This window comes from Streptomyces sp. NPDC012794 (genome assembly GCF_042901085.1).
Lineage (GTDB): Bacteria > Actinomycetota > Actinomycetes > Streptomycetales > Streptomycetaceae > Streptomyces.
The window spans coordinates 1-56,169 of sequence record NZ_JBIBCI010000010.1 but is presented as its reverse complement, the minus strand read 5'-3'; the positions used below and the strand labels follow the sequence as shown (position 1 = coordinate 56,169).

The 56,169-nt window shown below is 73.4% G+C and carries 48 protein-coding genes (1 of these 48 only partly in view); 16 read left to right on the top strand and 32 right to left on the bottom strand.

Annotated elements, in window-relative coordinates; all coding sequences use genetic code 11:
- Together ACFY7H_RS19875 and ACFY7H_RS19870 are read right to left on the bottom strand one after the other, a co-directional pair.
- On the bottom strand, window positions 1–438 hold the 5' portion of the coding sequence (locus ACFY7H_RS19875; protein WP_388939667.1) for a roadblock/LC7 domain-containing protein. It extends 39 nt beyond the left edge of the window; 438 of the gene's 477 nt are visible here — the first part of the coding sequence; it begins with the start codon at window positions 436–438; its stop codon lies beyond the left edge, outside the window.
- Window positions 435–3,572 (bottom strand): nitrate- and nitrite sensing domain-containing protein, encoded by a 3,138-nt coding sequence (locus ACFY7H_RS19870; protein WP_388939665.1) that lies wholly within the window; start codon window positions 3,570–3,572, stop codon window positions 435–437. Before ACFY7H_RS19870 ends, ACFY7H_RS19875 begins: the two co-directional genes overlap by 4 nt.
- 379 nt (window positions 3,573–3,951) lie before the next feature.
- On the opposite strand from ACFY7H_RS19870, the gene ACFY7H_RS19865 reads away from it, so the two are divergent.
- Window positions 3,952–4,725: a protein phosphatase 2C domain-containing protein gene (locus ACFY7H_RS19865; protein ID WP_388939663.1), complete on the top strand. Its 774-nt coding sequence runs from the start codon at window positions 3,952–3,954 to the stop codon at window positions 4,723–4,725.
- A gap of 14 nt (window positions 4,726–4,739) precedes the next feature.
- On the opposite strand, the gene ACFY7H_RS19860 is transcribed toward ACFY7H_RS19865, so the two are convergent.
- The 5 genes from ACFY7H_RS19860 to ACFY7H_RS19840 all read right to left on the bottom strand — a co-directional run bounded on the left by ACFY7H_RS19860 (window position 4,740) and on the right by ACFY7H_RS19840 (window position 11,483).
- Window positions 4,740–5,180, bottom strand: coding sequence for a MarR family winged helix-turn-helix transcriptional regulator (locus ACFY7H_RS19860; RefSeq protein WP_388939661.1), 441 nt, complete (start codon window positions 5,178–5,180; stop codon window positions 4,740–4,742).
- A gap of 133 nt (window positions 5,181–5,313) precedes the next feature.
- A complete protein-coding gene (lon, locus tag ACFY7H_RS19855; RefSeq protein WP_388939659.1) occupies window positions 5,314–7,710 on the bottom strand; it encodes an endopeptidase La in 2,397 nt (798 codons plus the stop codon).
- A gap of 113 nt (window positions 7,711–7,823) precedes the next feature.
- A complete protein-coding gene (locus ACFY7H_RS19850) occupies window positions 7,824–8,573 on the bottom strand; it encodes a DUF4097 domain-containing protein (protein WP_388939657.1) in 750 nt (249 codons plus the stop codon).
- Window positions 8,574–8,654: 81 nt separating this feature from the next.
- Window positions 8,655–9,491 (bottom strand): sulfurtransferase, encoded by an 837-nt coding sequence (locus ACFY7H_RS19845; protein WP_388939655.1) that lies wholly within the window; start codon window positions 9,489–9,491, stop codon window positions 8,655–8,657.
- A gap of 597 nt (window positions 9,492–10,088) precedes the next feature.
- Complete coding sequence (locus ACFY7H_RS19840; protein WP_388939654.1) at window positions 10,089–11,483, bottom strand: hypothetical protein; 1,395 nt, start codon at window positions 11,481–11,483, stop codon at window positions 10,089–10,091.
- Between the two features lie 35 nt (window positions 11,484–11,518).
- Between ACFY7H_RS19840 and ACFY7H_RS19835 the strand changes: the two genes are divergently transcribed.
- The 4 genes from ACFY7H_RS19835 to ACFY7H_RS19820 all read left to right on the top strand — a co-directional run bounded on the left by ACFY7H_RS19835 (window position 11,519) and on the right by ACFY7H_RS19820 (window position 18,154).
- A complete protein-coding gene (locus tag ACFY7H_RS19835) occupies window positions 11,519–12,097 on the top strand; it encodes a hypothetical protein (protein ID WP_388939652.1) in 579 nt (192 codons plus the stop codon).
- Between the two features lie 106 nt (window positions 12,098–12,203).
- Window positions 12,204–12,944, top strand: a complete 741-nt coding sequence (locus tag ACFY7H_RS19830) for a response regulator transcription factor (protein ID WP_388939650.1) — start codon at window positions 12,204–12,206, stop codon at window positions 12,942–12,944.
- The gene (locus ACFY7H_RS19825; protein ID WP_388939649.1) at window positions 12,941–14,032 is read left to right on the top strand and encodes an ATP-binding protein; all 1,092 of its coding nucleotides are present in this window, start codon (window positions 12,941–12,943) and stop codon (window positions 14,030–14,032) included. The genes ACFY7H_RS19830 and ACFY7H_RS19825 overlap by 4 nt, the downstream gene beginning before the upstream one ends.
- Window positions 14,033–14,290: 258 nt before the next feature.
- Window positions 14,291–18,154, top strand: a complete 3,864-nt coding sequence (locus tag ACFY7H_RS19820; RefSeq protein WP_388939648.1) for a multifunctional oxoglutarate decarboxylase/oxoglutarate dehydrogenase thiamine pyrophosphate-binding subunit/dihydrolipoyllysine-residue succinyltransferase subunit — start codon at window positions 14,291–14,293, stop codon at window positions 18,152–18,154.
- Window positions 18,155–18,238: 84 nt separating this feature from the next.
- Here the strand turns inward: ACFY7H_RS19820 and fxsT are convergent, their stop codons facing one another.
- The 7 genes from fxsT to ACFY7H_RS19785 all read right to left on the bottom strand — a co-directional run bounded on the left by fxsT (window position 18,239) and on the right by ACFY7H_RS19785 (window position 31,150).
- A complete protein-coding gene (gene fxsT / locus ACFY7H_RS19815; protein WP_388939646.1) occupies window positions 18,239–21,238 on the bottom strand; it encodes an FxSxx-COOH system tetratricopeptide repeat protein in 3,000 nt (999 codons plus the stop codon).
- An 87-nt stretch (window positions 21,239–21,325) separates the two neighbouring features.
- Complete coding sequence (locus tag ACFY7H_RS19810; RefSeq protein ID WP_388939645.1) at window positions 21,326–22,672, bottom strand: HEXXH motif domain-containing protein; 1,347 nt, start codon at window positions 22,670–22,672, stop codon at window positions 21,326–21,328.
- Window positions 22,669–23,937, bottom strand: a complete 1,269-nt coding sequence (locus tag ACFY7H_RS19805) for an FxsB family cyclophane-forming radical SAM/SPASM peptide maturase (protein WP_388939644.1) — start codon at window positions 23,935–23,937, stop codon at window positions 22,669–22,671. The genes ACFY7H_RS19810 and ACFY7H_RS19805 overlap by 4 nt, the downstream gene beginning before the upstream one ends.
- Window positions 23,938–24,035: 98 nt before the next feature.
- A complete protein-coding gene (fxsA, locus tag ACFY7H_RS19800; RefSeq protein WP_388939643.1) occupies window positions 24,036–24,245 on the bottom strand; it encodes an FxSxx-COOH cyclophane-containing RiPP peptide in 210 nt (69 codons plus the stop codon).
- Window positions 24,246–24,336: 91 nt separating this feature from the next.
- Window positions 24,337–27,780, bottom strand: a complete 3,444-nt coding sequence (locus ACFY7H_RS19795; protein WP_388939642.1) for an SAV_2336 N-terminal domain-related protein — start codon at window positions 27,778–27,780, stop codon at window positions 24,337–24,339.
- A 6-nt stretch (window positions 27,781–27,786) separates the two neighbouring features.
- A complete protein-coding gene (locus tag ACFY7H_RS19790; RefSeq protein WP_388939640.1) occupies window positions 27,787–28,866 on the bottom strand; it encodes an AAA family ATPase in 1,080 nt (359 codons plus the stop codon).
- A 220-nt stretch (window positions 28,867–29,086) separates the two neighbouring features.
- Entirely contained in the window at window positions 29,087–31,150 is a 2,064-nt protein-coding gene (locus ACFY7H_RS19785; protein WP_388939638.1) for a trypsin-like peptidase domain-containing protein, read from the bottom strand.
- 141 nt (window positions 31,151–31,291) lie between these two features.
- Here ACFY7H_RS19785 and ACFY7H_RS19780 point away from each other — a divergent pair, with 141 nt between their 5' ends.
- On the top strand, window positions 31,292–31,477 hold the full coding sequence (locus ACFY7H_RS19780; protein ID WP_007266501.1) for a DUF6104 family protein: 186 nt from the start codon (window positions 31,292–31,294) through the stop codon (window positions 31,475–31,477).
- 78 nt (window positions 31,478–31,555) lie between these two features.
- Here the strand turns inward: ACFY7H_RS19780 and ACFY7H_RS19775 are convergent, their stop codons facing one another.
- From ACFY7H_RS19775 to ACFY7H_RS19765, 3 genes are all read right to left on the bottom strand, one after another.
- On the bottom strand, window positions 31,556–32,776 hold the full coding sequence (locus tag ACFY7H_RS19775; RefSeq protein ID WP_388939637.1) for a protein-L-isoaspartate O-methyltransferase: 1,221 nt from the start codon (window positions 32,774–32,776) through the stop codon (window positions 31,556–31,558).
- A 294-nt stretch (window positions 32,777–33,070) separates the two neighbouring features.
- A complete protein-coding gene (locus ACFY7H_RS19770; RefSeq protein WP_388939635.1) occupies window positions 33,071–33,280 on the bottom strand; it encodes a hypothetical protein in 210 nt (69 codons plus the stop codon).
- Window positions 33,277–33,501 (bottom strand): hypothetical protein, encoded by a 225-nt coding sequence (locus ACFY7H_RS19765; RefSeq protein WP_388939634.1) that lies wholly within the window; start codon window positions 33,499–33,501, stop codon window positions 33,277–33,279. Before ACFY7H_RS19765 ends, ACFY7H_RS19770 begins: the two co-directional genes overlap by 4 nt.
- A gap of 41 nt (window positions 33,502–33,542) precedes the next feature.
- Between ACFY7H_RS19765 and ACFY7H_RS19760 the strand changes: the two genes are divergently transcribed.
- A complete protein-coding gene (locus tag ACFY7H_RS19760; RefSeq protein ID WP_388939632.1) occupies window positions 33,543–33,821 on the top strand; it encodes a hypothetical protein in 279 nt (92 codons plus the stop codon).
- On the opposite strand, the gene ACFY7H_RS19755 is transcribed toward ACFY7H_RS19760, so the two are convergent.
- The 4 genes from ACFY7H_RS19755 to sodN all read right to left on the bottom strand — a co-directional run bounded on the left by ACFY7H_RS19755 (window position 33,793) and on the right by sodN (window position 36,677).
- Window positions 33,793–34,380 carry a hypothetical protein gene (locus tag ACFY7H_RS19755; protein ID WP_388939630.1) on the bottom strand — a complete coding sequence of 196 codons (588 nt, stop codon included), beginning with the start codon at window positions 34,378–34,380 and terminating at the stop codon, window positions 33,793–33,795. The genes ACFY7H_RS19760 and ACFY7H_RS19755 overlap by 29 nt on opposite strands.
- Before the next feature lie 220 nt (window positions 34,381–34,600).
- Window positions 34,601–35,821: a helix-turn-helix domain-containing protein gene (locus ACFY7H_RS19750; RefSeq protein WP_388939628.1), complete on the bottom strand. Its 1,221-nt coding sequence runs from the start codon at window positions 35,819–35,821 to the stop codon at window positions 34,601–34,603.
- Window positions 35,822–35,984: 163 nt separating this feature from the next.
- A complete protein-coding gene (locus ACFY7H_RS19745) occupies window positions 35,985–36,155 on the bottom strand; it encodes a hypothetical protein (protein ID WP_388939626.1) in 171 nt (56 codons plus the stop codon).
- Between the two features lie 126 nt (window positions 36,156–36,281).
- Window positions 36,282–36,677: a superoxide dismutase, Ni gene (sodN, locus tag ACFY7H_RS19740; RefSeq protein ID WP_267012273.1), complete on the bottom strand. Its 396-nt coding sequence runs from the start codon at window positions 36,675–36,677 to the stop codon at window positions 36,282–36,284.
- A gap of 172 nt (window positions 36,678–36,849) precedes the next feature.
- On the opposite strand from sodN, the gene sodX reads away from it, so the two are divergent.
- Window positions 36,850–37,269, top strand: coding sequence for a nickel-type superoxide dismutase maturation protease (sodX, locus tag ACFY7H_RS19735; RefSeq protein ID WP_388939624.1), 420 nt, complete (start codon window positions 36,850–36,852; stop codon window positions 37,267–37,269).
- On the opposite strand, the gene ACFY7H_RS19730 is transcribed toward sodX, so the two are convergent.
- Window positions 37,173–37,802 (bottom strand): CGNR zinc finger domain-containing protein, encoded by a 630-nt coding sequence (locus ACFY7H_RS19730; RefSeq protein ID WP_388939622.1) that lies wholly within the window; start codon window positions 37,800–37,802, stop codon window positions 37,173–37,175. The genes sodX and ACFY7H_RS19730 overlap by 97 nt on opposite strands.
- 90 nt (window positions 37,803–37,892) lie before the next feature.
- Between ACFY7H_RS19730 and ACFY7H_RS19725 the strand changes: the two genes are divergently transcribed.
- Window positions 37,893–38,663, top strand: a complete 771-nt coding sequence (locus ACFY7H_RS19725; protein WP_388939620.1) for a class I SAM-dependent methyltransferase — start codon at window positions 37,893–37,895, stop codon at window positions 38,661–38,663.
- A 68-nt stretch (window positions 38,664–38,731) separates the two neighbouring features.
- Here ACFY7H_RS19725 and ACFY7H_RS19720 read toward each other — a convergent pair whose 3' ends face one another.
- The 3 genes from ACFY7H_RS19720 to ACFY7H_RS19710 are packed head-to-tail and all read right to left on the bottom strand — an operon-like array spanning window position 38,732 to window position 41,424.
- Entirely contained in the window at window positions 38,732–39,484 is a 753-nt protein-coding gene (locus tag ACFY7H_RS19720) for an amino acid ABC transporter ATP-binding protein (RefSeq protein WP_388939998.1), read from the bottom strand.
- 11 nt (window positions 39,485–39,495) lie between these two features.
- On the bottom strand, window positions 39,496–40,443 hold the full coding sequence (locus ACFY7H_RS19715; RefSeq protein ID WP_388939619.1) for an amino acid ABC transporter permease: 948 nt from the start codon (window positions 40,441–40,443) through the stop codon (window positions 39,496–39,498).
- A 30-nt stretch (window positions 40,444–40,473) separates the two neighbouring features.
- Entirely contained in the window at window positions 40,474–41,424 is a 951-nt protein-coding gene (locus tag ACFY7H_RS19710) for an ABC transporter substrate-binding protein (RefSeq protein WP_388939617.1), read from the bottom strand.
- A 527-nt stretch (window positions 41,425–41,951) separates the two neighbouring features.
- Between ACFY7H_RS19710 and ACFY7H_RS19705 the strand changes: the two genes are divergently transcribed.
- The 4 genes from ACFY7H_RS19705 to ACFY7H_RS19690 all read left to right on the top strand — a co-directional run bounded on the left by ACFY7H_RS19705 (window position 41,952) and on the right by ACFY7H_RS19690 (window position 45,528).
- Entirely contained in the window at window positions 41,952–43,154 is a 1,203-nt protein-coding gene (locus tag ACFY7H_RS19705; protein WP_388939616.1) for an NADP-dependent malic enzyme, read from the top strand.
- Between the two features lie 583 nt (window positions 43,155–43,737).
- Window positions 43,738–44,700: a zinc-binding dehydrogenase gene (locus ACFY7H_RS19700; RefSeq protein ID WP_388939615.1), complete on the top strand. Its 963-nt coding sequence runs from the start codon at window positions 43,738–43,740 to the stop codon at window positions 44,698–44,700.
- Window positions 44,701–44,758: 58 nt separating this feature from the next.
- On the top strand, window positions 44,759–44,968 hold the full coding sequence (locus ACFY7H_RS19695) for a helix-turn-helix domain-containing protein (protein ID WP_388939613.1): 210 nt from the start codon (window positions 44,759–44,761) through the stop codon (window positions 44,966–44,968).
- Window positions 44,968–45,528: a Clp protease N-terminal domain-containing protein gene (locus ACFY7H_RS19690; RefSeq protein WP_388939611.1), complete on the top strand. Its 561-nt coding sequence runs from the start codon at window positions 44,968–44,970 to the stop codon at window positions 45,526–45,528. The genes ACFY7H_RS19695 and ACFY7H_RS19690 overlap by 1 nt, the downstream gene beginning before the upstream one ends.
- On the opposite strand, the gene ACFY7H_RS19685 is transcribed toward ACFY7H_RS19690, so the two are convergent.
- From ACFY7H_RS19685 to ACFY7H_RS19675, 3 genes are all read right to left on the bottom strand, one after another.
- Entirely contained in the window at window positions 45,525–46,421 is an 897-nt protein-coding gene (locus tag ACFY7H_RS19685; RefSeq protein WP_388939609.1) for a helix-turn-helix transcriptional regulator, read from the bottom strand. The genes ACFY7H_RS19690 and ACFY7H_RS19685 overlap by 4 nt on opposite strands.
- Window position 46,422: 1 nt before the next feature.
- On the bottom strand, window positions 46,423–47,334 hold the full coding sequence (locus ACFY7H_RS19680; RefSeq protein WP_388939607.1) for a DUF4097 domain-containing protein: 912 nt from the start codon (window positions 47,332–47,334) through the stop codon (window positions 46,423–46,425).
- 503 nt (window positions 47,335–47,837) lie between these two features.
- Window positions 47,838–48,770, bottom strand: coding sequence for a LysR substrate-binding domain-containing protein (locus tag ACFY7H_RS19675; RefSeq protein ID WP_388939605.1), 933 nt, complete (start codon window positions 48,768–48,770; stop codon window positions 47,838–47,840).
- A gap of 224 nt (window positions 48,771–48,994) precedes the next feature.
- On the opposite strand from ACFY7H_RS19675, the gene snpA reads away from it, so the two are divergent.
- Window positions 48,995–49,660, top strand: a complete 666-nt coding sequence (gene snpA / locus ACFY7H_RS19670; RefSeq protein WP_388939604.1) for a snapalysin — start codon at window positions 48,995–48,997, stop codon at window positions 49,658–49,660.
- A gap of 323 nt (window positions 49,661–49,983) precedes the next feature.
- Here snpA and ACFY7H_RS19665 read toward each other — a convergent pair whose 3' ends face one another.
- From ACFY7H_RS19665 to ACFY7H_RS19650, 4 genes are all read right to left on the bottom strand, one after another.
- A complete protein-coding gene (locus ACFY7H_RS19665) occupies window positions 49,984–50,568 on the bottom strand; it encodes a dihydrofolate reductase family protein (protein WP_388939603.1) in 585 nt (194 codons plus the stop codon).
- A gap of 111 nt (window positions 50,569–50,679) precedes the next feature.
- Complete coding sequence (locus ACFY7H_RS19660) at window positions 50,680–51,306, bottom strand: GNAT family N-acetyltransferase (protein WP_388939601.1); 627 nt, start codon at window positions 51,304–51,306, stop codon at window positions 50,680–50,682.
- 147 nt (window positions 51,307–51,453) lie between these two features.
- Window positions 51,454–52,500 (bottom strand): family 2 encapsulin nanocompartment cargo protein polyprenyl transferase, encoded by a 1,047-nt coding sequence (locus ACFY7H_RS19655; protein ID WP_388939599.1) that lies wholly within the window; start codon window positions 52,498–52,500, stop codon window positions 51,454–51,456.
- Window positions 52,500–53,906, bottom strand: a complete 1,407-nt coding sequence (locus ACFY7H_RS19650) for a family 2B encapsulin nanocompartment shell protein (protein ID WP_388939597.1) — start codon at window positions 53,904–53,906, stop codon at window positions 52,500–52,502. The genes ACFY7H_RS19655 and ACFY7H_RS19650 overlap by 1 nt, the downstream gene beginning before the upstream one ends.
- A 343-nt stretch (window positions 53,907–54,249) precedes the next feature.
- On the opposite strand from ACFY7H_RS19650, the gene ACFY7H_RS19645 reads away from it, so the two are divergent.
- Both ACFY7H_RS19645 and ACFY7H_RS19640 read left to right on the top strand, forming a co-directional pair.
- Window positions 54,250–54,840, top strand: coding sequence for an N-acetylmuramoyl-L-alanine amidase (locus ACFY7H_RS19645; RefSeq protein WP_388939595.1), 591 nt, complete (start codon window positions 54,250–54,252; stop codon window positions 54,838–54,840).
- Window positions 54,841–54,859: 19 nt separating this feature from the next.
- Complete coding sequence (locus tag ACFY7H_RS19640) at window positions 54,860–55,753, top strand: 1-aminocyclopropane-1-carboxylate deaminase/D-cysteine desulfhydrase (RefSeq protein ID WP_388939594.1); 894 nt, start codon at window positions 54,860–54,862, stop codon at window positions 55,751–55,753.
- Window positions 55,754–56,169: the final 416 nt, after the last annotated feature.

Sequence of the window (56,169 nt, the reverse complement as noted above, 5' to 3'; positions counted from 1 at the left end):
GACTTCGGGGGTCAGGACGTGGCCGGCGCGGCCGACGAAGAGGGCCATGTGGTAGGCGACGACGCTCATGTCGCAGTCGGGAGTGGCGTGCACGCCGAGCAGGGAGCCGTCGCTGATGGACATGACGAAGACGGAGCCGTTCTCCATGGCGACCATCGTCTGCTTGACCGTGCCGAACTCCATGAGGGCGGCGGCGCCGGTGGTGAGGCTGCCGAGCCCGGACACGATGGTGGCCAGGTCGGCGGAGGCGCCGCGGGGGCCCTTGGGCCGGTCGCCGGGAGCGGGTTCCGCCGTCGGCTCGGAGGAGAGCAGCAGCAGCCCGTCCGAGGACACGACGGCCACGGAGTTGACGCCGGGCACCTCCTCGACCAGGTCGGTCAGCAGCCACTGCAGGTTGCGGGCCTGGGTGCTCAGTCCGTAGGTACTGGGCGCGGTCATGTGCGTGCCTCCTGTGCGCTGTCCCCCTGGTCGGTGTGCCCCTGCCCCCGGTCCTGCGGGGCCTGGCGGTCCTGGGCGAGTTCCGCCGCGACGACCCGGCGCCCGTCCTGGGCGCCCTGGTAGAACCCGCCGAGCCGGCGGCGCAGTTCCTCGGCGTCGACCCGGCGCGGCGCGGGGCGGGCCGCGGCGGGCCGTGCGGTGCCGGGGGCCGCCACGGAGCGGGGGGTCCGCTTGGGGAGGCCCTTGGCGGTGACGGTTTCGGTGGCGGGCTCGGCCATGGGCTCGGGGTGGCTGCCCTGGCGGGGGACGAAGCCGTCCTCCGCGTCGGCGGCCCGCCGGTGGCTGGACCGTTCGGCGTCGGACGCCGACTCGGTGTGTCCTTCGTCCTGTACGGGTGCACCGGGCGCGGTGTCCGCTCCCCCGGCGGCGTCCCCGTGCCCGGGGTCGGCCACCGCGAAGGCCTCGGCATCGGCTTCGGCCACGACCCGCGCGAGCAGTTCCTGCTCGGGACCCGCTCCGCCCGGCGCCTCGGCCGCGGGGGCCTCCTCGTCGAAGGCCTCGGCCAGGGTGACCACCTTGGCGGGCTCCGCGCCGGCGGCCTGTCCGGCGTCGGGGGCGGCGGCGGTGAAGACCTGGTCGGCCGGGGGAAGCCCGGCGTCCGGGGACGGCTGCGCCGCCGCGAGCCGGGCTTCGGCGAAGGCCCCGGCCCCGAAGGCCTCGGCCACCAGCGAACCGGCGTCGAAGGTGTCGGACTCGTAGGACTCGTGAGAGTCGTGCGTCTCGTGAGAGTCGTGCGTCTCGTGGGAGTCGTGGGTCTCGGAGGCTCCGGCCCCGGAGGCCTCGGTCCCTGACGGCTCCTGCCCGGCCGGGTCCTGGCCGGCTCCGGCCGCTTCGCCCGCTTCCGCCTCGAAGGCCTCGGCGAGCGTGACCACCTTGGCGGGCTCCGCGTCCACGGACACCGGCCCGGCCTGGGCCGTGGGCTCGCCGGCCGCGCCCTGCTCGGCCGCGGCCGTGCGCAGCCGCGGCGGCAGGGTGTTCTCGTTGGCCTCGGCGATCACGCCGGGCAGCTGGAACGCGGGGGCGCCCGGCGTGCCCAGGGTGTGTACCGGGGAGGCGGGCGGGGCGTCCGGCAGGAGGGCCGCCGGGACCACGACCAGGGCCTCCAGGCCGCCGTGCCGGCCGGCGCGCAGCTCGGCGGTGACGCCGTGGCGTGCCGCGAGCCGTCCTGCGACGTACAGGCCGAGTCCGAGGCCGTGTTCGGCCTCGGGTTCCTCGTCGTAGGCGTGGGGGGTGGCCAGGCGGGTGTTCAGGGAGGCGAGGCGGTCCTCGGTGACGCCGATGCCCTCGTCCACGACGGACAGGACCACGTCGCCGGCGTCGTTCAGCCGGCCGGACACCTTCACCTTGGCGTCGGGCGGGGAGAAGGTCGTGGCGTTTTCGAGGAGTTCCGCGAGGACGTGCGAGATGTCGTCGGCGGCGTGTCCGGCGATCTGGGTGTAGGAGGGCATGGCGGCGAGGTCGACGCGCTCGTAGCGCTCGATCTCGCTGACGGCGGCCCGCATGACGTCGACCAGGGGCACGGGCAGGCTCTGGCCGTGGCCGTGTTCCTGTCCGGCGAGGACCAGCAGGTTCTCGTTGTGGCGGCGCATGACCGTCGCCAGGTGGTCCAGCTTGAAGAGGGTGGCGAGCCGGTCCGGGTCGCCTTCCTTGGACTCCAGTTCCTCGATGACGGCGAGCTGGCGCTCGACGAGGCCGAGGGTGCGCAGGGAGAGCGAGACGGAGGTCGTCGACATGATGCGGCGGTGCTCTTCCAGCCCCGCGCGCAGCTGCTTGAGTTCCTGTTCCAGGGCGTCGCGGCCGCCGGCGAGGGCCTCGTTGCGGCCGATGAGGCGGCGGCGGTCGGCGTCGAGCCCGGCGACCCTGGTGTGCAGGGCGACCGTTTGTTCGCGGACCGCGTTGAGGTGGCGCACGACCTCGGCGAACTCGTCGTTGCGGCCGGTGAAGCGGACCGGCTCCTGCGAGCCCTCGGGGGTCGCGAGCCGTTCGGCGCCGCGGCGCAGCACGGAGAGCGGGCGGGTGAGGGAGCGGGCGACGGCGGTGGAGAAGCCGACGACGAAGAGGAAGAGGACGCCGAGTCCGGCGACCATCAGCTCCAGCCGGGTCACGTCGTCGTCGCGCAGGGTGGTGAAGGCCGTGGCCCGGTCGCCGGCGAGGGTGGACTCCACCGAGCGCATCCGGTCGATGCGGGCGGTGAGGGCGGCGGAGACGGCGCCCGTGTCGGTGGCCCTGCGGTCGGCCGGGGTCAGGGTGGGCCGGTCGGTGAGCCGCTTGAGGTGGTCCTCGGCGGCCTTGACCTCGGGGCCGGTGACGGTGGCGGCGAGGGTCTGGCGTACGCCGGGCCGGGCGGCGCGCGCGAAGTCGTCGAGGGCGGCCTGTTCGCGGACCCGGGAGCGCTGGGCGGCGCCGGCGAGTTCGTCGGCGACGGCGGAGTTCGGGACCTGCTCGGCGCGGGGGACGGACAGGGCGGCGAGCAGCAGTCCGCGGGTGGCGGAGGCCTGGTCGACGGCCTGGCCGAGGGGGGCCATGGGCCGGGTAACGGCCAGGGCGGCCTCGGCGCGGGGCGGGGTGAGTTCGGCGAGGCGGTCGCCGGGCGCGAGGAGTTCGGTGAGGAGTCCGGCGTAGGCCTGGTGCGCGGCGAGGGCGGTGCCCTTGCCGTCGACGGCTTCGGCGCGGACGGCCTTGACCTTGCCGAGGGCGCGGGCGAGTTCCGCGTCGGCCTCCGGCTTGAGTTCGGCGATCTGCCGGTCGGTGCGCGCGGTGCGTTCGTCGACGGCACCCTTGGCGTTGCCGGGCCGGCCCTTGGCCGCGTACTCGACGACGGCGTCGCGCTCGTCGCCGAGGAGGTGGGCGAGGGTGAGGGCGTGCCGGGTCTGTTCCGCCAGGGTGACCAGGCGCTGGGAGTCGTTCAGTTCCCTCGTGGCGGAAACGACGGCGGGGGTGCCTGCCGCGAGGACGGTGAGTCCGGCGACCGCTACCCCGACCACCAGCCTGCTGCGGACGCGTACGCGCCGTCCTGCCTTGGCGGGTCCGTCGGCGCTGGCGGTGCCGTTCTTCCGAGACCGCTTCTTCTGCACCGGTGCTCGCAATCCTGTACGTGTGCTCGTGCTCGTCTACTCGTGTGGCCGAGGTAACGGCCGGTCAACAAGTAAACGCCCCCTGCCCCCTCGTACCGCCTCAGACCTTCGCAGTGTGTTGGGAGGAGAGCCGCACATCGCCCACCCGGCCACTCGAAGGAGTGAACATCACGGAGGAGTGGCCGACCAACTCGGGCACCGTGTGTCAGGGGCCCGGCGTGGACGGGTGGTTGAAAGAACGCGGCGGGCTTTGGCAGTATGCGCGCCCACATGTCGCGGGGAGCGGGCGGGCGGGGCCGTCGGGCGGTCCGGCACCCCATCCCCGGCATTGGTACGGACCTGCCCCCCTCCGCCGGGCCCCGCCGGGCAGAATGCCCGCATGCGCATCGACCTGGCCTCCGAACCCGGCAACCCGGAACACCCCAATCAGGACTGGGTGTCGGCGTCGGCGCCCGCTTCGGGAGGGGGCGTCGTGATCGTCCTGGACGGGGTCACCCCGCCCCGCGGGGACGACGGATGCGTGCACGGAGTGCCCTGGTTCTCCACCCGGCTCGGCGGCCGATTGACCGAACTGTCCGGATCGCGGCGGGACATGCCCCTGGAGGCGGTCCTGGCCCGCGCCATCGCCGACACCGCCGACGCACACCGCGACACCTGTGACCTTTCTCACGTCCGGACTCCGCAGGCGACGGTGGTGATGGTCCGCTGGGACGAGGCGCACGTGGAGCACCTCGTGCTCTCGGACTCCGTGCTCCTGCTCCGCGGACCCGGCGGTGCGGTCACGCCGGTGCTCGACGACCGGCTGGACCGGGTACCGGGCGAGGTGCGCGGCTCGGTGGCGGCGACCGACGCGCTGCGCAACGCCGAGGGGGGCTTCTTCACGGCGGCCGCGGACCCGGCGGTGGCGGCCCGGGCCGTCACCGGGCGCACCCCGCGCGCGGAGGTGCGGGCGGTGGCGGCGCTGACGGACGGGGCGAGCCGCTGGACGGACACGTTCGGGGAGGGCGACTGGGCGGCCTGCCTGGACGTGCTGCGCAAGGAGGGCGCGCAGGGGCTGATCGGGCGGGTCCGGGCCGTGGAGTCGGATCCGCTGCGCCCGCCGGCCCGGTACAAGCGGCACGACGACGCCTCGGCGGTGTACGCGGAGCTGTGAGCCGCCCGGCCGGGCTACTCCTCTCCGGAGTTCAGCTGGTTGAGCAGTCGGGCCAGCTCCGCGACCTCGCCCCGGTCCCAGTCCGCCAGCTTGCGCATGTACCGCTCGCGCCGGGCCCCCCGTACCCGCAGGAACCGCTCCCGGCCCTCCGCGGTGAGGCCGACGAGGAAGGCGCGTCCGTCCGCGGGGTCCGGCTCACGGGCCACCAGCCCCAGCACCTCCAGGGCGCGCAGCTGGCGGCTCATGGTGGCCTTGCCGACCCCGAAGTAGGCGGCCAGCTCGGTGGCCCGCTGGCGGCCGGCCGCCTCCAGCCGCACCAGCAGCCCGTACGCGGCCGGTTCCAGCTCGGGGTGCAGGGCGCGGGCCATCTCGCCGGAGGAGGCCCGGGCACGCCTCAGGAAGACGGACAGCTCCCGCTCCAGGGCGAGGAACTCCTGGTCTTCGCTGCCGTGCACGTGCCGCTCCCATCGATGGCGGGGCGCACCGTGGCACCCCTGTTCGGGACCAGTATTTCGCAGCGTGCACGCCGGCGGCCCGGGGCCCCGCCGTGGGGGTCCCCCGGGCTGCCGGAGAAGGGGCCGGGGCCGGTCAGGCGGCCTTGCCGAAGGAGACCACGGCCGGGGCGAGGGCCAGCTCCAGCACCTGGCGTACGTCCGTCACCGGGTGCACCTCCAGCCCCTCCAGCACCTCGCTCGGGACGTCGTCCAGATCGGCCTCGTTCCGCTTGGGGATGATCACGGTGGTCAGCCCGGCCCGGTGCGCGGCGAGCAGCTTCTGCTTGACCCCGCCGATCGGGAGCACCCGTCCGGTCAGCGACACCTCGCCGGTCATGGCCACGTCCGTGCGCACCTGGCGGCCGGACAGCAGCGAGGCCAGCGCGGTGGTCATGGTGATGCCCGCGCTCGGGCCGTCCTTGGGGACGGCGCCCGCCGGGAAGTGGATGTGCACGCCCCGGTCCCTCAGGTCGGCGACCGGCAGCTCCAGCTCCGCGCCGTGCGAGCGCAGGAAGCTGAGGGCGATCTGCGCCGACTCCTTCATGACGTCGCCCAGCTGGCCCGTGAGGGTCAGCCCGGCGGCGCCGGTCTCCGGGTCGGCGAGCGAGGCCTCGACGAACAGGACGTCGCCCCCGGCCCCGGTCACGGCGAGACCGGTGGCCACGCCGGGCACCGCGGTACGCCGCTCCGCCGGGTCCTGGGCGGACTCCGGGACGTGGTGCGGCCGGCCGATCAGGCCGCGCAGCTCGCCCGCCCCGATGGCGAAGGGGAACTCGCGCTCGCCGAGCTCGTGCTGGGCGGCGACCTTGCGCAGGAGGCGGGCGATGGACCGCTCCAGGGTGCGCACGCCGGCCTCGCGGGTGTACTCGCCCGCCAGCTTGCGCAGCGCGTCCTCCTGGAGGTCGACTTCCTCGGCGGTCAGGCCGGCGCGCTCCAGCTGGCGGGGCAGCAGGTGGTCGCGGGCGATGACGATCTTCTCGTCCTCGGTGTACCCGTCGAGGCGGACCAGTTCCATGCGGTCGGCGAGGGCCTCGGGAATGGATTCCAGGACGTTGGCGGTCGCGAGGAAGACCACGTCGCTGAGGTCCAGCTCGACCTCCAGGTAGTGGTCCCGGAAGGTGTGGTTCTGCGCGGGGTCCAGGACCTCCAGCAGGGCGGCCGCCGGGTCGCCCCGGAAGTCGGAGCCGACCTTGTCGATCTCGTCGAGGAGCACGACCGGGTTCATGGACCCGGCCTCCTTGATGGCCCGCACGACACGGCCGGGCAGGGCGCCGACGTAGGTCCGCCGGTGACCGCGGATCTCGGCCTCGTCCCGCACGCCGCCGAGGGCCACGCGCACGAACTTGCGGCCCATGGCGTGGGCCACGCTCTCGCCGAGCGAGGTCTTCCCGACGCCGGGCGGGCCCACGAGCGCGAGCACGGCGCCGCCGCGGCGGCCCCCGATGACACCCATCCCCCGCTCGCCGCGCCGCTTGCGCACGGCGAGGTATTCGGTGATGCGGTCCTTCACGTCGTCCAGCCCCGCGTGCTCGGCGTCGAGGACCGCCCGGGCGCCCTGGATGTCGTACTCGTCCTCGGTGCGCTCGTTCCAGGGCAGTTCCAGCACCGTGTCCAGCCAGGTGCGGATCCAGGAGCCCTCCGGGCTCTGGTCGCTGGCCCGCTCCAGCTTGTCGACCTCCTTGAGCGCGGCCTCCCGCACCTTCTCGGGCAGGTCGGCGGCCTCGACGCGGGCCCGGTAGTCGTCGGACTCCTCACCCTCCTTCTCGCCGCCCAGCTCGCGCAGCTCCTTGCGGACCGCCTCCAGCTGGCGGCGCAGCAGGAACTCCCGTTGCTGCTTGTCGACGCCGTCCTGGACGTCCTTGGCGATGGACTCGGCGACGTCCTGCTCGGCGAGGTGGTCGGTGAGCGCCTTGACGGCGAGCCGGAGCCGGGCGACCGGGTCGATGGTCTCCAGCAGCTCCACCTTCTGCGCCACGGTCAGGAACGGCGAGTACCCGCTGTTGTCGGCGAGGGCGGAAACCCCCTCGATCTGCTGCACCCGGTCCACGACCTGCCAGGCGCCGCGCTTCTTGAGCCAGCTGGTGGCGAGGGCCTTGTACTCCTTGACGAGCTCGGCGACGACCCCGGGCAGCGGGTCGGGCACCTTCTCCTCGACGGTCTCCCCCTCGACCCAGAGCGCCGCTCCCGGCCCGGTGGTCCCGGCGCCGATCCGGACGCGGCCGCGCCCGCGGATCAGCGCCCCGGGATCCCCGTCGGAGAGCCGCCCGACCTGTTCGACGGTCCCCAGCACTCCGATCCCCGCGTACGTGCCGTCGACCCGCGGCACGAGCAGCACCCGGGGCTTCCCGGTCCCGGCCGCCGCCTGCGCCGCCTCGACGGCTGCGCGCACCTCGGCGTCGGACAGGTCCAGGGGAACGACCATCCCGGGCAGTACGACCTCGTCGTCGAGCGGCAGTACGGGCAGGGTGAGCGTTACGGACGTCGAAGCCATGATCTTCCCTCCGGCAGTGAAGTTGAGCTATGCCGACTCAATGCTTCTGCGTCGCCCATTGTTCCCCAACACCCGTTCGCCGGGGGCGAACAACACCGGGGCGCGACGCGCCGTCAGCTCGCTGCGGAAAGCCGGATGTCGCCGGAGCCGGTGCGCACCGTGATGCGGGAGGGGGCGTCGGGGGTGTCGGCGAGGGACACGTCCCGTTCGCCCGAGCCGGTGGTGGCCGACACCCGGTACGGGGCCTGCGGCGTCCTCAGGGTCACGCCTCCCGAGCCGGTGGTGAAGGACACCGAGGCCGGCGCCTTCCCGAAGCCGACGGTGGCGTCCCCGGATCCCGACCGGAACTCGAACTCCGAGCCGGACAGCCCTTCGGCCCTGAGGTCCCCGGAGGAGGTACGGATCCTCAGCGGGCCCGTGATCCGCTCGGCCCGGACGTCGCCGGAGGAGGATTCCAGCTCGGCGGAGGCCACGCCCGTCACCCTCATGTCGCCGCTGCTGCTGCCCGCCGTCAGCTTCACCGAGGCCGGCACCTCCAGCCGGTAGTCGACCCAGCAGGTGTCCCCGTCGCCCGGGCAGCCGTCGGTGAAGCGCAGCACCCCGGCCGAGACCCGCTGACCGGGCACGGGCGCGGTGTCACCCCGGTAGTGCAGGACCCGGCGGACGGCCACCCCGGGGCCGCTGCCCGGCACGACCTCGACGGAACCCCGCCGAAGGCCCGTCAGTTCCACCGCGGTGACCGCCTCGGTGACGGTGGTGTCCGCGTCGGCGGTCTTCAGCCTGGCCTCCTCCACGAACGAGCAGCCCGACAGGAGGAGGGCCGCGGCGGTGGCGGCGAGGACGGTACGGGTCAAGGTGCGCATGCGGCCGAGTCTGCCGAGCCGGAGGCCCGCCCGCGCTGGTGCAGGTATCCGGAGCCGCGGTGGGGTTAACCCCACCCCCGGTCAGGGCCCGGTCACCACCGGCCGCAGCTCCGAGGGCACGCCCCACTCGCTCCACGAGCCGTCGTACACGGCCGGCCCTTCGTACCCGGCGAGGGTCGCGCCCAGCGCGAGCACGCAGGCCGTGACGCCCGAACCGCAGCTGAAGTACAGCCGCTCCCGCTCCCCCGCCAACGCCCCGAAGACCTCGCGCAGTTCCCCGGCGGGGCGCATCAGCCCGCCGGGCCCCTGGAGCTCGCCGAACGGCAGGTTCAGCGCGCCCGGCATGTGCCCGCCGCGCAGCCCCGGCCGGGGCTCCGGCGCGGTGCCGGCGAAGCGCTCCCGGGTACGGGCGTCGAGCACGGCGGCGGCCGGGTCGGCGAGGGCGGCCGAGACGGCGGCGGCGTCCACCAGCAGCCCGGCGCGGGGCCGGGCGGTGAAGGAGCCGCGCGGGCCGTCGTACGCCGCCGCCGCGGCCTCGACGGGCAGCCCGGCCGCGGCCCACGCGGGCAGGCCCCCGTCCAGCACGGCCACCCGGTCGAAGCCCATCGCGCGCAGCATCCACCAGGCCCGGGCACTGGAGTAGATGCCGGCACCGTCGTAGACCACCACCGTGTCGGAGTCGTCCACCCCGAGCCCCCGCAGCGCCTCGGTGAACGCCGCCGGGGAGGGCATCGTGTGCGGGGCCGCCGCGGAGTGGTCGGAGAGGGCGCCGTCGAGGTCGAAGGGCCGCGCGGCGGGGATCCTCGCGGGGGCGGCGCGGTGGGCCCCGACGGAGGCGTCGAACACCACGACCTCTGCGAGGTGCGCGGCGAGCCAGTCCGTCCCGACGAGGGGGCCGGGTATCTCGGTCACGGTCATACGGGGCCTCCTGGGTCGGTACGGGCCGGCCCCCCTTTCTAACGCAGCGACGCCGTGGCTGCCGCCACCGCTGCGCGGGGCCGTTCCCCTACCCGCCCTTCCCCCGTTCCCCGGAGCTCCGCCCCGGCCCCGCGCCTCAAACGCCGGCGAGGCTGAGGTTGCTGCGCAACCCGTCCGCCTGCGGACCGTTTCCTGGGGGCCAGCCTTCAGACCCCCGCGCCTCAAACGCCGGCGAGGCCGAAGTTGCCGACCGAGCTGGATCCGCACACCTGCGCGGCCAAAGACACGGGCGGGCGGGCGGCCGGACAACGGACGCAAGGGGGCGGGGACGGGGTGGGGTGTCGTCCGGGGCTAAAACGAGATGAATTCGGCGCCCGGTACCCCGTACGACTCAGACCCGGAACAGGCGCCGAACATCGAAGCCCGCCCCGGACGACACCCCACCCCGGCACCGACCCCGACCCACCCGAAACCACCCCGCTCCGGCACCGCCCCACAGGCCCACCGCCCGGCAGGACAGCACCGCAACCGCGCCCCCGCCCGGCAAGGCAACGGCCCGGCAAGGCAACACCCCAGCCCCGAACCACCCGGCCAGGGTCACCCGCACGCCCCCCACCGCGCGTACACCGCCACCCGCCCCCCGCGCACCGCCGCCACCGAGCAGCGCTCGAAGCCCGCCGCCAGCGCCTCCCGCTTCGCCGCCTCGGCCGGGTACGGGTCCAGGGGCTGACCCGGTGGGTCCAGCAGGGCGATCACCCTCGGGGAGGCCAGGACCGCCGCACGGATGCGGTCCGGCGGGAGCTCCGTCCCGTGGAGGGTCCCCGAGGCCACCGGCTCCCCGGACAGGGCCACGTCGCGCAGGGTCCCGTACACCCCCGGCGACGACAGCAGCCACTCCCGCCGCCGCGAGGGCATGAACAGCACCGCGTCCCCGGGCCGCGCCCGCTCCCGCACCGCCGCCGCGACGGCGAGCGCGTCGTCCTTGCGCGCCTCCGGGGTCCGCAGCCACACCGACCACGCCCCGAACGGCAGCAGGAGCACCCCCGCCAGCGCCCACGGCAACCACGGCAACCGCCCCCGGACCCCGGCCAGCCGCACCCCCGCGAGCACCGCGAGGCCGGCCAGCGCGTAGAGGACGTACCGGTCGACGTACCAGGGGTGCACCACCGAGACGGCGATGAGCACCCCCGGCGGCAGCAGGGCGAGGGGTGCGGCCGCCCGGACGGCCCCCCGGTCGGAAATCCCGCGGGCCAGCAAGGCCACCACCGCCACGACCACCCCGTACGCCGCCCAGTCCTGCCACGAGGGCCGCCCCAGCCACCCCAGCTGCGCCTGCGCCTGCCGCGCGCTGACCAGCGCCAGCGGGAGCAGCCCGGCGAGGACGGCCCCCGCCGCCCACCGCCAGCCCCGCGCCCGCCACGCGGTGAACGCGTGCGCCGGCAGCGCCAGTACGGCGAACTCGTGCAGCCAGCACCCCACCAGCAGCACCACCCCGTAGGCGGCCCACCGCTCGCGCAGCATCAGGTACGTCGCCCAGGCCACGGCGGCCGCGACCAGTGCGTACGAGCGCCCCTCCTGCGCGTACGCCTGCACCGGCGGCAGCACGGCGTACGCGGTGCCGGCGATCAGCGCGGCCCGCTCCCCCGCCAGCCGGTGCGCCACCGCGGCCACCCCGGCGGCAGCGAGGGCCGTGCCGGCCACGGACGGCGACCGCAGCGCCCACAGGCCCCCGTCCCACAGGGCGAAGACCGCATGCATCAGGAGGTAGTAGAGGCCGTGCACGGCGTCGACCTGGCCCAGCAGTTCCGCCAGCCCGCCGAGGGGCCGGTGCGCGACCTGCCAGGTGGTGGACTCGTCGCGCCACATGCTCCCGCCGCGCGCAAGCCCCCACAGTCCGAGGAGGACGGCGGTCAGCGGGGGCAGCCAGCGCCAGGGGGTGATGCGGCGGATGACGGCCTCCGGGTGCTTTCCGTTGCGGGGCGGGGCCTCCATACTCGGTGTTCGTCGGAGTACCTGCGGAGGTGGGTGTGCGAGCGATCCGAGCGGCCGGGGCCGCGGCGGCGGTGCCGCTGGGCGCGTTGCTGGTGCTGGCGGGATGCGCCGGCGAACCCGGCGGGGCCCCCGAGGCGACGGCTGCGACGGCACCCCGGACGGCACCGGCGACGGCACCGGCACCGGCGTCCACGACCGCCACCGCGGCGCCCTCCTCGACCCCGCCCCCGGCGCCCGCGGCCACACCGCCGCCGGCCACGCCGCCCCCCGCCGCGCGGACCCTGGTCCGCGTCACCCGCAGCGGGGGTTTCGCCGGCCAGACCCGTACCGTCCTCGTCAACGGCGACGGCTCCTGGACCCTGGTGGACGGCAAGGCCCGTGACCTGCGCTCCGGGAAGCTGGACCCGCCCCGGCTGGAGGCCCTGCGGTCCGCGCTGCGGGAGGCGGACTTCGCGCGCCTGCCCCGTGTGGCGACGGCCGATCCGCCGGTCTACGACGGGTTCACGTACGCCTTCGTGCACGGCGGTTTCGAGGTCGCCGCGGACGAGACCGCGCTGGCCCCGGCCCTGCGGAAGGTGCTGGACGCGCTGCCCGGATTCGACGCGGCGGGATGAATCTCTGATTCCGGATGACCCCGGCTCCTGTCCGAACCCCGCATAGCCGCAGGCCGGTGCCTCCTCTACGCTGCACCCCATCACGCGGGATCTTCAGGGGCGGGACATGGAACAGACACACACCACCCACAACGTCGCCGCGGCCACCCCAGGTGCCCAGCGGCGCGTGCTCGTGGTCGAGGACGACCGCACCATCGCCGACGCCATCGCGGCCCGGCTGCGGGCCGAGGGCTTCCAGGTGCAGGCGGCGTACGACGGGCCTGCCGCCGTCGCGGCCGCCGAGAGCTGGCAGCCCGAGCTGCTGGTGCTGGACGTCATGCTGCCCGGCTTCGACGGGCTGGAGGTCTGCCGCCGGGTCCAGGCCCAGCGGCCGGTGCCGGTGCTGATGCTCACGGCCCGGGACGACGAGACCGACATGCTGGTCGGTCTCGGGGTCGGGGCCGACGACTACATGACGAAGCCGTTCTCCATGCGCGAGCTGGCCGCGCGGGTGCACGTACTGCTGCGCCGGGTGGAGCGGGCCACGCTGGCCGCGACGGCCCCCCGCGGGGCGACGCTGCGCCTGGGCGACCTGGAGATCGACCACGCGCAGCGCAGGGTGCGGGTGCAGGCGGAGGACGTGCACCTGACACCGACCGAGTTCGACCTGCTGGTGTGCCTGGCGGGGACGCCCCGGGCGGTGCTCTCGCGGGAGCAGCTGCTGGCGGAGGTGTGGGACTGGGCCGACGCGTCGGGGACCCGTACGGTCGACAGCCACATCAAGGCCCTGCGGCGCAAGATCGGCGCTGACCGGATCCGTACGGTCCACGGCGTCGGGTACGCCCTGGAGACCCCGGCGCAGGCGTGAGCGGCCCGTCCCGCGGGCCGGGGCCGCGGCCCTACTCGCCGTTCTCGATCAAGACGAAGCTGGGCGTGCTCGTCGTGGTCTCGGTGTTCATCACCACCGGGCTGCTGATGGTGGCCCTGCGCACGGCCACGGAGCTGCGGTTCATCACGGTCTTCTCGGTGATCGCCTCGATGCTGATCACCCAGTTCGTGGCGCACGGCCTGACGGCGCCGCTGGACGAGATGTCGACGGTGGCCCGGGCGATCTCCCACGGGGACTACACGCGTCGGGTGCGCGGTGCCGGGCGCCGTGACGAGCTCGGCGATCTGGCCTCGACGATCAACCGGATGGCCGATGATCTCGAGGCGGAGGACAGGCACCGTCGAGAACTGGTCGCGAACGTCTCGCACGAGCTGCGCACGCCGATCGCGGCGCTGCGGGCGGTGCTGGAGAACGTGGTGGACGGGGTCTCGGAGGCCGATCCGGAGACCATGCGGACCATGCTCAAGCAGGCCGAGCGGCTCGGCCGGCTGGTGGAAACCCTGCTGGACCTGTCGCGGGTGGACAACGGGGTGGTGCCGCTGAAGGCGCGCCGGTTCGAGGTGTGGCCGTATCTGTCGGGGGTGCTGAAGGAGTCGGGGCTGGCGGCTGCCGGGCGGCCGGGACTGACGTCCGGTTCGGGCGGACATACCCGTAATGACGTGCATCTTCACCTGGACGTGCATCCTCCGGAACTGACCGCGTACGCGGACGCCGAGCGGCTGCACCAGGTGGTGGCGAACCTGATCGACAACGCGGTCAAGCACAGTCCCGCGCACGGCCGGGTGACGGTCCGGGCCCGGGCCGGGGAGGCGCCGGGCAGCCTGGCGCTGGAGGTCGTGGACGAGGGGCCGGGGATCCCGGAGGCGGAGCGGCACCGGGTCTTCGAGCGGTTCAACCGGGGCTCCGCCGGGGCCGGGGACGGCGCGGGCGACGGGGGCACCGGTCTGGGGCTGGCGATCGCCCGCTGGGCCGTGGGCCTGCACGGGGGTCACATCGGTGTGGCCGAATCGTCACGGGGCTGCCGGATCCTCGTCACCCTTCCGGGCAGCTCACAGGTGCCGTCTTGACGTAGGGTTCGAGAGGGAAGGACATGATCTCGGCCACACGTGCCCGAGGTCGTCAGGGGTGCGAGGCCTAGGGGGTCGCAACCTGGCTGCCCCCTACCCGAACCACGCTTGTTTCCCGCCATTCCGATGGGTGAAACCCGCCGTTCGGTGTGACCTGCGCGACGGAAGTCCCGCCCGGCCTGCATCACACGCCCTGGGAGGCGTAGCCTTTATCCCCGCTGTCCATACCTTGTGAAGCGGAAGAGGGCGGTTGCCGCCGTGTCGCCACAGTCCCCCAGTAACCCGAGCACCACGACCGACGCAGCAGAGGGCGGGAAGAACCCCGCCTCAGGCTTCGGCGCGAATGAGTGGCTCGTCGACGAGATCTATCAGCAGTACCTCCAGGACCCGAATTCGGTCGACCGGGCCTGGTGGGACTTCTTCGCCGACTACAAGCCGGGGGGCGCTGCCGCCCCGGTGAAGGCGGACGAAGCCGTCAAGACCCCGACGACGGACGGCGCCTCCGCACAGGCCGCCACCGCCACCGCCGGGATTCCGCAGGCCGTCGACGCCGCCACGGGGGCGGCGCCCGCCGCGCCCGCCGCCGCGCCCACACCTGTGTCAGCTCCTGCCCCTGCTCCTGCCACCCCCTCTGGTGCCCCTGCTGTGACTGTCACCTCCCAGGCCCCGGCCGCCGCACCGGCCGCGCCCGCCCCGGCTCCCGCCACCACCACGCCGGCCCAGAAGGCCGCGCCCGCCACCGAGGCCCCCGCCGGGCCCGAGCTGGTGACGCTCCGCGGCCCCGCCGCCGCCGTGGCCAAGAACATGAACGCCTCGCTGGAAGTGCCGACGGCCACGTCCGTCCGCGCCGTCCCGGTGAAGCTGCTGTTCGACAACCGCATCGTCATCAACAACCACCTCAAGCGCGCCCGGGGCGGGAAGATCTCCTTCACGCACCTGATCGGCTACGCGATGGTGCAGGCCATCAAGGCCATGCCGTCCATGAACTACTCCTTCGCGGAGAAGGACGGCAAGCCGACCCTGGTCAAGCCGGAGCACGTGAACTTCGGCCTCGCGATCGACCTGGTGAAGCCGAACGGCGACCGCCAGCTCGTCGTCGCCGGCATCAAGAAGGCCGAGACCCTCAACTTCTTCGAGTTCTGGCAGGCCTACGAGGACATCGTGCGCCGCGCCCGCGTCGGCAAGCTGACGATGGACGACTTCACCGGCGTCACCGTCTCGCTGACCAACCCCGGCGGCCTGGGCACCGTCCACTCGGTGCCCCGCCTGATGCCCGGACAGTCGGTCATCATGGGCGTCGGCTCCATGGACTACCCCGCCGAGTTCCAGGGCACCTCGCAGGACACCCTGAACAAGCTGGGCATCTCCAAGGTCATGACCCTGACCTCGACCTACGACCACCGGGTCATCCAGGGTGCGGCCTCCGGCGAGTTCCTGCGCATCGTCGCGAACCTCCTCCTCGGCGAAGAGGGCTTCTACGACTCCGTCTTCGAGTCGCTGCGCATCCCGTACGAGCCGGTCCGCTGGAACCGCGACATCGACGCCTCGCACGACGACGACGTCACGAAGGCCGCCCGCGTCTTCGAGCTGATCCACTCCTACCGGGTCCGCGGCCACGTCATGGCCGACACCGACCCGCTGGAGTACAAGCAGCGCAAGCACCCCGACCTCGACATCACCGAGCACGGCCTCACCCTGTGGGACCTGGAGCGCGAGTTCGCGGTCGGCGGCTTCTCCGGCAAGTCCATGATGAAGCTGCGCGACATCCTCGGCGTGCTGCGCGACTCGTACTGCCGCACCACCGGCGTCGAGTTCATGCACATCCAGGACCCGAAGCAGCGCCGCTGGATCCAGGACCGCATCGAGCGCCCGCACACCAAGCCGGAGCGCGAGGAGCAGCTGCGCATCCTGCGCCGCCTGAACGCGGCGGAGGCCTTCGAGACCTTCCTGCAGACGAAGTACGTCGGCCAGAAGCGCTTCTCCCTGGAGGGCGGCGAGTCCGTCATCCCGCTGCTCGACGCCGTCATCGACTCGGCCGCCGAGGCCCGCCTCGAAGAGGTCGTCATCGGCATGGCCCACCGCGGCCGCCTGAACGTCCTCGCGAACATCGTCGGCAAGTCGTACGCGCAGATCTTCCGCGAGTTCGAGGGCAACCTCGACCCGAAGTCGATGCACGGCTCCGGCGACGTCAAGTACCACCTGGGCGCCGAGGGCACCTTCACCGGCCTGGACGGCGAGCAGATCAAGGTCTCGCTCGTCGCCAACCCCTCCCACCTGGAGGCGGTCGACCCGGTCCTGGAGGGTGTCGCCCGCGCCAAGCAGGACGTCATCAACAAGGGCGGTACGGACTTCACCGTCCTGCCGCTGGCGCTGCACGGTGACGCGGCCTTCGCCGGCCAGGGCGTGGTCGCCGAGACGCTGAACATGTCGCAGCTGCGCGGCTACCGCACCGGCGGTACCGTCCACGTCGTCATCAACAACCAGGTCGGTTTCACCGCCGCCCCGGAGTCCTCGCGTTCCTCCATGTACGCGACCGACGTGGCCCGCATGATCGAGGCGCCGATCTTCCACGTGAACGGTGACGACCCGGAGGCCGTGGTCCGCGTCGCGCGGCTCGCCTTCGAGTTCCGCCAGGCGTTCAACAAGGACGTGGTCATCGACCTCATCTGCTACCGCCGCCGCGGCCACAACGAGTCCGACAACCCGGCGTTCACGCAGCCGCTGATGTACGACCTGATCGACAAGAAGCGCTCGGTGCGCAAGCTGTACACCGAGTCCCTCATCGGTCGCGGCGACATCACGCTGGAAGAGGCCGAGCAGGCGCTGCAGGACTTCCAGGGCCAGCTGGAGAAGGTCTTCGCGGAGGTCCGCGAGGCCGCCACGCAGCCCGCGGTCGCCGCGCCGGCCCCGGCCCCGCAGGCCGACTTCCCGGTCGCCGTGAACACGGCGATCTCCCAGGACGTCGTCAAGCGGATCGCCGAGGCGCAGGTCAACATCCCCGAGGGCGTCACCGTCCACCCGCGCCTGCTGCCGCAGCTGCAGCGCCGCGCGGCGATGATCGACGACGGCACCATCGACTGGGGCATGGGCGAGACCCTGGCCTTCGGTTCGCTGCTGATGGAGGGCACCCCGGTCCGGCTGTCCGGCCAGGACTCCCGCCGCGGCACCTTCGGCCAGCGCCACGCGGTCCTCATCGACCGGGAGACCGGCGAGGACTACACCCCGCTGCTGTACCTGTCGGACGACCAGGCCCGCTACAACGTCTACGACTCGCTGCTCTCCGAGTACGCGGCCATGGGCTTCGAGTACGGCTACTCGCTGGCCCGTCCGGACGCGCTGGTGCTGTGGGAGGCCCAGTTCGGTGACTTCGTCAACGGCGCGCAGACCGTCGTCGACGAGTTCATCTCCTCGGCCGAGCAGAAGTGGGGCCAGACCTCCGGCGTCACGCTGCTGCTGCCGCACGGCTATGAGGGCCAGGGCCCGGACCACTCGTCCGCGCGCCCGGAGCGCTTCCTCCAGCTCTGCGCGCAGAACAACATGACGGTGGCGATGCCGACCCTGCCGTCGAACTACTTCCACCTGCTGCGCTGGCAGGTCCACAACCCGCACCACAAGCCGCTCGTCGTCTTCACCCCGAAGTCGATGCTGCGTCTGAAGGCGGCGGCGTCGAAGGCGGAGGAGTTCACCACCGGTTCCTTCCGTCCGGTCATCGGCGACAGCACCGTGGACCCGAACGCGGTCCGCAAGGTCGTCTTCTGCGCCGGCAAGGTCTACTACGACCTGGAGGCCGAGCGGGAGAAGCGCGGCATCACGGACACCGCGATCATCCGCATCGAGCGTCTGTACCCGCTGCCGGGTGCGGAGCTCCAGGCGGAGATCGCCAAGTTCCCGAACGCGGCGAAGTACATCTGGGCGCAGGAGGAGCCGGCGAACCAGGGTGCGTGGCCGTTCATCGCGCTGAACCTGATCGACCACCTCGACCTTGCGGTCGGCGCCGACATCCCGTCGGGCGAGCGCCTGCGGCGCATCTCGCGCCCGCACGGCTCGTCGCCGGCGGTGGGTTCCGCCAAGCGTCACCAGGCGGAGCAGCAGCTGCTGCTGAACGAGGTCTTCGAGGCGTAGTCGCCGGCGCGACCCGCACGGAGAAGGAAGGCCCGGCCCCTCTGAGGGGGCCGGGCCTTCCGGCTGTTCCGGGGGCCGCGTGCGTTATGGCTGGGGTTCGAAGTCCCAGTAGGGGCGGGTGCGCTGGCGGGCGGAGACGGTGTGGACGTGCTGGGGGCCGAGGGTGCGGGTGAGGGCCTTCAGGGCGGTGTCCTCGTGCGTGGAGGCCTCGGTGTCCTCGCGTACCGAGCGCAGGTCGGCGGCCAGGGCGGTGCGTGCGCTGAGCGCCATCGGGTGGTCGGGGCCGAGGACCCGTTCGGCGCCGCGCAGGGTCTGGCGGCTGAGGTCGAGCGCGGCTTCCAGGCGGCCGGTGATGTTGCGGTGGCCGGTGGCGTTGAGGGCGCAGCCCAGGGTCCAGGGATGGCTGTCGCCGAGGGCGCCGCGCATGCCGACCAGGGCCTGTTCGGACAGGTTCAGGGCCTCGGTCCGCTCGCCCTGGGCGCGGAGCACCAGGGCGAGGTTGCCGACCGTGCCGATGCTGTACGGGTGGGCGAGGCCGAGCTGTGACTGGTAGCCGCGGACGACCTCCTCGGAGATCCGGCGGGCCTCCTCGATGTCGCCGTACTCGCGCAGGTAGGTGGCGTAGTCGGAGGCGACCATGAGGGTCCAGGGGAAATCGGCGCCGAACACCCGGGTGGAGCGCTCCAGGACGCTGCGCAGCCGGGCTCCGGCGCCGGGGATGTCGCCGGTGCGGCGCAGGCACTGGCCGAGGTTGTGTTCGGCGCGCAGGGTCTGCGGGTGGTTGGCCCCGAGGACCTGGACGTGCAGTTTGAGGCCCTGTTCCTGGCGGGCCAGGGCTTCTCGGTAGCGGCCCATCAGGCGCAGGCCCATGGCGCAGCCGATGCCGGAGGAGAGGGTGGCGATGTGCCGGACGCGCAGGACGCGTTCGCGGCGGCGCAGGGTGTCCAGGTCGGTGTCGTAGGCCTCCTGGTAGCGGCCGAGGAGGCGCAGGACGACGGCGACGTTGTTCTGGGCGCCGAGGGTGGTGGAGTCGTCCTCGCCGAGGAGTTCGCGGTAGGTGGTGAAGGCGTGCTCCAGCAGTTCCCGGGCCCGGTCGAACTTGGCGGTGCTGAGGAGGACTCCGGCGTAGGTGCTGGTGGCGCGGAGGGTTTCCAGGTCGCGGTCGCCGCGTTCGGCGAGGAGCCGCTCGGCGACGGAGCGGGCGAGGGCCTCGGCCTGCCGGAAGTGGCCGAGCATGCGCAGGGCGCCGCCGTAGTGGTAGCTGAGTTCGCGGACCTGGTCGTGGTCGTCGCCGAGCATGGCCCGCCAGACGGCGTCGGTCCGTTCCGACAGCCGCAGGCAGGTGCGGTACTCGCCGGCGAGGATCAGGTAGCGCAGGCAGTGCAGCAGGAAGTTCTGGATGCGGGGGTTGCTGCTGGTGAGCACCCCGGCGTGGTCGAGGTGCGGGACGAGTTCGGCGTAGCGGGGCCAGAGCCGGGAGTCGGTGGGGCGGCCCGGGTCGGCGGCGGCGAGGACCCGGCGGACGGCGCGGGAGAGCTGCTCGGCCTCGTCCTCGGCGAGGTTCTCGCGGACGATGTTGTGGACCATGCGGTGCAGTTGGACGGTTTCCAGGCCGCCGCCCTCCTCGACGGAGAGGTCGGAGTACTCCAGGCGGACGACGGAGAACTGGACGAGCTTGTTGAGGGCCGCGTTCCAGCGGATCTGGTCGTTGAGGATCCCGGCGAGGTGCTCGGGGACGCCGTCGGCGGGGAATTCGCGCAGCAGGCGCAGCGGGACCCGGCCGGGGGCGAAGAAGACGAACAGCCGCAGCAGGGCGAGGGCGTCGGGGAAGGTATCCCGGACGTTGTTGAGGAGTATGGCCAGCGCGGTCGGGAAGGGCAGCGGGTAGTCCTCGGAGAGGGTGACGGCCTCGTGGGAGTCCAGGCGGTTCTGGAGGAGGGCGAGGTACTCGCCGACGCCGAGCGGGGAGTCGGCCAGCCATCCCGCGGTCTGGTCGAGGGCGAGCGGGTAGTCCTCCAGGGCGTCGGCGAGCTGGTCGGCCTCGTCACCGGTGAGCCGGCGGGCGCGGCGGCGGATGAAGGTGACCGACTCGGGCCGGGCGTAGAGGGGGACTTCGACGAGGCTGGTGTGCCGGGCGGCCCATTCGCGGTTGCGGGAGGTGATGATGACGTCGCCGGCGCCGGAGGGCAGCAGGTCGGTGAGGTCGTCGGGGTGGTCGCAGCCGTCGAAGACCATCAGCCAGCGGTGGTACGGGGACCCGCGCCGCAGCGCCTCCAGTACGGCCCGGATCTGCTCGCCGTAGCTGCCGGAGCCGGGGGGCAGGCCGAGCGCGGGCGCCAGGTCGGCGAGCCGCTCGCGCAGAGTGGGCCGGTCCTCGGCGGGCACCCACCACACCACGTCGTACTCGGAGGCGAAGCGGTACGCGTACTCGGTGGCGACCTGTGTCTTGCCGACGCCGGAGAGCCCGAGCAGGGTGACGGTGGAGGCTCCGGGCGGGGCCTCGGTGAGGGCGTCGCGCAGCCGGCCGATGACGTCGTTGCGGCCGGTGAAGCGCGGGTTGCGGCGGGGAACGCGGCCCCAGACCTCGGGCGGGTCGTTGGGGAAGCGGGGGCCCCGACGGCCGCTCTCGGTGCCGATCCGGTCGGTGGGCAGCTCCAGCCGGCGCAGGACGCGGTACTCGGCCTCGTAGGCGTCCAGGCCCCACAGGTCGGTCTTCTCCAGCACGGCGACGGCGCTGGGCAGCGGGGCGTCGGTGAGGCAGACGGCGGCGAACCGGCCGGGGTGGGAGGCGGTGACGGTGCGCAGGGCGGTGTTCCACTCCTCGTCGGTGTGGGTGCCGGCCGAGAAGTAGCGCTCGCTGAGCACCACGAGGACCCTGCCGCCCGCCCGGGCCAGGTCGTCGAGGGCCGCGGTGAGGCCGGAGCCGCTCGGGTCCCAGCGCTGGAGGGCGACGCGGTGTCCGTGCTCCTCCAGCCGGTGGGCGATCCACACCGCCCAGGGGCGGTTGAAGCCCGCGAAGCTGATGACGAAGCGCTGCGCGGGGGCGGCTCCGTCGCGTTCGTGACGCATGGCGGTACCGGTCATGCGGCCGTCTCCCTGGGGTCCGTGCGGTGGACGGGTGCGGGGCGGTGCGGAGGGGCTGGCTTGAAAGGTACCGCAGCGGACGGGGTGTCATACCCCCGCGAACGGGGCGAGTTCGGGGTGTGCCGCGCACCAGGCGCGGCGTTCGCGTTCCAGGGCGCGGCGCGCGCCGGCGTGCTGGTCGCCGGGCGGCGGGGTGGCGTCCATGGCCCGCTCGGCGGCGGCCATGCCGTCGACGAACTCGCGGCCGGTGACGGTCAGTGCGGGGTCCGCGCGCAGGACGGGCAGGACGGCGGCGACCTGGGCGCGGATCCTGGCGTGCTGGGCCCAGGCGCCGCGGGCGCCGTAGAGGGCGGCGTGCTGCCAGTACCCGGCGAGGGCCAGGTGGGCGTACGTCCCGTGCAGCAGCCCCTCCAGGGGGCGCGGGTCGGCCCGCCAGGGCGCCCAGTAGCGGGGGGTGCGGTCGGCGGTGTGCAGGGTGAGGACGTCGGCGAGGGCGGCCAGCTTGCCGTGCTGCACCTCGTGGACCAGCGTCGCGGCCAGGGCGGGCGGGGCCTGCGCGCGGGCCAGGACGGAGCCCGCGGCGGCGGGCAGGGTGGCGCCGCTGGAGCGGGTGCCGCCGGCCAGCGGGACGACGGAGCGCAGCAGCCGGCCGGTCTCCTCGGCGCGCGCGGAGTCGTAGCGTTCCAGCAGGGTGTGCGCGCCGGCCCACTGGATGTCCCAGCGCTTGTGCCCCTTGGGGGTGAGCCGGCGGGCCGGACGGACGGGGGCCGTGCCCGCGGCCGGGTCCGGGGGCGGGACCCGGTAGGGGTCGAGGTCGTCGAGGGAGGTCGGGCCGCCGCCGGGCAGGGCGTGCAGCGGCAGGGCGTCGGCGGTGTCCCAGGAGCGTTCGGTCAGGGCGAGCCGGCCGGGGCCGTGGGGGCGGAGCAGGCCCAGCGTGGGCAGCACCAGGCGGCCGTTGACGGGCCGCAGGGTGGTCTTGAAGCCGATTCCGGCGCGCAGCGCGGCGGCCGCGGCGAGCGCCCCGAGGTGCCCGAGGTCGGGCGGGGGGCCCTGCGGGGCGTGCAGGCGGCGCAGGGTCTCCTCGGCCCAGACGCCGGTGGCGGGGTAGTGCAGTACGTCCCGCACGGCGGCCGGGTCCTGGCGTTCGGCCTCCTCCAGCAGCGCCCAGTGCTCGGCGGTCTCCGCGCCGGGGGCGGCGTCCAGTACGGCGCGCAGCAGGAGCAGCCGCTTGGAGCGGCGTACGTCGCGTACGAGGCGGGTGCCCTCCTCGGAGGGTTCGGTGGAGGCGAGGGTGCGCAGGGTGTGGGAGCTGACGGTGAACCGGGCGAGGCCGGGCGTCCCGGGCGGTGCGGGCTGCTCGGGCTGCTCCGGCCGTGCGGGAGTGCGGGGGGCGTTGCGCTGGGCGGGGAGGCCGGTGCCGGTGCCGTGGGTCATGAGGCGGCCCGCCCGGTGGTGGTGGCGGCCTCGTGCAGGGCGCGGGCGATGTGCCGGATGACGGCCTGGAGGTCGGCGCAGTACACGGACGGCTGGCGGAAGCCCTCCCCCGCCCGGTAGCGGTGCGGGTAGTGCCCGCCGCCGCACACCTCGACCAGCTCGCAGGCGCGGCAGTCCGCAGCGAGGGCGTCCCTGCCGAGCTGGCGGGCGGCGAAGCCGGGGTGGTCGAGCAGTTCGTCGAAGCTGTGGTGCTCCAGGGTCATGCCGGTCGAGGCGGCCCCCTCGTAGGCGGACTTCAGCGAATCGGCCTGTTCGATGCTGCCGTCGGTCTCGACGACGGCCGTGGTGACGGGCGCCAGGCCCAGGGTCTCGGTGGCGGTGGGCAGGCCGAGCAGCAGGGCGATGACCTCCTCGAAGATCCGGATCCTGGTGCGCCGCGCCCCCTCGTGCCACCAGCGTTCGAAGACGGCCAGGAGCCAGTCCGCGTACGGGGTCCCGTGCCCGGTGCTGCCGGGCGGCGGGCTGCTCCAGTTGCCCAGGGGCAGCAGCAGGCCGACGCTGGGCGGGGCGAAGGAGAGCAGGGACTCGTACGTCTCCACCGGGTCGTGGGCGAGGTCCACCACGCACAGCAGCCCGGCGTAGCTCTCGGGGTGGCGGGCGAGCAGCCGCAGCCCGCGGGCGGCGGCGGCGAAGCCGGGGCGGCCCGCGTGGTCGACGCGGCGCCGGTTGTGGGCGGGCAGGCCGCCGTCGAGGCTGACGCCGACCCGGATCCCGGCCGCGGCCAGCGCGGCGATCCGGCCGGCGGTGAGCAGGGTGCCGTTGGTCTGCACGCCGGCGGTGACGCGGGTGCGGGGCGCGTGCCGGGCCACGGCGTCCCGTACCGCCTCGACGGGGGCGGCGAGCACGGAGGGCGCTGCGAGGAGGGGTTCGCCGCCGTGCAGGACGAGGTCCACGCGGGGCAGGTCGTGGGCGGCGGCGTGCTCGGCGATCCGTTCGGCGGCGCGCAGGGCGGTGGCGGGGTCCATGGCGGCGGGGCGGGTGCGCCAGCTGTGGTCGGCCATCTCGTAGACGTAGCAGTAGGTGCAGGCGAGGTTGCAGCGGCTGTGCGTCTTGAGGACGAACTGCCGGACGGGCTGCGGGCGGTGGCCCGCGGCGCGCAGGGCGGGGACGTCGAGGCGGGCGTACGGCCAGCGGGCATGGCGGGCGTGACCTGCGAGGGTCCGGTGCACGGGCAGCGCGGGACCGCTCGTGATCGCTTGGCTCATCGCCTGTACCTCTCCCCTGCGGACGGTCCATCCCTGCCCTCCGCACGGGCCCGGCTAACGGCGGAAAGTGGTCAACTCCGGGCACGGGGCGGCGGCCGTCAGGAGACGCCCGAGTCGAACGCGTTGAGGATTTCGGCGGGGTGCGTGACCCGGTCCACCAGGCCCGCGATGACCTCGGCGAGCACGGGGTGGTCGATCCCGCGCAGCGCCGCCAGGTCGAGGCCGGAGAGGTCCGGGAGCCCCGGTCCCGGCCCGGGGCACGGGCGGGCCGGTCGTGGTCCTGCCGCTTCCTGACGTCCGGTCATCATGGGCTGCCCGTCCCCTTGTCCGTGTGGTCCACTGCCCTCTTGCCGTGTGCGGTCCACTGCCCTTTCCCTGCCCCCGGCGCGGGGAAACGGCTCAGCCGCCCGCCTCCAGGGCCCGTACGCGCGCCTGGACGGCCCGGGCCCGTTCGCCGTCGGGGGCGCCCTGGCGCTGCCAGAGCTCCAGGGCGGCCCGGTAGGCGTCGAGGGCGGCCCGGGGGCGGGTGAGGCGTTCCAGGACCTCCCCGCGCAGCTCCTGGGCGCGGGCCGCGAGCCGCAGGGCGGGACCTCCCGGCCCGTCCCGGTCGGCTTCCAGCGCGGCGCGCCAGGCCCGCCGGTAGGAGTCCGCCGCCCGGTCGAGGCGGTCGGCGGTACGGGTGTGGACGTGGATCTCCTGCTGGACGTCCCCGTGCTCCCGCCAGGCGCGGGCCCGTTCCAGCGGGCCGTGGCTCTGCCGCACGGCCAGCTCCAGCAGATACTCCGCCTCCCGCAGGTCGACGAGGTCCCCCTCGTAGGTGTGCCGCAGCCGCAGCCCGGCGGCCAGCCTCAGCAGCCGGTACGCCGCCCCGGGGTCGGACTGCGGCACGGCCGCGCGGCTCTCGCGCAGCACCCGTACGGCGGGGGAGGCGAAGCGTCGTCCGTCCGCGGCGCCGGCCCGGTCCAGGAGTACGTCGCCCCACTCGGGCAGCAGCTCCCCGAAGGCCTCCCCGTCCCGGGGGATCAGCCGCCGGGCCCGGCCGTACGCTTCGGCCGCCGCCTCCAGGGCCGCCGGGTCCGCGTCGCGCGCGTACCGGGCCCGGTGCACCCGGGCCAGGCACAGCAGGGCGGCCAGCCGCAGCCCGGACTCCCCGGCCGCCTCCTCCAGGGCCCGCGCCAGCTGCCCGGCCGCCTCCTCCAGCCGGGCGGGCAGGAACCGCAGCGCCCCGCCCAGCTCGACCCGCACCCGCGCGGCGAGGCGGCGCGCCCCGTCGGGGGGCGGGGCGGGGGCGGCGGGGGTGGCGGCCGGGCAGGGCGGAGAGGGCGGGCGGGGCGCGGGCGGGCCGGGGCGGGGGGCCGGGCCGGCGCCGTCCGGGCCGGGAGCGCCGTCCGGGCCGGCGGCCGGGGCCGGGGTGCGGTGCGGCGGGGGCAGGAGGAGGGTCAGGGCCGCCGTCAGGGTGGCCGCCGCCCGCTCCGCCAGGGCGGTGCGTTCCGCCGGGTCCGGGGTGCGGGGCAGGAGGGCCACCAGGACGCGGCCCAGGTTCAGCAACAGTTCCGGGTCCGCGGCCCCCGGGCCGGTGGCGAGCGGTTCCAGTGCGGCCCGTGCCTCGTGCAGCGGCCCGGGGTCGTCGCGCAGGGTGCTCAGCCGGAGCAGGGTCCGGGCCCGCATCACCGCGCAGGCCCGGCGCAGCTCCGGACCGGCGGCGGCCGCGGCGGCGAACTCCCGGTCGGCGGCGGCCAGCAGCTCCGGCGCCGGTCCCGCGGCCACGGCCCGTTCGTACAGCACCCGGCCCAGCGCGGCCCGGCCGGCCGGGGTGCGCAGCCCGGTGACGGCCCGTTCGGCCTCGGCGAGGAGGCCGGGGTCCCGCTGGACGGCCCACAGCCGCAGCAGTACCCCGGCGAGTTCGGTCTCGGCCTCCTCCGGGGGGTCGTCGGGTCCGGGCGGGACGGCCACGGCCCGGCGCAGCAGCGCGGCGGACTCGTACAGGGGCCGTGCGTCCGCGTCGGGCGCCCCCGCCGCGAGCCGCTCCCGGGCCGCGCGGACCGCCCAGGCGCGGCCGGGCGGCGGTTCCGGTACCGGGACCGGCGGTGCGGGGGGCGCCGGGTCCTCCTCCGGCGGGCCGGGCAGGTAGCGGCGTACGACCTTCGCGGAGACCTGCGCGAAGGCCTGCGGGAGCTGCCCCGGCGGCACCCGGCCGCCGTCCCACCCGGCGTCCGGTCCGGGCGCGGGCGCGGAGTCGGCCTCCGCCGCGGGCACCCCGGTGAGCTGCGCGACGGCCAGGGCGGGGAAGTTGCGCACGCCCCGGCCGAAGTTCGCCAGTACGTACTCCGAGCAGTGCTTGAGCACCAGCGCGGCCTCGTCCCGCCCGAGCGGCCCGAGCAGCACCTCCTGCACGCCGGGCACGAACTCGTACCACTGCCCGGGCGATTCGCCGCTGCGCCGCAGCAGCCCGCTCAGCAGGACCTCCGCGAGGTCGGAGGGCTCCGAGTCGGGCAGCATCGTGCGCTGCACCAGCCGCATCACGGGCAGGGTCAGCGGGGCCGCCGACAGGTACACGGCGAGCTGGACGGCGCCGGGCCCGGCGGAGGAGCGGAAGCGGCGCACCAGTTCGCGCGGCGGCCGGGCGGTGCGGGGCAGGGGCACGGGCGCGGAGGGGTGGCGGGCGAGGACCCGGCCCACTTCGGCGGGCACGGGCCCGGTGCCCAGTCCGGCGACGAGCCGGGCCCACGCGCCGAGGGCGACGGCGTTCGGCGGCAGCACGGGCACGGTGAGGCCGCCGGTGGGCCGCCCGGGCCGGGGCGGCCGATCGGGCCGGAACCGCAGCCTCGGCCCGCCGCCGGTACCGCCTCCCCCGCCGGCCCGTTCCAGTACGCCGCGCTCGGTCGGCAGCCAGCTGCGGCTCCACAGCCGCTGCGGCAGGGGCTGTACGACGGCGCAGGGCGCGCACTCGGCCCACCGGTGCAGCAGCCGCTGCGCCTCGCCCTCCCGCCAGAGCGGCCCGGCGCAGTCGGAGACGACGATGGTCAGGGCCCGTCCGGTGGGGTCGCGCAGCTGGTCGCCGGAGCGCAGGCCGGGGCCGGGTGCGGGACCGCGGCCGACGGCGGCGGTGCCGTCCGGCAGCCGGTGCAGGTGGTGGGCCTGGACGTCGCGGAAGGCGCCCAGCCGCTCGCACACCGCGCGGAGTTCCTCGAACATCTCCCGCCATACCGCCATGGAGGGCGAGGCATCCATGACCAGCCGTATGGTCGCCTCGCGCCGGCTCTCCGGCCGGAAGACGGGGATGACCAGTCCGAGGGCGCGGGCGCTGGCCTCGGCGGTGGCGGCCTCGTCGAGGACGGTACGGGTGGGGCGGCCGGGGGGCCGGTGGCGCTGGAGGGCGCGCAGGGCCCGCTGGATCTCCAGGATGCGGGGCAGCGCGGCCGCGCCGGGCACCCGTACGGGAACCCCGCCGGCGACGGGGACCTCGGCGGCCGCGCCGGTGTCGGGGGCCGGGCGCTCCCGGGCGGGGTAGAGCCTGACCGGGTCCTCGGGCTCCGGTTCCGCCGGTTCGGGCTGCGGGGGCGGCCCGGTGGTGCCCGGGGGGCCCGGCGGGCGCGCCGGTCCGCCGGGCGCGGTGGAGGCGGGCTCCGGAGAGGTGCCGGACCGGCCCGCCGCGCTGCCGGTACGCCGGGCCAGCCACAGCGCGTCGGCCAGTTCCTCGGAGGACGGATCGAGCCCGGCGGCCCGAAGCAGCCCGGCGAGGGCACGGATCTCGGCGTCCGCGACCCGGGGCGCGGCTCGGGCCGGGACTCGGTTCGCGGGTCGGTCCGCGGGTCCGGCGGGGAGGTCGGCTTCGTGGGACACGGCCGCTCACCTCGGGCGGTCGAGGCGCTGGATGAGCAGGTCCGCGAGGTCGTCCCGGCTGGGCGGGGCGGCGTAGTGGGTGAGGTAGATGGCGTTGAGCAGTTGGTCGGCGGCCAGCAGCTCGGAGCGGGAGCGGCTGAGGAACTCCCGGATCAGGTCGGCGCCGAGCTGGGCGGCCTCCTCGCCCAGGTGCGCCCGGACCATGGTGGCGAGCCGCTTTTCGCCGGGCTGCCCGAGCTTGAGCTGGATGCAGCGGCGCAGCAGCGCGGCGGGGAAGTCCCGTTCGCCGTTGCTGGTCAGGATGATGAAGGGGAAGGCGCGGCAGCGCACCCGTCCGTCCCGGACGGTGACCTTGGCGCCGTCGTCGGTGAGCACCTGTACCTCGGGCTCGGAGTCGGCGACGCGTTCCAGTTCGGGAAGGGTGAACTCGCCTTCCTCCAGTACGTTCAGCAGGTCGTTGGGCAGGTCGATGTCGCTCTTGTCGAGCTCGTCGACGAGCAGGACGCGGGGGCGTTCGGTGGGCAGCAGCGCCGTGCCGAGAGGGCCGAGCCGGATGTACCTGCCGATGCCGGGCGCGCCGCCTGCGGCCGGGCCGCCCTCCCCGGCCGCCCCGCGCGCGCCGGCGGCGATCTGTACGTCCTGGAGCCGGGCGAGGGCGTCGTAGCGGTAGAGGCCCTCCTGGAGGACGGTGCGCGACACCACCGGCCAGCGGAGCACCCGGCCGAGTTTCAGCTCGTGGGCGACGGCGTGGGCGAGGGTGGACTTGCCGGTGCCGGGGTAGCCGGTCACCAGCAGGGGGCGGCGCAGGTAGAGCGCGGCGTTGACGGCTTCCAGCTCCTCGGGCTCGGGCCGGTGCAGCTCGGCGGCCTGCCGGTGGGCGCCGAGGCGGCGGGCCACGTTCCCGTCGGCGGCCGCAGCGGGCCCGCCCGGTTCCACGACGGGTCCGCCGTCGAAGTCCCGCCAGGGCGGCGGGTCGGGCAGGGCCGCGATCCCGTCGTGGGGTTCGCCCACGCCCCGGTAGATGAGCCATTCCTCGTTCACGGCCGCTCCCTCCCGCGAAGCCCGCACCGCCGGCCTCGCCCGCATCGCCCGTACCACTCGTCGTGCCCGTACCGCCCGTACCGCCCGCTGCCCCCGGATCGCCCGTACCGCACGCGACGCCCGTACCGCCGGTCACCGCCGTGCGCCCCGGGCCCCGGCCCCGTCCCCCGCACCGCCGGAACCACCCGCACGACGCGCACCACGGGCGCCACCCGGACCGCCCGCACCACCCCCATCGCCCGCCGGGCCGTTCCGGGGCCCCGCCTCACAGGTCCCCCTGCAACGGCTCGTCCTCCGGCAGCGCCCGCGCCGGGTCGTCCCACACGAGGGTCAGCCCGGCCGCCCAGTAGGCGTCGGGATCCGCCCCGTACGCCCGTCGCCGCAGGGCCTGGACGCGCTGCGGCAGCACGGCGCCCCGGCCCGCCCCGGCCAGTTCCTCCCGCAGCCCCCGGTGGAAGGGGGCGCAGGAGACCCCCGGGTCCGCCGGGGGCCTGCGGCACACCACCACCCCGTAGCCGGCCTCCCGTACGGAGTGCAGCGCGCCCAGCGTCGGTTCGGTCGCCGCCGCCCCGCAGAGCACCGGGACCGTGTGGTCCAGGAGCCCCGCCAGCCACCCCGGCGAGGGGCTGCGGGGGCGGCCGCGCAGGCAGTCGGCCCGCTGGCCCAGCAGCGGTCCCGCCTGCACGCGTGCCCAGCGCCCGGCCGAGACGGCGTCCCCGCCGAAGCGGAACACCACCGGCCGCTGCACCCCGACCGGGGTCCCGCCCGACACGGTCCATTCGTCCACCGCGAGCCCGAACAGCTCCGGCGCGGCCGCGACTTCGAGGAGCGCGGCCGCCTCGTGGGTGTCGCACCGCCGGAACCCCTCCGCGAGCGGGGCGCGCAGCACGTCGGGCAGGGCCGCCAGGGTGGCCCGTACGCCGGCGGCCACGGGGGTGACCCGGTCGGGGCGGACGGGGCCGGCCAGCACCGACACCCGCCAGTCGTAGACGTCCTCCCAGCCGTGCGCCCAGGCCTCCAGCAGCACGGAGGGGCCGGGCGGCTGCCCGCCGGAGCTCCGGACGGGGCCGTGCGCCTCCCGGCCGACGGCGGCGCGCCGGCGCCGTTCCCGCTCGGCGAGGCCGCGCTCGTGCCGCTCGCCCAGCTCCCGGCGCAGCGGGCGCCACAGCCGCTCCGCCGTGGCCCGTACCCAGTCCCAGAGCTCCTCGTCCGCTCCCGGGGCCGGCGGCTCGCGGTGGTCGGCCACGCTCACGCCGGTCGCGTACCGGAGCATCGCGGCGGCCTCGCCGCCCGCGCCGGGCGGGTCGTGCAGCAGCCCGAGGCCGTCGCGCCAGGTGAGGGGGGCGGGCAGGGTGGTGTCGGGTTCCTCGCCCCGGGCCTGTTCGGCGAGTTCGCGGACGGCCTCCGAGGAGACGGGCGCGGGGAGTTCGGCGAGCAGCCCGCACAGGGTGGTGCGCTCGCCCGGGGTGAGCCGGCCGCGGCGGCCGTACGGGTCCCCGTCCTCGGTGGGCAGTTCGTCGTGGACGTCGGTCCAGGTGCGGCGGCTGTCGAGGTCGCTGAGGTGACGGTCGAAGTGGTAGAGGTCGTGGGCCTGCATGACCCTGCGGTAGAGGCCGCTCTGGCCGTTCGCAGGCGTGGGCAGGGTCCGCAGCTGGGCCACGGACACGGCGAGTCCGCCACCGCCCGCGTGCCGGCGGGCCTTGACGATCCCCACGACCTCCCCGCGCGTCAGGTCCACCACCGGCCCGCCGGACATGCCGGCCTCGATCTCGTCGTCGTCGCCGAGGCGGATCGCGGCACCGCCCGCGGCGATGCCGCGCAGGCGGGTGGTGCGGCCGGTGATCTCGCGGACGCCCAGCTCCTCGGTGCAGCCGAAGTACGCGGCCTCGTCGAGGCGGGGTCTGGCCCGGTCGGTCAGCCAGACGCAGGCGTGGGTGACGGGGGCGAGGACCCGTACCAGTGCCAGGTCGGGCAGGTCCCACAGGGCGCGCCGCCCGGGCCGCCGCTCGTCGAGCCGTTCGGGGAGCACGCATTCCACCCGGCCGGTGACGGTCCCGGTGGCGCCCTCGCCGCCGGGGGAACTGCCGGAGAAGAAGGTGATGCCGATTTCACGCCCGGTCAGCCGCACGGCAGCACCCCCTTCGCCGACCACGTGCGCGCACGTCAGGACCCAGCCCGGGGCGATGAAGAACCCGCTCCCCCACGTCGGCCCGGTCCCAGGGCTCTCATACCCGTCCGGGGGCGCGTGGACGCGTACGGTGGCGGCCCGGACCAGGGGCTCCAGGAGCTCGAAGGCGCGCGCGGATCCGGCCGTGCGCCCATCAGGCATCCCTGGTCCCCCGTTCCCCGCTCGCCCCGTGAAGGGCGTCCACGGTAGCGCCGCGGACCCCACGGGCGGGAGGGTCTCGCCGGTAAGCGGATTATCCTGGCGGAAAGACCCCCATCACCACCACACGGCACGGAGCCCGACTTGTACTTCACCGATCGCGGCATCGAGGAGCTGGAGAAGCGGCGCGGCGAGGAGGAGGTCACCTTCGAGTGGCTCGCCGAGCAGCTCCGCACGTTCGTCGACCTGAACCCGGACTTCGAGGTCCCGGTGGAACGCCTGGCGACCTGGCTGGCCCGGCTGGACGACGAGGACGAGGACGACGAGTAGCCCGTCTCCTGTCCGGGCCCCGCTTCCTCCGCCGCCCTTGGCCGGAAGGAAGCGGCCGCGCCCGGCCGGGGCTGGTACTCAGGAACCGACGAGCTGACGGGGGTCGTCCAGCCATGCGTACTGACCGGACCCGTCGACCGTGACGCCGAAGCGGGTGATGTGCGGTCGGCCGTGCAACTCGTACCAGGTGTACGCGGCGGTGACCTCCGCCCAGAGATCGCGCGGTCCCCACGAGCGGACCGCGTCCTCTTCCCACCAGTCGCGGTAGCGGACAATCGTGGCCGAGGTGCCGGCCTCGTCCACGAACTGGACCTGGCGGTCGTCGCCCTCCCCGCGGTGCGAGTAGGAGACGTCCGGGACCCGGAGGCCGATGGCGAAGTCCTGGAGGTAACCCGCCCCCAGAACCTGCGCGGGATCGATCGGCGACTTCCGGCTGGTCGACTCCTCCGGGACCTGAAGGTCGACGGTCGGCCGCTCGGAGCGGATCCACATGTACGAGGACTCGCCGATGAAGGCTCCTTGCGCCTTCGTTCCCGAGGTGTCGACGCGGAGCCGCAGGAGACCCGCATTGCTGTAGGCCGTCCCGAACGGGGTGAGGATCACCCCGCTCCGCCTGGACTGCTCGATCCAGGCGTACGGAACACGCCGCAGCGACGCCGTGCTGATGATCCGGCTGAACGGCTCCCCGCCGGGGGCGCCTTCGAGGCCGTCCCCGACGATCAGCTCCGGGTCGTAACCGGCCGCCTTGAGGCTGGCGGCGCCCGCACGGGCGAGCTCCCCGTCCACCTCGATGGCGACCACCCGCTCGGAGCCGACTCGCTCACACAGCAAGGCCGTGTGGTAGCCGGATCCGTAGCCGATCTCCAGCACGCGGGACCGTGGCACGAGGTCCAGGTGCTGGAGCTTCCGCATCACGACGTCCAGGGCCGACACGGACGACGTGAAGTCGCCCGCGCTGGGCCCCGGGGTCATGTCGCCGTCGTCCAGCTGGGTGACGACCGACTGGTGGGGGTTCCAGACAGCGTGGCGCCAGACGTCCGGCTCCTCGTCGCGGTTCACGAAGCGCCAGAGGCCTTCGGCGTCCCGGACCGGGAGCCAGACGGCCCCCGGAACGAACGCTTCGCGGTCGACCTTGTCGAACGCCTCGGCCAGCCATTCCCCGCGCAGTAACCCTGCGGTCACCAGGGCCTCGCGGCAGATGTCCCGGTTCACTTCTTGCCCGGCGGCGGGGGCGGGGTGGAAGGCTGGGGTGTCGGCCGACTCCCGTCCGGGCTCGACGGCTGGGACGGCGGCGTCCACGGCTTGTCCTGCGGTGGTCCGGCGTGCTTGCCCATCAGGGTCTCCAATCGGTTCGGTGTGCAGGATGCCCGCTCCCGGTGGGGGCGGGAGGTCAGAAAGTGTCGAGCAGGGCGCGCGCGGCGATGAGGAGCGAGCCGCAGGGGCAGGGTGCGCCCCGGCCGGACAGGCCGGCCGGGGCAGTCGGTCAGACCGACGGCGCGGAGCATTTCCCGCACTGAGTAGCTGCGGTTGGGTGGTGATTGATGCTCCGGTCGCGGACCTGGCAGATGCGCGGCCCAGGCGGGAGCCTGGGGGTCAGCGGGCATCGGCCTGGCGTAGGGCCGCGTGGTCGGAGATGATCCATTCCGTGCCGCCACCCTCGGGCCTGAGAAACACGGCGTCGGGAATGAGGACTTCGGTCTGCGGGTCTTCCCACTCGCCGATGAACTGCACGACCGCCTCACGATCCCTGGCGGAGTCGAAGACGCGGGCGCCTTCGTAGAGCCAATCGGGTCGTCTGCTCATACCGGGCCCTCCTCCCTGGCGCCGGAGGAGCCGATGCGGCTGTGCAGGGCCTCGAGCTTCTGCCAGCCGCGCATCGCTCGCGCCATGAGGGCCGGGGAAGGCTGGCCATATGTTCCGCTGACGTCGGCCTCGACAGCGAAGGCGTCCCATGGAATGCGTTCCTTGGGCTGGCCGGCCATCTGTCGGGCCGGCGGAGTTCGGCGAGGGGGTGGCTTGGTCATGGCGCTGCTCCTCTTCGAGAGGGGGTGTACGGTGCGGGGGCATGAGCGAGCCGTTCGCCCAGGGCGAGGACCATCCGGCGTGCGGGATATGTCCGGCTCACCGGCTGCCCCGGGAGAAGTTCGTGGTCTACGACCGGCCGAGCCGCGAGTGCCCGTTCGATCCGGCCGACGGCTACCGGTACACCGCCGACCGGATCCCTGCCTGTGTTCATCCGGACAAGGTCGGCCTGAAGCCGGACCGGATCGCGCCGGGCCCGGAACCGCTCGGGGCCCGGGCTCAGCCGGAGCCCATCAAACGCCGGTGGTTCGGGCGGCGCTGAAGGAGATGTCGTGCTCGCGGCCGGCGCGGTCCAGGCCGATGCTCGCGTACCGCGCTGTGAGGATATTGACCCGCCGCTGGACCTCCTCGGCCTGGAGCCAGTAGCGGGCCGGGGGCTCGCCCCACGCGAGGCGGTAGGCCAGCGCGGTGAAGCAGCCCGCCTCGTAGTCGGTGTGCTCCTGGTCGGTGTGGTGGATCAGGGCGAAGCCGGTACGGACAGCGATCCGGGCGAGGAGCTGCGGCTGTGCGATCATCGCGTGGGTCACCTCGTCCACCGGGACGGCGATGGCGACCTCGGCGAGCTTCTCGTCCCCGGTCAGCTCGAAGACGGCTGCCTTGATCGCGAGGGCGCGCAGGCCCTCGGTGAACAGCGGGCGCTTGTCGTCGTCGAGGTTCCACCGCTCGATGACGGGGAAGCCGGTGAAGCACTGCCAGTCGCTGGAGTACTCCAGCGTCGCGGCCTCGAACGCTTCGAATTCCTCGTCGGCCCGGACCTCGAACAGGATCTCCATCGCCCGCCTGGCCGCTGCGGCCGGGGTGGGCAACGTCTTGGCGCTCATCTGACGTCTCCTTCGATGAGTGGTGCCCGGCGCCGCCGCGTAAGATCGTCAACGACAGCGCCGGGGACTGAGTGCCGCGCGACTGGTGTCCGGGGGAGCTGGTCAGAGCCAGTCGCGGCGGCTGATAACCAGTGAACGCGCCACAACGCCCCGTAACTGACACACGTTGTGACAGTCGCGGGACGCTGTGTGACGGATGCGGTGTGTGTGGCGGCTGGGGCTAGAGATCGGCCCCGCACCATGACGCGTACCCGATCAGTGTGTCCGGGGTGCGCCGCGCCGCGTGCACAAGCCCGCTGACGGTCTCCCGAACGCCGGGGTGGTACTTGGCCTGCTGCGGGGCGACGGCGCGTGCCTTGAAGAGTGAGGACAGGGCGGCGTCGGTCTTCCCCGTGGACAGCTGTGCCCGCGCGGTGTCGATCCAGAAATGCCCGAGCCGGTCGGGGAAGTAGCCCGCCGGCGGCCGCACCTCCTTGGCGAGTTGCAGGGCCCGGCCGTGGTTGCCCAGCTCCATCTCCACGGCGGACGCGTGGATGGCAACGTTGGTCGGGCCGAAGCTCTGGATGTGGGGGCCGTCGTCACCGGTCCCGGTGACCTCCCGGCCGAGCCGGCCGGCGAGCCGTCGCGCCTCAGACAGCTCCCCGCGGGCGGTGTCGGCGTCACCTCGGCGACAGGCCAGCATGGCGGCTCGGAGACGCAGGTTCCCAGCAGAGCACAGAGCAGGCACCTCGGCCGCCCGAACCCCATCCTCGACGACCGTCAAGGCCCTGCTGATGATCGCCTGCCCGACCTCCAGACGGCCCGTCGAGAAAGTGGCGTAAGCGCGCATGTAGTGGTGCAAGGCCATCAGGTAGGGGTCATTGCCCCGGCTGACCGAGTAGTCCATCCGGGACAGCAGCAGCGACACCAGGTCGGACAGCCCGAGGTTGTACGCCACGTCGTACGCGGATCGGTAGACGTGCACGAGCATCCGGTGGGCCTGCTCTTCCGCTGCACCGGTCGCGGTCTGCGAGACCTGCACCAGTTCGTCGATCAGCGAGGGCGCCATCGAAACGATCTTTGCGTAGTTGGACGCGCGCCTGGCGTCGAGGACCAGGCGGATGTCGGCGCCGATCTCGGGCAGGGTCCGGACGGCGACCTCGTCCAAGGGCACATCCCAGTTGTCCAAGGAGGCCCGCAGGTCGGCCAGAGGGCCGTCGAGGCGGTCGTGGGTGTGGTCGGTCGCGTAAGGCTGCCCGGTGAAGGTGGTGGGGGCGACGCCCAGGGCGCGGGCGACAGCGGCAATCAGGGAGCCCGAAGCGGGGCGTCTTCCCTGTTCGACCTTCACGAGGAGGCTGTACGAGATGTTCGCCTTGGTGGCGAGCTGCGTCTGGGTGAGCCGGCAGAGTCTCCGGTACGCGGCGATGCGTGTACCCGTGCCGGCGACAGGGTTCTGGGGCATTCCGTCTGTGCTCCGTCCTGCGTAGTAGACCTACCGGGACGGTACCCGCCGCCGGGTGGCGGGTGAACGGAAAGAGCCCTGACCGCCTGCCGGTTGGGGCTTCCGTTCGCGGGCGCACAAAAGCGCCCCCTCACGCCTGGGACCCCGGGGTCGGGGGCGGTCGTCAGGCGGTCCGGGAGAGCGAGGCGGAGTTGCGGTCACCCCGCAGACGCGCCGCCAGGCCCTGCACGAGCGACACGGCCGCGCCCAAGCCGGCCGCGCGGGAGACGCCCCCCAAGGGCGAGACAAGCGAGACGTCGTGGAAGGAGTGGGCCGCCGAGGCGGCATGATCCACTCTCGTCTCCCCAACGTCTCCCAAATGATCTTGGAAAAGCCCAACGGCCCGGCCGCTCGAAGCGGTCGGGCCGTTGTCATGTGCGCTCTGACCAGCAGCGCGGGGAGATCACTCGGGCGCCCAGGATCAGGCGGCCTTGGTCTCCCAGAAGATGCGGTCGATCTCGGCGATGAGCTCGAGGGCCTTGGCGCCGGTCGCCGGGTCGTTCGACGCCTTGGCGGCCGAGAGGGCCTTCAGGGTGTCGTTGACCAGGGTGTGGAGCTGCGGGTACTTCTCGAAGTGCGGGGGCTTGAAGTAGTCGCTCCAGAGCACCGAGACGTGGTGCTTCGCGAGCTCGGCGCGCTGCTCCTTGATGGTGATGGCGCGCGCGCGGAAGTCCGCGTCGTCGTTGGCCTGGTACTTCTCCTGGACGGCCTTGACGGACTCGGCCTCGATACGGGCCTGGGCCGGGTCGTACACGCCGCAGGGCAGGTCGCAGTGGGCGGAGACCTTCACCTTGGGGGCGAAGAAGCGGGAAAGCATGGAGTGGGTCCTCCTCGTGATCGTCTTCTCAAGAGTGGAGATTACTCGCTGAGAATCCGGAATTCGCGGCCGCCCCCATGGGCTTAGGACAAAAGTCCAGCCCCGGCCGAGCGGGGGTGAGCGAACGTACGGCCCGTACGGCAGCATGCGGGGAGGGACGAGGAGGCCGGAGATGGCGGAGAGCGGGCAGGTGCGGATGCGGGTCGGGATCACCGAGGTGGCGGGGCCGTCGATGGTGCCGACGCTGGTGCACGGGGACCGGCTGGTGGTCCGGTACGGGGCGCTGGTCCGGCCGGGTGACGTGGTGGTGTTCCGGCATCCGCTCCAGCAGGACCTGCTGGTGGTCAAGCGGGCGGCGGAGCGCCGGGCGGGCGGCTGGTGGATGCTCGGGGACAACCCGTTCAACGAGACGGGGGACAGCACCGACTACGGCCCGGTCCCCGAGGAGCTGGTGCTGGCGGTGGCGTTCCTGCGGCTGCGGCCGCGCCCGGCGGGTCAGCGTTCGCTGAGGGCGCGGCTGTCCTGGGCGGTGTCGGCGGTGCGGCCGCTGCGCGCCGACGTCTCGGCCTCCAGCCGCTTGCGGGCGCGGTAGGCGGCGACGTTGGCGCGGGTGGCGCAGCGGTCGGAGCAGTAGCGCCGGGACCGGTTGGTGGAGGTGTCGAGGTAGGCGTTGCGGCAGGGCGGTGCCTGGCACAGGCCGAGGCGGTCGGGGCCGTGCTCGGTGAGGGCGAAGGCGAGGCCCATGGAGGCCATGGCGGCGTAGCCCGCGGAGGCGTTGGAGGGGTGCTCGGCGAGGTGGATGTGCCAGTCGGGGCGGCCGTCCTCGCCGAGGGTGTCGTGACCGCTGACCTGGGGGCTGACCGGGAACTCCATGAGGAGGGAGTTGAGCAGGTCTACGGCGAGGGCGTGGTCGCCGCTGTCGGCGGCCTCGAAGACGGCGCGCAGCCGGCCGCGGACGTTGCGGAAGCGGGTGACGTCGGTGTCGGTGACCCGGCGGGCCATCTGCACGCTGGGTCCGAAGAGGGCGCGGACGTCCTCCACGGAGGTCAGGGCGTCATTGTTGCGGGCCGGTTCCTCGGTGTTGACCAGGCGCACGGCGAAGTCCGAGTAATGGACCAGTTCCACTGGTAGTCCTTACGGATGCGGATGAGTGTCTGCATGAGCCGGGTAACGGCTCCTATGCCTTCGAGGGTATTACGTGTGGAGGAGTTCGGGATGGCGGACGCTGTGACTGGCTCGTTCGGTACGGACTGGCGGGCCTGGCAGGAGAGCTGGGACCGCCAGCAGGAGTGGTACATGCCCGACCGCGAGGAGCGGTTCCGGGTGATGCTGGACATGGTGGAGGCCGTGGTGGGCCCCGCACCCCGGGTGCTGGACCTCGCGTGCGGTACGGGAAGTATCACGGACCGGCTGCTGCGGCGGTTCCCGGAGGCGACGAGCACCGGGCTGGATCTCGACCCCGCTCTGCTCACGATCGCCCGCGGCCACTTCGCCGGCGACGACCGGGTCTCCTTCGTCACCGCCGACCTCACGGACCCGCACTGGCGCGCGGCCCTCCCGTACGACTCGTACGACGCGGTGCTGACCGCGACCGCCCTGCACTGGCTCACCGGCAAGGAGCTGGCCGTCCTGTACGGGCAGATCGCGCCGCTGGTGCGCCCCGGCGGGGTCTTCATGAACGCCGACCACATGCCCGACCCCACCACCCCGCGCATCGACGCCGCGGAGCACGCCCACCGTCACGCCGGGATGGACCGGGCGCGGGCGGCGGGCGTACTGGACTGGCGCGACTGGTGGGAGATGGCCGGCTCCGACCCGGTGCTGGCCGAGGCGGTCCGGGCCCGGTTCGAGATCTACGGGGAGCATGCCGACGGCGACACCCCGGACGAGGCCTGGCACGCCCGCACCCTGCGCGAGGCGGGCTTCGCGGAGGCACGCTCGGTCTGGCGCTCCCCCTCGGACGCGCTGGTCCTAGGACTGCGGTAGGGACTTCGCCGCGCACGCCGCAGGGGCGGTACGGGAACCCGTACCGCCCCTGCGTCAGCGCGTGCCGCCTACAGCACCTTGGACAGGAACGCCTTCGTCCGGTCGTGCTGCGGGTTGCCCAGCACATCGCGCGGGTGGCCGGACTCGACCACCACGCCGCCGTCCATGAAGACGAGGTTGTCGCCGACCTCGCGGGCGAAGCCCATCTCGTGGGTCACCACGATCATGGTCATGCCCGACTCGGCCAGGTCCCGCATGACGTCGAGGACGTCGCCGACCAGCTCCGGGTCCAGGGCCGAGGTGGGCTCGTCGAAGAGCATCAGCTTCGGCTCCATGGCCAGCGCGCGGGCGATCGCCACGCGCTGCTGCTGGCCGCCGGAGAGCTGCGTGGGGTAGTTCCCGCCCTTGTCGCCGAGGCCGACGCGGTCGAGGAGGCGTACGGCGCGCTCGCGGGCCACCGCCTTGCTCTCGCCCTTGACCATGACCGGGGCTTCCATGACGTTCTCTATGGCCGTCATGTGCGGGAAGAGGTTGAAGCGCTGGAAGACCATGCCGATGTCCCGGCGCTGGGCCGCGACCTCGCTGTCCCTCAGCTCGTAGAGCTTGTCGCCCTTCTGCTTGTAGCCCACCAGCTGGCCGTCGACCGAGAGCCGGCCGGCGTTGATGCGCTCCAGGTGGTTGATGCAGCGCAGGAAGGTGGACTTGCCGGAGCCGGACGGGCCGACCAGGCAGAAGACCTCGCGGGGGGCGACCTCGAGGTCGATCCCGCGCAGGATGTGGGCGGCGCCGTACGACTTGTGGACGCCTTCGGCCTTGACCATCGGCTGGGCGGTCACTTCGCCACCTCCGTACGGCGGAACATGTTGAGGTTGGCCTTGAGCCGCTCGAACGGGGTGGGCGGCAGGCTGCGCAGCGAGCCGCGGGCGTAGCGGCGCTCCAGGTAGTACTGGCCGACGCTGAAGACGCTGGTCAGCGCCAGGTACCAGATGGAGGCCACGAAGTACATCTCGATGACCGCGCCGGCGGTGCTGCCGATGTTGGAGCTGGCGCGCAGGAGTTCGGTGTACTGCACCGCCGAGACCAGGGAGGAGGTCTTCAGCATGTTGATGAACTCGTTGCCGGTCGGCGGGATGATCACGCGCATGGCCTGCGGCAGCACGACGCGGCGCATGGTCTGCGTCTGGGTCATGCCGAGCGCGTGCGAGGCCTCGCTCTGGCCCTCGTCGACGGACTGGATGCCCGCGCGGACGATCTCCGCCATGTAGGCGCCCTCGTTCAGGCCGAGGCCCAGCAGGGCGACCATGAACGGCGTCATGACGTCGACGGTCTCGTTCTTGTAGATCGGGCCCAGGTCGATGTACTGGAAGATCAGCGGGAGGCTGAACCAGACCAGCAGCTGCACGTAGACCGGGGTGCCGCGGAAGAACCAGATGTAGAGCCAGGCCACGAAGCTGGTGACCGGGTTCTTCGACAGCCGCATCACGGCGAAGAGGATGCCGAGCGCCAGGCCCAGCGCCATGGCCGAGATGCTGATGATGATGGTGTTGCCGAGGCCGCTGATGACCGCGGGGTCGAACAGCTTGTCGCCGACCGTCCCCCAGATGATCTTGCCCTGGGAGAAGGCGTAGACGAGCCAGGTGAGCAGTACGGCGACGACCACGGCGCTGATCCAGCGCCCGTAGTGCCGTACGGGGATGGCCTTGATCGCCTCGTAGGGGTTGCCCGAGGCGCCGGGTCCGGCCGGAGTCGCGGCCGGGCCCTTGTCGATCTTGTCAGTCACAATGACTGCCCTTCAGTGGAGCGCTCGGTCTTACTTGCCCGCGTTGATGGTGGCGGACTGCACGGCGCTGTCCTTGACGTTCCACTTCTCCAGGACCTTGGCGTAGGAGCCGTCCTTGATGATGGCGTCGAGGGCTTCCTTCAGGGCGTCGCGCAGCTGCGTGTTCTCCTTGGAGACCGCGATGCCGAAGAGGCCGACGTCGGCCTGCTGGCCGGCGACCTCGAAGTCGTTGCCGCCGCCCGAGGTCTTCGCCGTGTAGGCGGTGACCGGGTAGTCGTTCAGGTCGGCCACGGCGCCGCCGGCCTTGACGCGGGTCTGGGCCTCGGCGTCGGTGTCGAAGGCCTCGATGGTGAGCTTCTTGTCACCGCACTTCTCGGCCTGCGCCTTGAAGGTGTCCTCGTACGTGGTGCCGCGCTGGACGGCGACGGTCTTGCCGCAGAGGTCGTCGAGGGACTTGATGTTCTCCGGGTTGCCCTTCTTGACGAGGAGCGAGACGCCGGAGGAGAAGTAGTCGACGAAGTCGACGCCCTTGCCGATCTTCTGGCCCTTGTCGTCGAGGCCTTCCTGACGCTTCTTGTTGTCCGTGATCGAGGACATCGCGATGTCCTGGCGGCCGGTCTCCAGGGAGGTGATCAGGCCGTCGAAGGTGCCGGAGGTGAACTGGAACTTCACACCCAGCTGCTTGCCGAGCGCCTCGGCGATGTCGGGGTCGACACCGACGATCTTCCCGCCGTCGACGAACTCCATCGGCGCGTAGGCCGTGTCCGAGCCGACCTTGATGACGCCGGCGTCCTGGATCTTCTTCGGGAGCTTCGAGAACAGCGGAGCACTGTTGTCCGTCTTGCCCGAGTTCGAGGAGCCGTTGCCCTCGGTCTGGTCGCCACAGCCGGTGAGGATCAGGGCGCCGGCGACCGCGATCGCGCCGACCGCGGCGATCCGGGACCGGGCGGCGGTCGTACGACGGGTGGTGCTTGCGGTCATGAGCTGGTTCCTCCGACAGGGGTGGAAAAGCATCCGAGAGAAGGCCGGGCACGCACCATCGGGTGTCGCGACCTTGTGTGATTACGGCATCTTGCCATTCGGACTGACGCATTCAGGCTGCTCGTCAGGTCAAAATCAGATAACGGGCGCCCCCGACTACCCAACAGGACTGCGGGCAAGGCGCCTCGGAGCCGCACAAACCGCCGTGACCTGGCGTTTTCGCCTCACTATTTGCTGCACGTCTCGCCAGGTGGACAACAAGCTTTGGACTTTTAGCCAAAACCGGGACAAGCAACCTACGATCAGTCCGGAATCGACTCGTCTGGCCGAGCGTTCTTCGGGTAGAACAGATCCTTACACCCCTCATCCGGGGCTCAGGGCGCGCGTGCGGCGCGCCCGCGCGTACGAACCTCCCCTTCGCGGAGACGGGCCAACCGTCGACGCGGAGTACGAACGCGGTGCCCGCCCACCCCTTAACCAGGAGTGGCCACCCTCAACGATTCAAAGGACTTAAGGGGTCACACGAAGTGGCAGCGGAGATCGTCAACCCTCGCAGTGACAGTGCGACGGACAACAACCCCGATGCGGTGTTCGCACTGCACCGCGGCGGCAAGATGGCCATCCAGGCCACGGTGCCGGTCAACGACAAGGACGACCTGTCCCTGGCGTACACCCCCGGCGTGGCGAAGGTGTGCACCGCCATCGCCGAGCAGCCGGAGCTCGTAAACGAGTACACCTGGAAGTCGAACGTGGTCGCGGTCGTCACCGACGGCACGGCCGTGCTCGGACTCGGTGACATCGGTCCCGAGGCCTCCCTCCCCGTGATGGAGGGCAAGGCGATTCTTTTCAAGCAGTTCGGCGGCGTGGACGCGGTTCCGATCGCGCTCGCCACCAAGGACACGGACGAGATCGTCGAGACGGTCATCCGTCTGGCGCCGTCCTTCGGCGGGGTGAACCTGGAGGACATCTCCGCCCCCCGCTGCTTCGAGATCGAGCGCCGCCTCCAGGAGGCGCTGGACATCCCGATCTTCCACGACGACCAGCACGGCACGGCCATCGTGACGCTGGCCGCCCTGCGCAACGCCGCGAAGCTCACCGGGCGCACGCTCGGCGACCTGCGGGCCGTCATCGCGGGTGCCGGCGCGGCGGGCATCGCCATCGCCAAGATCCTGGTCGACGCGGGCATCGGCGACGTCTGTGTCACCGACCGCAAGGGCGTGGTCTCCTCGGACCGCACCGACCTGACGGACGTCAAGGCGGAGATCGCGGGGCTGACCAACAAGAGCGGCCTCAACGGCACGCTGGAGGAGGCCCTCGCGGGCGCGGACGTCTTCATCGGCGTCTCCGGCGGCACGGTCGGCGAGGAGGCGGTGGCCACGATGGCGGAGAACTCCTTCGTCTTCGCCATGGCCAACCCGAACCCGGAGGTGCACCCCGACGTCGCGCACAAGTACGCGGCCGTCGTGGCGACCGGCCGTTCGGACTTCCCGAACCAGATCAACAACGTGCTGGCCTTCCCGGGCATCTTCGCGGGTGCCCTGAAGGTGCGCGCGACCCGGATCACCGAGGGCATGAAGATCGCCGCCGCCGACGCCATCGCAGGCGTCGTGGGTGACGAGCTCGCCGCCGACTACGTGATCCCCTCGCCGTTCGACGAGCGCGTCGCCGAGGCCGTCACGGCCGCGGTCGCCGCGGCGGCGAAGGCCGACGGGGTGGCCCGCCTGGCCTAGGTCGTCTCTTTCGGATCTTGCCGGTCAAGCCCGCGGCGTCTGGTGCGGTGCCCCGCAAGGCGGAGGCACAGCGCGCGTACTGGACATACTCGGCTGTGCCGAGAACGCGGCGAGGTGCCGTACCAGGCGTCGCGGGTCTGGGGGGCACCTTCCAGTGGTAGCTGGGGGAGCAAGATCCGGAAGAGACGGCCTGGTGCCAGGCTGAGCACAGCGCTACGGGCGAGGCCCGGCCGGATCGATCCGGCCGGGCCTCTTCGCGTACGCGTCGTTCCCTCGCGGGGAATGCACCCTCCCCGCCCCCGAACGGGGAGGGGTCGCTCCGCCTCGTTGCCGGGCGCGCAAGAGAACGCGGGAACGCAAAGCGAGAACGCGACGAGAATGACAGGCTCATGGCGAGCGCGCCGCATGGCTGGAATCCTACCCCCTCCCAGGGCGGTCTTTGACGTTCCGATTGGCTCCGGGTAATGGACAAACCACCTGGTACGGGCGGTAGTTGAGGATCGAACGAGCGCTTCCACTCCTACCCGGCGGCGATCGGCCTCCTCTGGCCAGAGGGGCCTACCGACCGGTAGCGTCTGGCGCCATGTTCGCTGCCTATGCCGCCCGAATCGACCGAGACCAGCCGCTGACCGGCCTTGAGCTGGGCGAGCGCCCGGCCCCCGTGGCCCGCCCCGGCTGGGTGACCGTCAACGTCAAGGCCGCCTCCCTCAACCACCACGACCTGTGGTCGCTGCGCGGAGTCGGCCTCGGCGAGGACAAACTGCCCATGATCCTCGGCTGCGACGCCGCCGGGACCGACCAGGACGGGAACGAGGTCGTCCTGCACTCCGTGATCGGCCAGAGCGGCCACGGAGTCGGCCCGGACGAGCCCCGCTCGATCCTGACCGAGCGCTACCAGGGCACCTTCGCCGAGCAGGTGACCGTCCCCGCCTGGAACGTGCTGCCCAAGCCCGCCGAGCTGTCCTTCGAGGAGGCCGCCTGCCTGCCGACGGCCTGGCTGACGGCGTACCGGATGCTGTTCACCAACGCCGGGGTCCGGCCGGGCGACTCCGTACTCGTCCAGGGCGCGGGCGGCGGCGTCGCCACCGCCGCGATCGTCCTGGGCAAGGCGGCCGGCCTGCGCGTCTTCGCCACCAGCCGCGACTCGGCCAAGCGCAAGCGCGCCGTGGAGCTCGGCGCGACGGAGGCCTACGAGCCGGGCGCGCGGCTCCCGCACCGCGTGGACGCCGTCATCGAGACGGTGGGCGCGGCCACCTGGTCGCACTCGGTCAAGAGCCTGCGCCCCGGCGGCACCCTGGTGATCTCCGGCGCGACCAGCGGCGGCACCCCGCCGGCCGGCGAGCTGCACCGGATCTTCTTCCTGGAGCTGAAGGTGGTCGGCTCGACCATGGGTACCAAGGACGAGCTGGAGGACCTGCTGTCCTTCTGCGCCGCCACCGGCGTCCGCCCGGTCATCGACCGGGTGCTGCCCCTGGACCGCGCCCGCGAGGGCTTCGAGCAGCTCGCGTCGGGAGACCTCTTCGGAAAGATCGTCCTCACGGTCTGACCACCCCGCCTGTCAATCAGGGTTGACACCCCTCCCGCGTCAACCTAGATTGACATGCATGACCGAAGCGACCGACCTCGCCGCACGGGCCGGGGACCAGGACCCCCGCGTGGGCCTGCGTGCCGTGGCCGCCCTCCGCAGGCTGCTGGAGCAGCTGGAGGCCGTACAGGTACGCAGCGCCCGCGCGCAGGGCTGGTCCTGGCAGGAGATCGCGTCCGAACTGGGCGTCAGCCGGCAGGCCGTACACAAGAAGCACGGGAGGCTCTGATGTTCGAACGCTTCACCCGGGACGCCCGCGACACGGTGACGGGCGCGGCCGCCCAGGCCCGCACGGCCGGGGCCGCCACCGTCACCGAGGAACACCTGCTGCTCTCCCTGCTGGAGCGCGGCGCCCTGGACCGCCTGGGCGTGGACCGCGCCGCCGTCGCGGCGGGCCTGCGGGCCGCCCGCCGCCGGGGCGGGATGTCCAGGGCGGACGAGGAGGCCCTCGCCGGCCTCGGCATCGACCTCTCGGAGATCGTCGCCCGGATCGAGGAGGCCCACGGCGCGGGCGCCCTCGCGGCCCCCGCACCCCGCGGGCGCACCCTCGGCTCCTCCCTCCGCACGGCCCTGGGCCGCCCGGAGTCCGGCAAGAGGCACGTCCCGTTCACCGGGGGCGCCAAGAAGGTTTTGGAACAGTCCCTGCGCATCGCCCTGGGCCGCGGGGACCGCCACATCGGCACCTTCCACCTGCTGCTGGCCCTGCTCTCCCGCCCCGGCCCGGTCTCGGAGGCCCTGGCCGACCACGGGATCACCTACACCACCGCCGAAGCGGCCCTGGCCGACTAGACCCCGGGCCGCAGCCCCGCCGCGATGCGGGCGGCGGCCGCCGCCAGGTGGGCGCGGGCCTCGGCGAGCTGCGCGGGGGTGACGCCGTGGTCGCGGGCCGCGTCGCGGACGTCGTCCCGGAAGCGGTCCAGCAGCCGGTCCAGGTCCCGCGCCGGGTCGGCGGTGGGCGTCAGGTCCTCGGCCCAGCCGGATCCCGAGGGCCCCGGGGCGCTCGCCGTCCCGGCGGGCCCGGCCTCCGCCGCACCTCCGCCGCCCAGCCACGCCCCGGCCAGGCTGCCCAGGACCCCGCCGGACCTGGCGAACTGTTCCTGGAGCTGGGCGGCGATGCGCTGGACCTCCTCGCGGGCCCGCTCCTGCGCCTCCTTGGCCTGGCGCCGTGCCTGCTGGGCCTCCTCACGGGCCCGGCGGCTCTCGTCCTTCGCCCGGCGGGCCTGCTCCTTCCACTCCTGCTTCGCCTTGCGGAACTCCTCCTTGGCCGCCTTCCAGGACTCGTCCTCGAAATGGGCCGTCGTGGCGGAGGCCGCGGCCCGCATCTCGCGGCGCAGGTCACCGGCGGCACCGCGGACGTCGTCCCGGATCTCCGCGGCCAGCTCGGACACGGAGTCGCGGATCTCCAGCTCCAGGTCGGCCAGCTCCCCCACCCGGTCGGCCAGCTCGGCGCGGCCCGCCTCGGTGATGGAGTACACCTTGCGCCCGCCTTCGGTGGCGTACGTGACCAGCCCCTCGGCCTCCAGCTTCGCCAGCCTCGGGTACACGGTGCCCGCGGAGGGCGCGTACAGCCCCTGGAACCGCTCCTCCAGCAGGCGGATCACCTCGTACCCGTGACGGGGCGCCTCGTCCAGCAGCTTGAGGAGGTAGAGGCGGAGGCGGCCGTGGGCGAAGACGGGCGGCATGTCAGAGCACCTTCTTGTCGAGCTGGAGGGGAGCGGCGGCCTGCGGCCGGCTCAGCAGGGCGATGGCCCCGGAGACCGTGGTGGCCCGCAGGGTGCCGGTTCCGGTGCCGAGGGTGCCGGTGATCCGCTTGGCTCCGAACTGGCCGGTGACCCGCAGGTCCGCGAAGCCGTTGGAGACGCTGCCGGTGGCGGTGTTCGCCTCGACCCGGGCGTCGGCGGGATGCGGGAGGCGGATGGCCACCTGGCCGGAGACGGAGTTCAGGAAGATGTCCACCGGCTCGGGCGCGGCCGGGTCGGGGACGAGGTCGATGAGCATGTCGCCGCTGACCGAGTCGGCCCGTACGCTGCCGGCCGCGCCGTCGACCACCGTCAGACCGCCGGAGACGGAGTGGAAGGCGAACTCACCGGTGACGGACTGGGCCTCGACCCCGCCGGAGACGGTCCGCGCCTCGACCCGCCCGGAGAGCCCGACCAGGGTGGCGTCGCCCGAGACCCCGTTGACCTCGGTACCACCGGAGATTCCGGACACGAAGGCGGCGGCGCTGACGGTGGCCAGCTGGACGTGGGTGCCGGCCGGGACGGTGAGCGTGACGGTGACGCTGCGCTCCCAGGCCTTGCGGCCGTCCGCGGAGGAACCGGCCCAGGCCTTCCACGGCTTGCCCTCGATCCACTTCCGGAAGCCCTGGGAGCCGTTCCAGGGCAGGTCCTCGTAGGAGAGCGTGAGGGTGCCGCCGTCCTGGACCACGTGCAGCGGGGGCCCGTCGACCTCGGTGACCTCCAGCCGGGCCGGGCCGCCCTCGGAGGCGACCACGTTCACCGTGCCGCCGACGACGCGCACGCGGAGGTCGGCCACGGGCCGCTCGAAGGTGAGCTTCTGTGGTGCGGCGACCGACCACGTCATCTGCTCTGGCATGTGCTGCTCCTCCTCAGGCTGGCGCACGCAACATATCGCGTCTCCCTAGACACGATATATCGCGGCCGACCGAAGTCAAGCACCCTTCGCCGGCACGCCCCCATGGCCGCCGCTGCGCGGGGCCGCCCCCCGTTCCCCGGGCTCCACCCGGACCCGCGCCTCAACGCCGGCGAGGCGGCCGACAACCGGATGTGCCAGCAGCACACCTGCCCGGGCGAAGGCAAGGGCGGGCGGCCGGACGACGGACGTGAGGGGGCGGGAACGGGGTGGGGTGGCGTCCGGGGCTAAAACGAGATGAATTCGGCGCGCGGTACCCCGTACGACTCAGACCCGGAACAGGCACCGAACATCGAAGCCCCCCCCCGGACGACACCCCGCCCCGGCACCGCCCCCCACCCGAACCCCGCCGACAGGGCAACCACCCACCTCGGCACCGTCCCACAGGGCAACCGCCCGACAGGGCAACCCCGCCCACCCCCGAAGGGCCCGGCCAGGGCAACGGCCTACGCCACCAGCAAGGGACTCCCGCTCCGCCGCAGCCACGCCCGGTACGGCGGGGTGCGGAGCGCCGCTTCGCGGTACGCGTCGCGGAGGTCCTCGAAGACCTCCGCGTGTTCCCCCGGCCGCGTCGCCAGCAGCAGCCGCACCGCCAGCGGGTCCCCCGACAGCGGCCGGATGGCCATGTCGTCGCGCGGCCCGGACGTCGGCTGGCACGGAGCCACCGCTTCCCCGGACACGATCAGCGACGTCGCGGTGTGGTAGTCGGCGTGCAGCACGGGCGGGTCGACCCCCGCGCCCGCGAAGACCCGTCGGAGGCCGTCCCATTCGCCGTCCACCGAGGGGTCCACCGTCCAGCGGTCGCCCGCCAGGTCCTCTAACGCCACCACCGGCGACCGCGCGGCCGGATGGTCCCGGGACATGGACACGAACTGCGGCTCGCGCTCCATGAGGACCCGCAGCTCCAGCCCGGCCGGCACCCTCAGCGGGCTGCCCTCCACCTCGTGGACGAACGCCACGTCCAGCTGCCCGCCGGCCGTCATCCGCAGCAGCGCGTTCGCGGAGACGTCGACCACCAGCGACGTCTCCCGCTCCGGTGCGCGCCGGTGCAGCCGCCGCAGCCACCCCGGCAGGGCCCGGCTCGCGGTCGAACCGATCCGCAGCCGCGGCCCGTTCGCCGCCGCCCGCGCCTCCGCCACCAGCGCGGCCATCTCCGCGAGCAGCGGCCGCGCCCGCCCGAGCACCGTGCGCCCGAAGGGCGTCGGCCGGCAGCCGGTGCGCTCGCGCAGGAACAGTTCGCCGTCCAGGGCCCGTTCGATCCGGCGCAGTTGCGTCGTCAGGGAGGGCTGACTCACGCCGAGTTGCCGGGCGGCCTTGTGCAGACTCCCGGCGTCCTCGATGGCACACAGCGCGCGCAGGTGCCTCACCTCGAGCTCCATGACCCGAGGGTAGGCGGGCCCCGGGGACCGCACCAGCCGCCGATAGCCCCTCAAATCACGCCATTGTGCGGCTGGTTGACCAAGGTGTGGCCTGCCCGAAACCCTCCCGATAGTTCCGCGCTATCGGGCTCTGACATCATCCCCCGGCCCGCTCGGCTCCCGCAGACTCCGGTACCGGACGACCCATCCACCCCCCACCGCACCATCCGAGTAGGAGCCCCCACATGCGCCACTCCCACAGGACCATGCTGTCCGCCGCCACCGTCGGCCTCGCCGTCGCCGCCGCCCTCGGCGGTGTCGTGCCCTCCGCCGGCGCCGCCACCACCGCCCCCGCCGGCGGCCCGGCGAGCTACGCCGCGTACGAGCGTTCACAGGAGAACGAGGCCGCCAACCGGGCCTTCTTCGAGGCCGTGAAGCGGTCGGTCGCCGAGCAGCGGGCCGCGAACCCGGGCGCGCTGGCCGTCACCGTCACCTACAACACGCGCAACGCCCCGAGCTTCCGCTCCCAGATAGCCACCTCGACCCGCATCTGGAACAGCTCGGTCACCAACGTGAAGCTCCAGGAGGTGTCCACGGGCGGGAACTTCGCGTACTACGAGGGCAACGACTCCCGCGGCTCGTACGCGAGCACGGACGGCCACGGCCGCGGTTACATCTTCCTGGACTACCGGCAGAACCAGCAGTACAACTCCACCCGCGTGACGGCCCACGAGACCGGTCACGTGCTGGGCCTGCCGGACCACTACACGGGTCCGTGCAGCGAGCTGATGTCGGGCGGCGGCCCGGGCACCTCGTGCACGAACGCCACCCCGAACAGCGCCGAGCGGACGCGCGTCAACCAGCTGTGGGCCAACGGCCTGGTCGCCTCGGGGCTGGACTCCAAGGGCTGACGACCGCCACCGGCCACCGGCCGCTAGCCGCTAGGGCCTGTCCTCGGGAACGTACGGAGCGCGGTCCGGGTTCCGGCAGGGACCCGGACTCCACTCGGGTACGGGTACGAAGACCCCCATGGACTTGCGCCGCCGGAGCACCGTCTCCACGGCATGCCCGCAGGCCGGACACGTCCGCTGCTCGTGTCCGGCCTGCGGGGCGACCGTCCCGCGCTCGTTCTGCTGCTGTTCACCGGCCAAACCTCCACGGTAGGCCGTTTCCGTGCGTCATGACGGGCTCGGCACGGTGGGGTCGGCGGCGGTGCGGTCAGCGGGCGGTGCGGTCAGCGCTTGACGTCGTACGAGGTGATGACCTGGCCGCCGCCGAGGGCGGTGCAGCCGGTGAGCTCCAGGGGGCGCACCCCGAACCCGGCGCGGGACATCGGCATGCCGGTCCCGACCACGACCGGGTAGGTCTTCACGATGTACTCGTCGATCTCGTCCACCAGTTGGGCCGCCAGGTCGGCACCGCCGCACAGCCAGATGCCCAGGCCGTCCCGCGCCTTCATCTTCCGCACCTCGGCGACGAGGTCACCGCTGATGAGCCGCACCTGCGGGTCCGGCGGCGTGGCGAGGCTGCGGGAGACGACGTACTGCTCGCGCATGTGGCCGTAAGGGCTGGCCACGCCCGCCTTGAGGCCGGGCTCGTAGGTGTTGCGGCCCATGATCACCGTGTCGAAGCGCTTGGACGGGGCGTCCGCGATGCCGAGCTGCTTACGCCCCGGACCGGAGATCGTCTCGGGGTACTCGGCCGCGAGGTGGCCGACGAACTCGGGGTCGAGGTAGCCGTAGATGAAATCGGCATCGCCGTCCGGGGCTCCGATGAAGCCGTCGACGGTGGTGGCGATGAAGTACGTGAGCTTGCGCAAGCGAGTCTCTTCCGTTCGGGAGTGCCGCCGCTCCGGGGCACGCCGACGAAAGTACTTCATCTGAAGTACTTTGCCAACCCCCAATTCCGGGAACCGCCACTCACCCCGCACTCATCCCCGCCGCACGCCCCGCGACTCGCCCTGCGGCTTGCGCCACATCGGCCACATCAGCGGGCCGTCCGGCAGGCGTACCGCCTCGCCCGTGAATTCCCACCCGAGCCGCTCGTACAGCCGCATGCTCCGCTCGCTGCTCGCCTCCAGGTACGCCGGGACCCCCTCGCGGTCGCAGCGCTCCAGGACCGGCCGGATCAGCTCGGTGCCCAGCCCCTCGCCCTGCCGGCCGGGCGCGACCGCGATCATCAGCAGGTACTCGTGCTCCTCGGCGGTCGGATGCACCTCCCCCGTGAGCCGGCCGACCAGCTCGCACCGCTCGTTGTCCGGGTCGGCGACCGCCCGCATCCTCGCCGGGACGTCGTCCTCGGCGGCCCCGTCCTCCGGCTCGCCCGCCGGGATCCGCAGCCACAGCGCCGCCGCCGAACCGTCCGCCGTGCGGTCGATCCGGCCCTCGGCCAGGGCGACGTCCACGAAGACCCCGAGGAACTTGCCGTGCACGGCGGCCCGGTGCTCCGGGTCCGGGAAGACCCAGCTGCTCACCGGGTCACCGCGGAAGGCCTCGTCCAGCAGGCGCGCGACCGCGTCCCGGTCCGACTGATCTGCCTGACGTATCTCCAGCACCACGGGGCACACCCTTCACTCACGTGTCAACTACCGCGAGTGATCCTAGAGTTGTCCCGCGCGATTCTCGCCACACGCCCCCGAAAAGGCCTGTTCCGGCGCCCCGCAGCGCCGGAACAGACCCTCCGCGGCACCGGAACGAACCGGCCGCTACTTGGTGCGCCGCGTCACGAACTCCGCGAGCGCCAGCAGCCCGCCCGCCGCCGCCAGGTCGGGCACCGCCCGGGACAGCTCCTGCACCGCGCGGCCCATCCGGTCGGCGGCGTGGGCCTGCGCCCAGTCACGGCCGCCGGCGCGTTCCACCGCCCGGGCGGCCCGGGCCACGTCGTCCTCCTTCAGCGGGCCGGCATAGAGGAGCGCCAGCTCCTCACCGGCCTCGGTGCCCGAGGTCAGGGCGGCCACGACCGGGAGGGACTTCTTGCGGGCCAGCAGATCGGCCCCGGCGGGCTTGCCGGTGTGCCCGGGGTCGCCCCAGATGCCGATCAGGTCGTCGATCAGCTGGAAGGCCAGCCCGGCCTCCCGCCCGAAGGCGTCCATCGCCTCGACCTCCTCCGGCCCGGCGCCGGCGTACAGCGCGCCCAGCGCGCACGCGCAGCCGAGCAGGGCCCCGGTCTTGGCCGTCGCCATGGTCAGGCACTCGTCGAGGGAGACGTACGCCCGCTCCTCGAAGGCGCAGTCCGACTGCTGCCCCTCGCACAGCTCGACGACACAGGCCGCGAGCCGGACCGAGGCGGCCGCCGAGGCCGGGTGGGGGTCCTCGGCGAGCAGCCGCAGCGCGAGGGCCATCATGGCGTCGCCCGCGAGGATCGCGGCCGGCGTCCCGAAGACGGTCCAGGCCGTGGGCCGGCCGCGGCGCCGGACGTCCCGGTCGATGATGTCGTCGTGCAGCAGCGTGAAGTTGTGCGCGAGCTCCACGGCCGCCGCCGCCCGTACGGCGTCCGCGGCGATGCTCCCCGGCGTTCCCAGGGCCTGCGCCGAGGCGAGCACGAGCGCCGGCCGGATGGCCTTGCCGGCGCCGCCCGCGGCCGGAGTGCCGTCCTCGTGCTCCCAGCCGAAGTGGTACATCGCCACCCGGCGCATCGCGCCGGGCAGGCTCTCGACGGCCCGGCGGAGGGCCGGGTTGACCGTTTCCCTCGTGTCTTCCAGCAGGGCCGCCGCTTCCTGCCCCTCGCCCGTCGCCACGGCGTTCGCGGTCATCAGCGCCAGCGGCCGATCTCGACGTTCTCCAGGACGCCGAGCGCGTCCGGCACCAGGACGGCGGCGGAGAAGTAGGCGGTGACCAGGTAGGACATGATCGCCTGGTCGTCGATCCCCATGAAGCGCACCGACATGCTCGGCTCGATCTCGTCGGGGATGCCGGGCTGGTGGAGGCCGATCACGCCCTGCTCGTCCTCGCCGGTGCGCATGCACAGGATGGAGGTCGTCCGGGCGGCGCTGATCGGGATCTTGGTGGACGGGAAGATCGGCACGCCCCGCCAGGAGGTCACCGGGGTGCCGGCGACGTCGACCGACTCGGGGTAGAGGCCGCGCTTGTTGCACTCGCGCCCGAAGGCGGCGATGGCCTCGGGGTGCGCGAGGAACAGCTTGGAGTCGCGCCGCATGCTGAGCAGGGCGTCGAAGTCGTCCGGGGTGGGCGCGCCGTCGTGGGGCTGGATGCGCTGGTCGTAGTCGGCGTTGTGGAGCAGGCCGAAGTCGGGGTTGTTGAGCATCTCGTGCTCCTGGCGCTCCCGCAGCGCCTCGACCGTGAGCCGCAACTGCTGCTCGGTCTGGTTCATCGGGTGGTTGTAGAGGTCGGCGACGCGGGTGTGGACGCGCAGGACCGTTTGTGCAATGGAGAGTTCGTACTCGCGCGGCCGGGCTTCGTAGTCGACGAAGGTCCCGGGCAGGACGGGCTCGCCGACATGGCCGGCGGAGAGGTCGATCGCGGCCTCGCCGTACGGGTTGGTGCGCCGCGCGGGCCGGGTGAGTACGCGGTCCACGTGCGCCCGCAGCGAGCCGGCCCGGTCGGCGAGGAGCCGGAAGTCCTGCCGGGACAGCGTCAGGGCCGTACCGGCGGTGGCGGCGCGGGCGGTGTACTCCCAGATGGCCCCCTCGTCGGTGAGCGAGGCCTCGCCGAAGTACGCGCCGTCGGCGACGGTCCGCAGGACCGCGTCCTCCCCGTAGGGGCCGGGGCCGACCTGTTCGACGCGGCCGTGCGCGAGCAGGAAGACCTGGTCGGAGGGGCTGCCGAAGGAAGTGAGCTCCTGCCCGGCCTCGAAGTCGATCTGGCGGCAGCGCGCGGCGAGTTCGGTGAGGACCTCCTGGTCCTCGTAGTCGCGCAGCAGCGGCAGCTCCCCGAGCTCCGCCGGGATGACCTGGACCTGGGAGCCGGTCTTGACGAACTCCACGACGCCGTTGCCGACGGAGTAGCTCAGGCGGCGGTTGACCCGGTAGGTGCCGCCGTGAACGGAGACCCACGGGAGCGTCTTCAGCAGCCACCGCGAGGTGATCTCCTGCATCTGCGGCGCGGACTTGGTCGTGGACGCCAAGTTCCGGGCGGCCGCGGTCCCGAGACTGCTCTGCGACGTCCGGGATTCGGCTTCGGAACCTGCCTGGACCGACATGTCTGTCCTTTCGATCACTCCATGGGTGTGCGGGACGGAAGCCTTCCAGTGCGCTGCGCGACCGGACCACTACACAAACGGGTGGGACTACTCCAGCGGGAGATGGGCATGCTGAAAGGTTTAGCCCCCTTGCCCCCATCCCTCCCGCCCGCACCGTTTCCGGCCACCTCCGTGGCGGGACGACGGCGGGGTGGCCGGTTCACCACACCCTCCCGCCCGCGCTCGAACGGATCTCCGCATGACGGAACGAGGCAGTGGCCGAATACCGCCCTAGCCGCGGAAGAGCACCCTCCACTACACCGTTAAGTAACGGAACGAACACACACGGTGAAAGGAGGCGGTCATGGCCGCACCCATGTCCGCGGACCGCTTCATCCAGGCACTGCGCGCCGAGGGCCTGACCGTCGTGGAAGTGGGCGCCTGGCGCACCCACAACCGCAACCACAGGGGCCCCTGGGGGCCGGTGCACGGGGTGATGATCCACCACACCGCCACGCGCGGCACCGCGTACACCGTGGAGCTCTGCCGTGACGGCCACTCCGCCCTGCCCGGACCCCTCTGTCACGGCGTGATCACCAAGGACGGCCGGGTCCACCTGGTCGGCTTCGGCCGCGCCAACCACGCCGGCGCCGGCGACTCCGACGTACTGGCCGCCGTGATCGCCGAGAGGCGGCTGCCGCCGGACCACCACGCCGACACCGACGGCAACCGGTACTTCTACGGCTTCGAGTGCGAGAACCTCGGCGACGGCGAGGACCCCTGGCCGGCCGTCCAGCTCGACGCGATCACCCGCGCGGCGGCCGCCGTCTGCCGCGTCCACGGCTGGGGCGCCCGCTCGGTCCTGGGCCACCGCGAATGGCAGCCCGGCAAGATCGACCCCCGCGGCTTCACCATGGACCGGCTGCGCGAACGCGTCGCCGAACGCCTCAAGTGACAGGCCCGACAATGAACTGGTGACCCACCCCGAACTGCGACCCCGCCCGCCGTCCCCCCTCGTCGAGGCGGCCGACGAACGCTTCGGCGCGCACGGGGTACGGCTCCTCCTCAAACGGGACGACCTGGTCCACCCGGAGCTGCCCGGCAACAAATGGCGCAAGCTCGCGCCGAACCTCCGGGCAGCGATGGAAACCGGCCACGACCGGCTCGCCACCTTCGGCGGCGCCTACTCCAACCACCTCCGGGCCACGGCGGCGGCCGGACGGCTGCTCGGCCTGGAGACGGTCGGCATCGTCCGCGGCGACGAACTGGCCGGCCGCCCCCTCAACGACTCCCTCGCCCGCTGCGCGGCGGACGGCATGCGGCTGCACTTCGTCACCCGCTCCGAGTACCGCCGCAAGGCCGAGCCGCGCACCCTGGCCCGCCTCCTGGCCTCCGCGGGGGCCACGGGCGCGTACGTGGTCCCCGAGGGCGGCAGCAACGCCCTCGCCCTCACGGGCTGCGCGGAACTGGGCCGCGAGCTGCGCGGGATGTCCGAGGTGGTGGCGGTGGCCTGCGGTACGGGCGGCACGCTGGCCGGCCTCGCGGCGGGGCTGGCTCCGGGCCAGCGGGCGCTGGGCGTCCCGGTCCTGGCCGGGGGCTTCCTGGGGGCGGAGATACGTTCCCTCCAGACCCTGGCCTTCGGCGGCCCGGCCGGCGACTGGACCCTGGCGGAGGGCTTCGACCACGGCGGCTACGCCCGTATCCCGCCCGCGCTGGACGCCTTCGCCGCCGACTTCGAGTCCCGGCACGGGGTTCCGGTGGAACGGATCTACGTGGCGAAGCTGCTGTGGGCCCTGCACGCCCTGACGGCGTCCGCCGCCTTCCCTCCGGGCACCACCCTGACGGCCGTCATCACGGGCGCCCCGTAGCCTCCCGGCGTCCGGCCGGCGTGCCGCTGCGCGGGGCGAAGTCCCCTGCCCACCCTTCGCCCGTTCCCCGCGCTGCGCCCGGCCCCCTCCTGGGGCTCCGCCCCAGACCCGGCGCCTCAAACGCCGGCGAGGCTGGAGTCGCCAGCAGCACACCGGCGCGGGCAAAGACACGGGCGGGCGGCCGGACAACGGACGCAAGGGGGCGGGGACGGGGTGGGGTGTCGTCCGGGGCCAAAACGAGATGAATTCGGCGCGCGGTGCCTCGCACAACCGGATCCGGAACAGGCGCCGAACATCGAAGCCCGCCCCAGACGACACCCCACCCCCGCCCCCCCCCCCCCCCCCCACCCCCCCCCCCCCCCCACCCCCCCCGCCCGCCACCCCCCCCCCGGGGGGGGCCCCCCCCCCCCCCCCCC

Excerpts from the sequence above, each read along its gene's own strand:
- ACFY7H_RS19865 (WP_388939663.1), top strand. The coding sequence starts at position 3,952 with ATGCGCATCGACCTGGCCTCCGAACCCGGCAACCCGGAACACCCCAAT.
- ACFY7H_RS19650 (WP_388939597.1), bottom strand. The coding sequence starts at position 53,906 with ATGTCGGTCCAGGCAGGTTCCGAAGCCGAATCCCGGACGTCGCAGAGC.
- sodN (WP_267012273.1), bottom strand. The coding sequence starts at position 36,677 with ATGCTTTCCCGCTTCTTCGCCCCCAAGGTGAAGGTCTCCGCCCACTGC.
- ACFY7H_RS19765 (WP_388939634.1), bottom strand. The coding sequence starts at position 33,501 with ATGACCAAGCCACCCCCTCGCCGAACTCCGCCGGCCCGACAGATGGCC.
- ACFY7H_RS19680 (WP_388939607.1), bottom strand. The coding sequence starts at position 47,334 with ATGCCAGAGCAGATGACGTGGTCGGTCGCCGCACCACAGAAGCTCACC.
- ACFY7H_RS19750 (WP_388939628.1), bottom strand. The coding sequence starts at position 35,821 with ATGCCCCAGAACCCTGTCGCCGGCACGGGTACACGCATCGCCGCGTAC.
- ACFY7H_RS19760 (WP_388939632.1), top strand. The coding sequence starts at position 33,543 with ATGAGCGAGCCGTTCGCCCAGGGCGAGGACCATCCGGCGTGCGGGATA.
- ACFY7H_RS19845 (WP_388939655.1), bottom strand. The coding sequence starts at position 9,491 with ATGACCGTGACCGAGATACCCGGCCCCCTCGTCGGGACGGACTGGCTC.
- ACFY7H_RS19675 (WP_388939605.1), bottom strand. The coding sequence starts at position 48,770 with ATGGAGCTCGAGGTGAGGCACCTGCGCGCGCTGTGTGCCATCGAGGAC.
- fxsA (WP_388939643.1), bottom strand. The coding sequence starts at position 24,245 with ATGATGACCGGACGTCAGGAAGCGGCAGGACCACGACCGGCCCGCCCG.
- ACFY7H_RS19725 (WP_388939620.1), top strand. The coding sequence starts at position 37,893 with ATGGCGGACGCTGTGACTGGCTCGTTCGGTACGGACTGGCGGGCCTGG.
- ACFY7H_RS19690 (WP_388939611.1), top strand. The coding sequence starts at position 44,968 with ATGTTCGAACGCTTCACCCGGGACGCCCGCGACACGGTGACGGGCGCG.
- ACFY7H_RS19785 (WP_388939638.1), bottom strand. The coding sequence starts at position 31,150 with ATGCCTGATGGGCGCACGGCCGGATCCGCGCGCGCCTTCGAGCTCCTG.
- lon (WP_388939659.1), bottom strand. The coding sequence starts at position 7,710 with ATGGCTTCGACGTCCGTAACGCTCACCCTGCCCGTACTGCCGCTCGAC.
- ACFY7H_RS19700 (WP_388939615.1), top strand. The coding sequence starts at position 43,738 with ATGTTCGCTGCCTATGCCGCCCGAATCGACCGAGACCAGCCGCTGACC.
- ACFY7H_RS19850 (WP_388939657.1), bottom strand. The coding sequence starts at position 8,573 with ATGCGCACCTTGACCCGTACCGTCCTCGCCGCCACCGCCGCGGCCCTC.
- ACFY7H_RS19710 (WP_388939617.1), bottom strand. The coding sequence starts at position 41,424 with ATGACCGCAAGCACCACCCGTCGTACGACCGCCGCCCGGTCCCGGATC.
- fxsT (WP_388939646.1), bottom strand. The coding sequence starts at position 21,238 with ATGACCGGTACCGCCATGCGTCACGAACGCGACGGAGCCGCCCCCGCG.
- ACFY7H_RS19695 (WP_388939613.1), top strand. The coding sequence starts at position 44,759 with ATGACCGAAGCGACCGACCTCGCCGCACGGGCCGGGGACCAGGACCCC.
- ACFY7H_RS19810 (WP_388939645.1), bottom strand. The coding sequence starts at position 22,672 with ATGACCCACGGCACCGGCACCGGCCTCCCCGCCCAGCGCAACGCCCCC.
- ACFY7H_RS19685 (WP_388939609.1), bottom strand. The coding sequence starts at position 46,421 with ATGCCGCCCGTCTTCGCCCACGGCCGCCTCCGCCTCTACCTCCTCAAG.
- ACFY7H_RS19840 (WP_388939654.1), bottom strand. The coding sequence starts at position 11,483 with ATGGAGGCCCCGCCCCGCAACGGAAAGCACCCGGAGGCCGTCATCCGC.
- ACFY7H_RS19645 (WP_388939595.1), top strand. The coding sequence starts at position 54,250 with ATGGCCGCACCCATGTCCGCGGACCGCTTCATCCAGGCACTGCGCGCC.
- sodX (WP_388939624.1), top strand. The coding sequence starts at position 36,850 with ATGGCGGAGAGCGGGCAGGTGCGGATGCGGGTCGGGATCACCGAGGTG.
- ACFY7H_RS19805 (WP_388939644.1), bottom strand. The coding sequence starts at position 23,937 with ATGAGCCAAGCGATCACGAGCGGTCCCGCGCTGCCCGTGCACCGGACC.
- snpA (WP_388939604.1), top strand. The coding sequence starts at position 48,995 with ATGCGCCACTCCCACAGGACCATGCTGTCCGCCGCCACCGTCGGCCTC.
- ACFY7H_RS19755 (WP_388939630.1), bottom strand. The coding sequence starts at position 34,380 with ATGAGCGCCAAGACGTTGCCCACCCCGGCCGCAGCGGCCAGGCGGGCG.
- ACFY7H_RS19655 (WP_388939599.1), bottom strand. The coding sequence starts at position 52,500 with ATGACCGCGAACGCCGTGGCGACGGGCGAGGGGCAGGAAGCGGCGGCC.
- ACFY7H_RS19770 (WP_388939635.1), bottom strand. The coding sequence starts at position 33,280 with ATGAGCAGACGACCCGATTGGCTCTACGAAGGCGCCCGCGTCTTCGAC.
- ACFY7H_RS19790 (WP_388939640.1), bottom strand. The coding sequence starts at position 28,866 with ATGCGGGCGAGGCCGGCGGTGCGGGCTTCGCGGGAGGGAGCGGCCGTG.
- ACFY7H_RS19830 (WP_388939650.1), top strand. The coding sequence starts at position 12,204 with ATGGAACAGACACACACCACCCACAACGTCGCCGCGGCCACCCCAGGT.
- ACFY7H_RS19720 (WP_388939998.1), bottom strand. The coding sequence starts at position 39,484 with ATGGTCAAGGCCGAAGGCGTCCACAAGTCGTACGGCGCCGCCCACATC.